General features: G+C 42.3%; 47 protein-coding genes and 1 tRNA gene (2 of these 48 cut by a window edge). 13 read left to right on the top strand and 35 right to left on the bottom strand.

The features are described from left to right. Both AACM02_RS04080 and AACM02_RS04085 read right to left on the bottom strand, forming a co-directional pair. On the bottom strand, positions 1–48 hold the 5' portion of the coding sequence (locus AACM02_RS04080; RefSeq protein WP_339116139.1) for a DUF4270 domain-containing protein. 1,335 nt of this gene lie to the left of the window's left edge; 48 of the gene's 1,383 nt are visible here — the first part of the coding sequence; it begins with the start codon at positions 46–48; its stop codon lies off the left edge, out of view. A 140-nt stretch (positions 49–188) separates the two neighbouring features. Then, on the bottom strand, positions 189–1,007 hold the full coding sequence (locus AACM02_RS04085; protein ID WP_339116140.1) for a glycogen/starch synthase: 819 nt from the start codon (positions 1,005–1,007) through the stop codon (positions 189–191). Between the two features lie 213 nt (positions 1,008–1,220). Between AACM02_RS04085 and AACM02_RS04090 the strand changes: the two genes are divergently transcribed. Genes AACM02_RS04090 through AACM02_RS04105 form a run of 4 tightly spaced genes read left to right on the top strand, consistent with a single transcriptional unit; the run spans position 1,221 to position 7,600 of the window. Then, entirely contained in the window at positions 1,221–2,543 is a 1,323-nt protein-coding gene (locus AACM02_RS04090; protein ID WP_339117428.1) for an MATE family efflux transporter, read from the top strand. Positions 2,544–2,581: 38 nt separating this feature from the next. Further along, positions 2,582–3,649 (top strand): hypothetical protein, encoded by a 1,068-nt coding sequence (locus AACM02_RS04095; RefSeq protein WP_339116141.1) that lies wholly within the window; start codon positions 2,582–2,584, stop codon positions 3,647–3,649. Positions 3,650–3,678: 29 nt separating this feature from the next. Then, positions 3,679–5,748, top strand: a complete 2,070-nt coding sequence (ligA, locus tag AACM02_RS04100) for an NAD-dependent DNA ligase LigA (RefSeq protein ID WP_339116142.1) — start codon at positions 3,679–3,681, stop codon at positions 5,746–5,748. 1 nt (position 5,749) lies between these two features. Next, a complete protein-coding gene (locus AACM02_RS04105; RefSeq protein ID WP_339116143.1) occupies positions 5,750–7,600 on the top strand; it encodes an SLC13 family permease in 1,851 nt (616 codons plus the stop codon). Positions 7,601–7,633: 33 nt separating this feature from the next. On the opposite strand, the gene coaBC is transcribed toward AACM02_RS04105, so the two are convergent. The 7 genes from coaBC to AACM02_RS04140 all read right to left on the bottom strand — a co-directional run bounded on the left by coaBC (position 7,634) and on the right by AACM02_RS04140 (position 13,633). After that, positions 7,634–8,176 (bottom strand): bifunctional phosphopantothenoylcysteine decarboxylase/phosphopantothenate--cysteine ligase CoaBC, encoded by a 543-nt coding sequence (gene coaBC, locus AACM02_RS04110; RefSeq protein WP_339116144.1) that lies wholly within the window; start codon positions 8,174–8,176, stop codon positions 7,634–7,636. Beyond that, a complete protein-coding gene (locus AACM02_RS04115; protein ID WP_339116145.1) occupies positions 8,173–8,958 on the bottom strand; it encodes a phosphopantothenoylcysteine decarboxylase in 786 nt (261 codons plus the stop codon). Before AACM02_RS04115 ends, coaBC begins: the two co-directional genes overlap by 4 nt. A gap of 3 nt (positions 8,959–8,961) precedes the next feature. Beyond that, positions 8,962–9,318 (bottom strand): aspartate 1-decarboxylase, encoded by a 357-nt coding sequence (gene panD / locus AACM02_RS04120; RefSeq protein ID WP_214062316.1) that lies wholly within the window; start codon positions 9,316–9,318, stop codon positions 8,962–8,964. Then, a complete protein-coding gene (panC, locus tag AACM02_RS04125) occupies positions 9,319–10,164 on the bottom strand; it encodes a pantoate--beta-alanine ligase (protein ID WP_214062315.1) in 846 nt (281 codons plus the stop codon). A 63-nt stretch (positions 10,165–10,227) separates the two neighbouring features. Then, the gene (gene panB, locus AACM02_RS04130) at positions 10,228–11,061 is read right to left on the bottom strand and encodes a 3-methyl-2-oxobutanoate hydroxymethyltransferase (RefSeq protein WP_339116146.1); all 834 of its coding nucleotides are present in this window, start codon (positions 11,059–11,061) and stop codon (positions 10,228–10,230) included. A gap of 5 nt (positions 11,062–11,066) precedes the next feature. Further along, entirely contained in the window at positions 11,067–11,921 is an 855-nt protein-coding gene (locus tag AACM02_RS04135) for a Rossmann-like and DUF2520 domain-containing protein (RefSeq protein ID WP_214062313.1), read from the bottom strand. 71 nt (positions 11,922–11,992) lie between these two features. Beyond that, a complete protein-coding gene (locus AACM02_RS04140; protein WP_332457132.1) occupies positions 11,993–13,633 on the bottom strand; it encodes a fumarate hydratase in 1,641 nt (546 codons plus the stop codon). A 204-nt stretch (positions 13,634–13,837) separates the two neighbouring features. On the opposite strand from AACM02_RS04140, the gene feoB reads away from it, so the two are divergent. After that, positions 13,838–16,318 carry a ferrous iron transport protein B gene (gene feoB, locus AACM02_RS04145; protein ID WP_339116147.1) on the top strand — a complete coding sequence of 827 codons (2,481 nt, stop codon included), beginning with the start codon at positions 13,838–13,840 and terminating at the stop codon, positions 16,316–16,318. A gap of 30 nt (positions 16,319–16,348) precedes the next feature. Continuing rightward, the gene (locus tag AACM02_RS04150) at positions 16,349–16,510 is read left to right on the top strand and encodes a FeoB-associated Cys-rich membrane protein (RefSeq protein WP_214062165.1); all 162 of its coding nucleotides are present in this window, start codon (positions 16,349–16,351) and stop codon (positions 16,508–16,510) included. A gap of 16 nt (positions 16,511–16,526) precedes the next feature. Here AACM02_RS04150 and AACM02_RS04155 read toward each other — a convergent pair whose 3' ends face one another. Genes AACM02_RS04155 through AACM02_RS04165 form a run of 3 tightly spaced genes read right to left on the bottom strand, consistent with a single transcriptional unit; the run spans position 16,527 to position 20,648 of the window. Then, on the bottom strand, positions 16,527–18,419 hold the full coding sequence (locus tag AACM02_RS04155) for an AMP-binding protein (RefSeq protein ID WP_339116148.1): 1,893 nt from the start codon (positions 18,417–18,419) through the stop codon (positions 16,527–16,529). A gap of 50 nt (positions 18,420–18,469) precedes the next feature. After that, on the bottom strand, positions 18,470–19,639 hold the full coding sequence (locus tag AACM02_RS04160) for a Gfo/Idh/MocA family protein (protein WP_214062985.1): 1,170 nt from the start codon (positions 19,637–19,639) through the stop codon (positions 18,470–18,472). Between the two features lie 19 nt (positions 19,640–19,658). After that, a complete protein-coding gene (locus AACM02_RS04165; protein ID WP_214062986.1) occupies positions 19,659–20,648 on the bottom strand; it encodes a TIM barrel protein in 990 nt (329 codons plus the stop codon). Positions 20,649–20,871: 223 nt separating this feature from the next. Here AACM02_RS04165 and AACM02_RS04170 point away from each other — a divergent pair, with 223 nt between their 5' ends. Further along, positions 20,872–22,245 carry an MATE family efflux transporter gene (locus AACM02_RS04170; protein ID WP_214062987.1) on the top strand — a complete coding sequence of 458 codons (1,374 nt, stop codon included), beginning with the start codon at positions 20,872–20,874 and terminating at the stop codon, positions 22,243–22,245. A 15-nt stretch (positions 22,246–22,260) separates the two neighbouring features. Here the strand turns inward: AACM02_RS04170 and AACM02_RS04175 are convergent, their stop codons facing one another. After that, entirely contained in the window at positions 22,261–22,548 is a 288-nt protein-coding gene (locus AACM02_RS04175; RefSeq protein WP_214062988.1) for a hypothetical protein, read from the bottom strand. Positions 22,549–22,749: 201 nt separating this feature from the next. Beyond that, the gene (locus tag AACM02_RS04180) at positions 22,750–24,354 is read right to left on the bottom strand and encodes an ABC-F family ATP-binding cassette domain-containing protein (protein ID WP_332457126.1); all 1,605 of its coding nucleotides are present in this window, start codon (positions 24,352–24,354) and stop codon (positions 22,750–22,752) included. 364 nt (positions 24,355–24,718) lie between these two features. Between AACM02_RS04180 and AACM02_RS04185 the strand changes: the two genes are divergently transcribed. Then, positions 24,719–25,222: a GreA/GreB family elongation factor gene (locus tag AACM02_RS04185; protein WP_339116149.1), complete on the top strand. Its 504-nt coding sequence runs from the start codon at positions 24,719–24,721 to the stop codon at positions 25,220–25,222. Positions 25,223–25,337: 115 nt separating this feature from the next. Here the strand turns inward: AACM02_RS04185 and AACM02_RS04190 are convergent, their stop codons facing one another. Together AACM02_RS04190 and AACM02_RS04195 are read right to left on the bottom strand one after the other, a co-directional pair. Next, positions 25,338–25,550 (bottom strand): (4Fe-4S)-binding protein, encoded by a 213-nt coding sequence (locus AACM02_RS04190; RefSeq protein WP_339117429.1) that lies wholly within the window; start codon positions 25,548–25,550, stop codon positions 25,338–25,340. 147 nt (positions 25,551–25,697) lie between these two features. Next, positions 25,698–26,570 (bottom strand): pirin family protein, encoded by an 873-nt coding sequence (locus tag AACM02_RS04195; RefSeq protein ID WP_339116150.1) that lies wholly within the window; start codon positions 26,568–26,570, stop codon positions 25,698–25,700. Positions 26,571–27,190: 620 nt separating this feature from the next. On the opposite strand from AACM02_RS04195, the gene AACM02_RS04200 reads away from it, so the two are divergent. Then, the gene (locus tag AACM02_RS04200; RefSeq protein WP_332457122.1) at positions 27,191–28,180 is read left to right on the top strand and encodes a 6-bladed beta-propeller; all 990 of its coding nucleotides are present in this window, start codon (positions 27,191–27,193) and stop codon (positions 28,178–28,180) included. A gap of 814 nt (positions 28,181–28,994) precedes the next feature. Here AACM02_RS04200 and AACM02_RS04205 read toward each other — a convergent pair. The 14 genes from AACM02_RS04205 to purN all read right to left on the bottom strand — a co-directional run bounded on the left by AACM02_RS04205 (position 28,995) and on the right by purN (position 49,356). Next, on the bottom strand, positions 28,995–29,699 hold the full coding sequence (locus AACM02_RS04205) for a hypothetical protein (RefSeq protein ID WP_339116151.1): 705 nt from the start codon (positions 29,697–29,699) through the stop codon (positions 28,995–28,997). Then, complete coding sequence (locus AACM02_RS04210; protein WP_339116152.1) at positions 29,699–31,138, bottom strand: PglZ domain-containing protein; 1,440 nt, start codon at positions 31,136–31,138, stop codon at positions 29,699–29,701. The genes AACM02_RS04205 and AACM02_RS04210 overlap by 1 nt, the downstream gene beginning before the upstream one ends. Positions 31,139–31,143: 5 nt before the next feature. Further along, on the bottom strand, positions 31,144–33,591 hold the full coding sequence (locus AACM02_RS04215) for a DNA methyltransferase (protein WP_339116153.1): 2,448 nt from the start codon (positions 33,589–33,591) through the stop codon (positions 31,144–31,146). Between the two features lie 5 nt (positions 33,592–33,596). Next, positions 33,597–37,823 carry a DUF6079 family protein gene (locus AACM02_RS04220; protein WP_339116154.1) on the bottom strand — a complete coding sequence of 1,409 codons (4,227 nt, stop codon included), beginning with the start codon at positions 37,821–37,823 and terminating at the stop codon, positions 33,597–33,599. A gap of 3 nt (positions 37,824–37,826) precedes the next feature. Continuing rightward, positions 37,827–38,027: a helix-turn-helix transcriptional regulator gene (locus AACM02_RS04225; RefSeq protein ID WP_339116155.1), complete on the bottom strand. Its 201-nt coding sequence runs from the start codon at positions 38,025–38,027 to the stop codon at positions 37,827–37,829. Between the two features lie 157 nt (positions 38,028–38,184). Further along, complete coding sequence (locus AACM02_RS04230) at positions 38,185–39,420, bottom strand: Gfo/Idh/MocA family oxidoreductase (protein WP_339116156.1); 1,236 nt, start codon at positions 39,418–39,420, stop codon at positions 38,185–38,187. 555 nt (positions 39,421–39,975) lie between these two features. Continuing rightward, complete coding sequence (locus AACM02_RS04235; RefSeq protein WP_339116157.1) at positions 39,976–41,019, bottom strand: DUF3871 family protein; 1,044 nt, start codon at positions 41,017–41,019, stop codon at positions 39,976–39,978. Then, on the bottom strand, positions 40,964–41,878 hold the full coding sequence (locus AACM02_RS04240; RefSeq protein ID WP_339116158.1) for an AAA family ATPase: 915 nt from the start codon (positions 41,876–41,878) through the stop codon (positions 40,964–40,966). Before AACM02_RS04240 ends, AACM02_RS04235 begins: the two co-directional genes overlap by 56 nt. 81 nt (positions 41,879–41,959) lie before the next feature. After that, positions 41,960–42,232 (bottom strand): hypothetical protein, encoded by a 273-nt coding sequence (locus tag AACM02_RS04245; RefSeq protein ID WP_339116159.1) that lies wholly within the window; start codon positions 42,230–42,232, stop codon positions 41,960–41,962. Between the two features lie 973 nt (positions 42,233–43,205). Continuing rightward, positions 43,206–44,261 carry a DEAD/DEAH box helicase family protein gene (locus tag AACM02_RS04250; protein WP_339116160.1) on the bottom strand — a complete coding sequence of 352 codons (1,056 nt, stop codon included), beginning with the start codon at positions 44,259–44,261 and terminating at the stop codon, positions 43,206–43,208. Between the two features lie 499 nt (positions 44,262–44,760). Further along, positions 44,761–46,941, bottom strand: a complete 2,181-nt coding sequence (locus AACM02_RS04255; protein ID WP_339116161.1) for a hypothetical protein — start codon at positions 46,939–46,941, stop codon at positions 44,761–44,763. 186 nt (positions 46,942–47,127) lie between these two features. Then, positions 47,128–48,342: a site-specific integrase gene (locus AACM02_RS04260; RefSeq protein WP_339116162.1), complete on the bottom strand. Its 1,215-nt coding sequence runs from the start codon at positions 48,340–48,342 to the stop codon at positions 47,128–47,130. A 295-nt stretch (positions 48,343–48,637) separates the two neighbouring features. Next, a tRNA-Leu gene (locus AACM02_RS04265) sits at positions 48,638–48,719 on the bottom strand. Between the two features lie 67 nt (positions 48,720–48,786). Continuing rightward, positions 48,787–49,356: a phosphoribosylglycinamide formyltransferase gene (purN, locus tag AACM02_RS04270; RefSeq protein WP_339116163.1), complete on the bottom strand. Its 570-nt coding sequence runs from the start codon at positions 49,354–49,356 to the stop codon at positions 48,787–48,789. Between the two features lie 159 nt (positions 49,357–49,515). Between purN and AACM02_RS04275 the strand changes: the two genes are divergently transcribed. Genes AACM02_RS04275 through rnc form a run of 3 tightly spaced genes read left to right on the top strand, consistent with a single transcriptional unit; the run spans position 49,516 to position 51,858 of the window. Continuing rightward, on the top strand, positions 49,516–49,752 hold the full coding sequence (locus AACM02_RS04275; protein ID WP_214063512.1) for an acyl carrier protein: 237 nt from the start codon (positions 49,516–49,518) through the stop codon (positions 49,750–49,752). Between the two features lie 20 nt (positions 49,753–49,772). Further along, positions 49,773–51,035, top strand: coding sequence for a beta-ketoacyl-ACP synthase II (gene fabF / locus AACM02_RS04280; protein ID WP_339116164.1), 1,263 nt, complete (start codon positions 49,773–49,775; stop codon positions 51,033–51,035). A gap of 16 nt (positions 51,036–51,051) precedes the next feature. Further along, positions 51,052–51,858 carry a ribonuclease III gene (gene rnc / locus AACM02_RS04285; RefSeq protein ID WP_332457119.1) on the top strand — a complete coding sequence of 269 codons (807 nt, stop codon included), beginning with the start codon at positions 51,052–51,054 and terminating at the stop codon, positions 51,856–51,858. Between the two features lie 8 nt (positions 51,859–51,866). On the opposite strand, the gene AACM02_RS04290 is transcribed toward rnc, so the two are convergent. The 3 genes from AACM02_RS04290 to surE all read right to left on the bottom strand — a co-directional run bounded on the left by AACM02_RS04290 (position 51,867) and on the right by surE (position 54,896). Then, a complete protein-coding gene (locus tag AACM02_RS04290; protein ID WP_339116165.1) occupies positions 51,867–52,889 on the bottom strand; it encodes an ATP-dependent 6-phosphofructokinase in 1,023 nt (340 codons plus the stop codon). A gap of 107 nt (positions 52,890–52,996) precedes the next feature. Continuing rightward, positions 52,997–54,124 carry a lipid-A-disaccharide synthase gene (lpxB, locus tag AACM02_RS04295; RefSeq protein ID WP_339116166.1) on the bottom strand — a complete coding sequence of 376 codons (1,128 nt, stop codon included), beginning with the start codon at positions 54,122–54,124 and terminating at the stop codon, positions 52,997–52,999. Positions 54,125–54,128: 4 nt separating this feature from the next. After that, positions 54,129–54,896, bottom strand: a complete 768-nt coding sequence (surE, locus tag AACM02_RS04300; RefSeq protein ID WP_214061905.1) for a 5'/3'-nucleotidase SurE — start codon at positions 54,894–54,896, stop codon at positions 54,129–54,131. Positions 54,897–55,058: 162 nt separating this feature from the next. Between surE and AACM02_RS04305 the strand changes: the two genes are divergently transcribed. Further along, positions 55,059–56,690: an alkaline phosphatase gene (locus AACM02_RS04305; protein ID WP_339116167.1), complete on the top strand. Its 1,632-nt coding sequence runs from the start codon at positions 55,059–55,061 to the stop codon at positions 56,688–56,690. Here the strand turns inward: AACM02_RS04305 and AACM02_RS04310 are convergent. Both AACM02_RS04310 and AACM02_RS04315 read right to left on the bottom strand, forming a co-directional pair. Further along, complete coding sequence (locus AACM02_RS04310) at positions 56,685–57,173, bottom strand: DUF4251 domain-containing protein (RefSeq protein WP_339116168.1); 489 nt, start codon at positions 57,171–57,173, stop codon at positions 56,685–56,687. The genes AACM02_RS04305 and AACM02_RS04310 overlap by 6 nt on opposite strands. A gap of 214 nt (positions 57,174–57,387) precedes the next feature. Beyond that, a protein-coding gene (locus AACM02_RS04315) for a hypothetical protein (RefSeq protein WP_339116169.1) crosses the window boundary here: on the bottom strand, positions 57,388–57,671 show its 3' end. Its footprint extends 703 nt past the window's final position; 284 of the gene's 987 nt are visible here — the last part of the coding sequence; its start codon lies off the right edge, out of view; its stop codon occupies positions 57,388–57,390.

A 57,671-nucleotide genomic window follows, 5' to 3' on the forward strand; every position in this document is an offset into this window, starting at 1 on the left:
GGCAACAATGGCAATGAATAATAGTTTGTATAAGGTTTGAAGTTTCATTCGTTTCAAAAAATTATGAACGCAAATATCTGAAAAAAATATCTGAAAAAAAAGCCCTTAACGGGCTTTCTTGTTTTTTTTAATGATAATTGTCTATCAGAATAAAAAATATCTGCTTAATGGATTTTTTTTAATACAATTTAGGCGTCGATCTTATCGCAGAACTCACCGATTTTTTCCACGTTATTCTCAAAATCGGAAGTATATCCCAAGTAAGGTGTTTTTCTATCGATAATGTACTTGTCCAGCTCTTTGTGAATGTTTTCACTGCCTTGAACAACTCCGTCCGAATAATCGATGGCCAGTTTTGTGAGGTTTACGAAATCCATTTTTCCCCGTTTTTTCACATCTTCGATCTCTTTGTCTCCAATGGTATCGAAACGAAGTTTTTCTGAAAAACCTTCGTTAAAAGGTTTTTCGAAGTTCTCGTCGTAAACGGAATAAATAACTTTGGCGTTCTTTAAGCAGGGATCGTCTTTGTATCCTTTCTTGATATAAATAGGCGCCAATGCGGTAAACCAGCCGTGGCAATGAATGATGTCGGGAACCCAACGCAGTTTTTTGATGGTTTCCAGTACGCCGCGGACAAAAAAGATGCTTCGTTCATCGTTGTCATCGTATTCCTCTCCCTTCTGATCAGTAAGCGTCTCACGGTTTTGAAAGAAATCGTCGTTATCGATGAAGTAAACCTGCATGCGAGCCGACTGGATGGAAGCCACCTTGATAATCAGTGAATGGTCCGAATCGTCGATGATCAGGTTCATTCCCGAAAGGCGGATCACTTCGTGCAGCTGGTTCCTGCGTTCGTTGATGTTGCCGAACTTAGGCATGAACGTACGGATTTCGTGACCTTTATCCTGAATGGCTTGGGGTAGATATCTCGATAGGTGCGAGATTTGTGTTTCCGGTAAATAAGGAAAAATTTCCTGCGTGATGTAGAGAATTCTTTTTTGACTCATTTAATTAATTTTCTTCAAATTCTTTACAAAGATAATAAAAAAAATCCGCATAACTGCAAAATGTTTTCGGATGTTTTTTATTTATTTTTGATTTTCAGTTATTTATGCAAACGACAAGCCGAAGATATTCGGTAAATGAATTGACGTTTCACTTTTTTATTCCGCAAAAAATTCGTTGCTTTGCACGCTGAAATAAATGACGGAAAGAAACCGGTGTATTCCAATAAACATGTAGTAAAAATAAGTTTACCTATCCTGCTCAGTTTGCTGGCGCAGAATATCATTCAGGTAATAGATACTGCCTTTCTCGGCCGGGTGGGAGAGGTGGAGTTGGGCGCATCTGCTCTGGCCGGGATTATTTACATTGCCATTTACACGATAGGTTTCGGATTCAGTATGGGAAGCCAGATCCTGATCGGCAGGAGAAACGGCGAAAAAAAATTCCACCAAATCGGTGAAATTGTCATTCAGGGGATTTTATTCCTTCTTGTTCCGGCGCTGTTGTTGATCGCGGTGTTCAAGCTTGGATTCTCCGATACCCTGATGCGCTTGTTTGAATCGGAAAATGTGAGTGAGGCTGTTTCCGATTATCTCGACTGGCGCGTCTATGGCTTTGTTTTCGCTTTTGCAAACAGCACTTTCCGGGCGTTTTACATCGGTATTGCCCGTACCAAGGTCCTTACGATAAATTCACTGGTCATGGCTCTGGTGAATCTGGTGCTCGACTATGGACTGATTTTCGGAAACTTCGGACTGCCTGAAATGGGAATTGGCGGTGCTGCGCTGGCATCGGTTATTGCCGAAGCGTCATCCACATTGTTTTTCATTGTTTATACACGAAAAACAGTCGACCTGGAGAAGTACGGTTTCCGGAGAATTACGTTTAAGTGGTCGGTTGTAAAAAAAGTGTTGGATATTTCCATATATATGATGCTTCAGTATCTGTTATCCATCGTGACCTGGTTGATGTTTTTTGTGTTTATAGAAAACTACCTGGGTGAGCGTTCTTTAGCTGTGACCAATATTGTGCGCAGCTTATACACCATCGTCACCATTCCGTCTCATGCGTTGGGTTCGGCAGTGAACACCATGGTAAGCAATACTATCGGCGCCGGGCGGCAGAATGAAGTGCTGAATTTGATCAAGCGGGTTACCCTTATCAGTTTGTTTTCGATGCTTGCCATCATTCTCATCGTAGCGGTTGCACCCCGCCTGATGATTCATATTTACACGAACGATACTTCTCTTATTGACGATACGGTAGCGCCGTTGTACGTGCTGTTGACCTCCCTGCCTTTTTATGCAATAGGGACGGTGTTGTTCAGTGCAGTCTCGGGGACAGGAAATACGCAGCGGGCATTGTTTTATGAAATCATCACTTTATCGGGGTATGTTTTATATACATGGCTTATTGTTGTTTACCTCCGGTTGTCGGTCGGTTGGGCATGGACCACCGAACATGTCTACTGGGGGCAACTGATGTTTTTTTCTCTGTTTTATTTGCGAAGCAAGAAGTGGGTACATAAGAAGATATAGGGAATTTTCCTTATCTTTACCGTCGAAAAACGAACAATATGAAACACAGGTTTCTCTTCTTTCTAGTGGTGTTTTTTTGTTCTTCGGTTTATGCCCAGGAATATCGGTGGAAAGTGGGGTTAGACTATTTTTTCGATAATACGGAATACGGGAAATCGTCGTTTACCGATTCCGAAACCATGAATGGAATCTGGCTTAATCCGATGGGAAGCATCGGTTGGGGAGAGAAACACTCCATTCGTGCCGGCGTAAATCTGCTGAAAATCCCAGGGATGGATAAAATTGTCGATAAAGTGGAAGTTTCCTTGTGTTATCAATATAAATCGCCGGCTATGGTGTTTCGCGCCGGTTCTTTTCCGCGGAGCGAAGTGTTGGGGAATTACAACAATTTCTTTTTTAAGGATTCAGTGAATCATTTTGTGCCGTTAATGCAGGGAGTGTTTTGGCAAATCGGAAGCAACCGGAATTTTCTCAACTTGTGGTTCGACAGAACAGGATATGCCACACGCACCAAGCACGAACATTTTTTTGTAGGATTATCAGGAAAAATATCCAATGGACTTCTCTTTGCCGATTTTCAGTCGTACATGTTTCACTACTCCAACACAAAGCCTGCGACGCCGGGTGAGGGTGTGAGCGAGAATCTGCAGCTGCAGGCGACAACCGGGCTGGATTACGAAGGAGAAGACGGGTTTAAAGGATTAATCGCTGTGGGAACATTGATGGGATACGAAAGAGATCGTCGGTTCGAAAGCGAACGGTACAAGCCTGTCGGGTTCGTTGCCCGCGGCGATGCCGAAATGTGGGGAATCGGCACAAAAAATACATTTTACCGGGGGGAGCCGCGCATGAGATTGGCCGGTACCTTTGGAGGGAACCTCTATTGGGGAACACAATTCCTTCGGGCAAAGTCGTATGCCGAAAGTGAATGGTACATCCGCCTGATAGAGTCGGATTTTGTAAAGGCACGGTTCAACTGCAACCTGCATTTCACCGAAGGCAACGTGTTGTTTCAGCAGATGCTTACCGTTTCTGCATCGATCGGTAATTTTACACCAAAGAATAGGAAAACAACCCGTTATCCGTGGATGAGAATATTTCATTAGAATCAAGAATCAAGATAAAAGATATTTTAATGAAGGATTTGTTTTCAAATAACAACATACAACCTGCAGAATCTCCATCGGTTGGCGGAAATTCGGCGGCTAAAGATAAGTTGGAAACCCTCCGCAAACAGTTACACGAGCATAATTACAATTACTACGTACTGTCGCAACCTACCATTTCCGATATTGATTTTGATGCATTGATGCAGCAACTGGCGGAATTGGAAAAGGAGTATCCTGAGTTTTACGATCCCAATTCGCCCACGATGCGGGTGGGAAGCGATATTAACAAGAACTTTGTTCAGGTGCAGCATCGATATCCGATGTTGTCGCTGCAAAACACTTACACCGAAGAGGAGATTGCCGATTTTTTCAATCGTGTAAAGCGCTCACTGAACGAGGATTTTGAAATTGTATGTGAGTTGAAATTCGACGGGACATCGATTTCACTCGTTTACGAAAATGGCAGGTTATCACAGGCTATTACCCGGGGCGACGGCAAGCAAGGCGATGATGTTACGGCTAATGTCCGTACCGTGCGAAACATCCCGTTGGTGCTCAAAGGTGACAATATCCCCGGGTATGTTGAAGTGCGGGGCGAAATCTTGATGCCTTGGAGTGTTTTTGAGGAACTGAACAGGGAGCGCGAGTCACAGGAAGAACCACTTTTCGCTAATCCCCGCAATGCAGCATCGGGCACACTTAAGATGCAGGATCCAAAAGTGGTTGCAGCCAGGAAACTGGAGTCGTCTGTGTATTACCTGATGGGAGAAGGATTGCCGTCAGACAGTCATTTCGAAAATATGGAACTTGCCCGCAAATGGGGGCTGAATGTATCCGCTACGATGAAAAAGTGTTGTTCGTTGGAAGAGGTTTTCGAGTTTTTGAAATACTGGGACGTGGCGCGTAAAAGCCTTTCTGTTGCTACCGATGGCGTGGTGCTGAAAGTAGATTCCCTTTCGCAGCAACGCAATCTCGGCTCAACCTCCAAGTTCCCCCGGTGGGCCATTGCTTACAAATTCAATGCCGAGAAGGCCCTTACCCGTCTGGAGTCCGTTACTTACCAGGTGGGACGCACCGGTGCAGTAACACCCGTAGCCAACCTTGAACCTGTTTTGCTTTCGGGAACAACCGTAAAACGGGCTTCCTTATACAACGAAGATGCCATTCTTGCACTTGATCTGCACATCGGCGACAGGGTTTACGTGGAAAAAGGCGGTGAAATCATACCCAAGATCACAGGAGTGGATAAAGAGGCCCGCTTCCTTATCGGGGATAAGGTACAGTTTGTTACCCGTTGCCCCGATTGCGACACTCCGTTGATACGGAACGAGGATGAGGCCGTGCACTACTGCCCCAATAGCGAAAATTGTCCGCCACAGATAAAAGGACGTATCGAGCATTTTGTTACCCGTAGGGCAATGAACATCACTATGGGCCCGGAAACCATAGGGCTGCTTTATGATAAAGGCCTGATCAGGGATGCTGCCGATTTATACGCGTTGCAATTCGAGGACCTGGTGAGCCTGGAGCGTTGGGGGGAAACCAGTGCTAATAACCTGCTGGCAAGCATTGAAAAATCGAAGACAGTCCCTTACGAAAGGGTATTGTTTGCTCTCGGAATTCGTTTTGTGGGAGAGACCGTTGCTCAGAAGCTGGCATTGGCCTTTCACGATATCGATTTGCTTGCAGCTGCAACGGTGGAAAAACTAACGTCGGTGGAGGAAATCGGCGACCGCATTGCCCGGAGTGTAAAAGACTTTTTCGAAAATTCCGGATGCGCGGATTTTGTGAACAGACTTCGTGCGCATGGCTTGCAATTTCAACTGAGTGAAGAAGCCCTGGCGACAAGAACGGATAAGCTGGCGGGACTCACCGTGGTGATAAGCGGAACATTTGAGTTACATTCGCGCGACGAATATAAGGCAATGATTTTGCAACACGGAGGAAAGAACAGCGGGTCGGTATCTAAAAATACTGATTACATCCTTGCCGGAGAAAATATGGGGCCAGCAAAATTAGAAAAAGCCGAAAAACTGGGGATCAAGGTTATCGATGAAAAAACATTTTTGAAAATGTTGGATTGTTCATTTTTATAATATGGTTATTACTTTCATTATATTGATTGCAACAGCGTCTCTGTTTGTTTGGGGGAAAATACGTTCCGATATTGTAGCGCTTTGCTCATTGCTGGGCCTTTTACTCACAGGTATTCTTACACCTACAGAGGCGCTGTCCGGATTTTCAAATCCCATTGTGATCATGATTGCGGCGCTATTTATCGTGGGTGGCGCCATTTTTCAAACGGGACTGGCCGCTAGAGTAAGTAAAGGGTTGTTGCGCTTTGCCGGAAACAGTGACTACAAGTTATTTTTACTTGTCGTATCCGTAACAGCGCTTATCGGATCTGTGTTGAGCAATACGGGGACGGTAGCGCTGCTTATGCCCATCGTGGTGAGTATGGCCACCTCCTCCAACATGAGTGTCCGGCGTTTGTTGATGCCGATGGCTTTCGCCAGCAGCATAGGTGGTATGATGACACTTATTGGTACGCCGCCAATCCTTATCGTACATAATACGCTTGTTGAGTCTGGGCATCGTGGATTTTCGTTTTTTACCACATTACCCGTAGGAATAATTTTGTTGTTTTGCGGAATTTTATTATTATGGCCTTTGAGCAAAACACTTGATAAAAAAAGGAAGAAAGACGACGATGACAACCGTTCGACAGTGAAGTCTCCCAAGCAATTGGTTACGGAATACCGTTTGGCAGAAAACATGTACAGAGTGGAGATGAACGGGAAATCTCCGGTGGTCGGGAAAAAACTTTCCGAACTCGATATTACGAAACAGTATGCAGTGACTATCGCCGAAATACGCCGCAGGTCGACGTCCCCGTTCAAGAAAACCGTTACCCAGGAACTGCCCGAGGCCGGAACCGTACTTGGCGATAACGACGTGTTGTATCTGATTGGCGATTTTGTTAACGTTGCCCGCTTTGCTGAAGAGAAAGGCCTTAAATTCATCGATCAGTCCTCCGACGACTCCATGCCTACTTTTTCGGGAAAACTGAAGTTCGATGAGATTGGTATGGCCGAGGTGGTTGTGCTTGCCAACTCCAACATCATTGGTCACCCGGTAAGGGAGTCGGGTTTCCGGAAGAACTACAACGTAAATATTATCGGCATACAACGCAAGACGCGCTATCTGGTGCAAAATGTGAAAGACGAAAAAATACAGTCGGGCGATATGTTGTTGGTCCAGGGTGCGTGGGAAGACATTGACAGGTTAAGCCGTTTGCAAGCTGAAATTGTAGTCATCGGGCAACCCTCGGCAGAGGCATCCAAGGTAACGCTTGAAGACAAAGCACCCGTTGCGGGAATTATTATGGGATTGATGGTTGTTGCGATGATCTTTAACTTTTTTCCGCCTGTGGTGGCGGTATTGATGGCTGCTGTCGCCATGATCCTTGCGGGATGTTTTCGAAGCGTACGCGATGCTTATCGTACGATTAACTGGGAAAGCGTCATCTTGTTTGCCGCCATGATGCCTTTGGCTACGGCTATGGAGAAAACCGGAGCATCAGAACTTATCTCTTCGGGCATAGTCGGTTCGCTGGGAAGTCGTGGCCCTTATTTGGTATTGGCCGGAATTTATTTGGGTACCTCCATTCTCACGATGTTTATCAGCAACACGGCAACGGCTATTTTGTTTGCGCCCATTGCACTGCAGGCTGCCGTTGCGTTGGGTGTCAGCCCTTATCCTTTCCTGGTTGCGGTAGCGGTTGCTGCCAGTATGTGTTTTGCAAGTCCTTTTTCCACACCGCCCAACGCCATGGTTGTATCGGCAGGCCGGTACAGCTTTGTGGATTACGTTAGGGTGGGATTACCGCTGCAGGTTTTCTACATGGTAATTATGGTGTTTGCCTTGCCTTTGGTGTTCCCGTTCTGAACCCGGGAAAAATAAGAGTTGCGGTATTATGTATCAGTCATCGGGTAAATCAAACTCTTCGATAATCTTCACGATTTCCTCCCATGGCAGTAGTTTCCCTTTTCCGAAATCACCGCAGGCAAGCTCGCCTTCAGCAGTTTCATAGACGTGGTATCCCCATTTTTTCAGTTTTTCGATGTTGTCCTGAACAATCGGATTTTCATACATAAAGGTGTTCATGGCAGGGAAAATAAGTACCGGGCTTCGGGCTGCCATCACGGTGGTAGTGAGCATGTCGTCTGCAATTCCCGAGGCGATCTTCCCGATAATGTTGGCTGTGGCGGGCACAATGACGAACAGGTCGGCTGCCTTGGCCAGGTCGATATGCTTGGTGTCCCATTCCCGTACCGGGTCATACATGTCAGTGACAACCGGATTGTGCGACATAGTTCTAAAAGTGAGCGGCGTGACAAACTCCTGGGCGGATCGGGTCATGATCACTTCCACGTTGTGCCCGTTCTTTTTCAGCTGATTGACAATTTCTACGGCTTTGTAGCAGGCAATTCCGCCTGAAACTCCGATAACGATCGTTTTCATTTATTTCCTCCTTGTTTCATCATTTCCCTTACAATAGCTTCTGCTATTTGTTTCTTCCCGATCGGCCGGTCAACGACTTTCCCCGATCTTATCAACATGCCGAGATGATTGCTCTCCCCCAGTTGCGCCAGTTCGTTGGCAAAAACCATGTCACATCCGTTTTCTCCGGCAAGTTGGTTGGCAACCCGGATCAGTTCTTCTTCCGGCACATCTTTCAGCAGTTTGAATCCCACCAGAAAGGTATTCGGATTGTTTCGTTTAATTAGCGGAATCACTTTTTGGGTGCGTCTCAGACCCAGAATAATGTTGTGGTCCGACGGAATTTTTTCCGTCAGGCTATACCTGTTTTCCGGATTTTCGAGCACTTCTCTCACGGTCGCTCCAGCGTCACCGCTGTATGGCGGCAAGCTGTTTATTTCTTTTGCCAATTCCTCCGTACTTGCGACATAGGCAAGCGTGAAATCGGATATGGCCATGGAATGGATGAAGAAATCTACCGGAACACTTTTGGTTAACGCATCCACGGCATGGTAAACACTTTCCGCATCGGTGACGGGGACAAAGTCCACGAACGGAAGTTGCTCTTTATCTAACGCCTTCCTGAAAGCCGTTTCGGTGAAGAGATAAGTTACGTGGAAATCGGAACGTTTTTCAGCGCAAAAGTAGTCCAGGATTGTTTCCAGGCAATACCAGCCAAGCAGTCCGGTGCTGATGTTGGTCAGCCTCCGCACTCCATCGATATGCTCCGATGTTCCGCCTGCCGTGATGGCTATATTCAGCATAAATTATATCCTTTCGGTTATCCGGTTGTCCTCATCCAAAATAAATACACCGGGTTTGTGCTCTTTTGCTTCTTCGGGCGACAGGGAAACATATGCCATGATGATGATTTTGTCGCCGGGTTGTACCAACCGGGCTGCCGCGCCGTTCAGGCAAATGGTGCCGCTGCCTGCCTCTCCTTCGATGACGTAGGTCTCAAACCGCTGCCCGTTGTTGTTGTTCACCACGCTAACCTTTTCCCAAACCAAAATTCCGCTTTGCTCAAGCAAGGTTTTATCGATGGTGATACTGCCCGTATAATTGAGATTGGCTTCCGTAACGGTCGCCCTATGAAGTTTTGCTTTCAATAAAGTGAGTTGCATCTATTTTTCTAAAATTATGTTGTCGATTAATCTTGTTTTGCCGAATCTTACTGCAACAGCCGCAAGCGCTTTGTCGCTGACGGTCTCTATCGTTTTTAACGACGGATATGCATATATGCTTACGTAATCGATGCAGGCAAGCGGCGCTTCGTTTATCTTACCGGTAATTTGCCGTATCAGTTTTTCGACGTTGTCTTCCCCTTTTTCGAATGCCGCCTGTCCTTCCCGCAGCGCTTTGTTCAATATGACAGCTTGCGCCCTTTCGGTAGCCGATAAATAGGTGTTGCGCGAACTCATGGCCAGCCCGTCTTCTTCTCTGACAATCGGACAGACGATTAGCTCGATGTCCATGTACAAATCGGCTACCATTTTTATCAGAATAGCCGCCTGTTGTGCATCTTTTTGTCCGAAATAGGCCCTTCGCGGCTGAACGATATTGAAGAGAATGGCCACAACCGTTGTAACACCTTTGAAATGAGCCGGGCGTGAAGCTCCGCAAAGTACCCGGGTGATGTCGCCGGCGACTTCCACAAAAGTGGAACTTCCCCGGGGATAGATCTCTTCCGCGGAAGGATAGAACACCACATCAGCTCCGGCACCTGTGGCGAGTTGTTCGTCGCGTTCAATGTTCCGGGGATAGGATTCGAAATCTTCGTTGGGGGCAAACTGGGTGGGATTAACGAAGTCGCTGACGACTACCGTATCGTTTTCGGCTTTTGCCCTACGGATAAGCGAGAGATGCCCTTCGTGCAGGAATCCCATGGTCGGGACAAAGCCTATGGATTTTCCCGATGTGCGTTGCGCACCGAGATACTCCCTCAATTCTTTTACGGTTGTAATGATCATTTTACGAATTATGAACGTTAAACTGTCTATTGTCTATTGTCTTTGTTCTTTGCTCCTTGCTCTTCAATACAGCTTTTCCAGAATATCCGCATCCATATCAAACGTGTGTTCTCCGGCCGGAAAGTCGCCTTCCCGGACTTCTGCAATGTAATCTTGGACAGCTGCCGTAATTTCGGTGTTCAGCTTTGCGTATTGCTTTACAAACCGGGGAACAAAATCGCTGAACATTCCTAGCATATCGTTGATTACCAATACCTGGCCGTCACAACTTTTTCCGGCTCCTATGCCTATGGTCGGGATGCGGAGGGATTTTGTGATCAGTTGGGCCAGCTTGTCGGGAATGCATTCCAGTGTGATGGCAAAAACGCCAGCTTCCTCCAGCAATTTGGCATCTTCCCAGATTCTCTTTGCGCTTTGTTCGTCTTTTCCCTGTACTTTAAACCCGCCGAAAGCGTTGACCGACTGCGGTGTTAACCCGATATGTCCCATTACCGGAATTTGTGCATCCACAACGGCTTTTATTGTTTCCGAGAAAAGTGAGCCGCCTTCCATCTTGACGGCTTCAGCACCACCTTCCTTGATCATTCTGCCTGCATTCCGCACAGCTTCTTCTTTTGAAACATGATAGGATAAAAAAGGCATGTCGGCGACTACCAGCGCATTTTTCACACCCCGGACAACGGCTTTTGTGTGATATATCATTTCGTCAAGAGTAACCGGGAGCGTTGATTCGTTTCCCTGGAAGACCATTCCCAGTGAATCGCCAACCAGGACGGAATCGATTCCCGCGGCATCCACTATTTTCGCCATCGAATAATCATAGGCGGTGAGCATACTTATTTTCCGGTTATTGTCTTTCGCTTCCTGAAAGGATTTTACAGTAAATTTTTGTGCCATATTTTTTATTGCTTAGAGAGCGGGGTGTTAAGTACTTCTTCCAGCGAATAATCGCCCAACAGCTGCATGGTTTTCCTTCCCATCAGCGTGTATAACGCTGTCATTTCCGGCATAAGAGCATTCAAACTTTCCAAATGCATCCGGACGGTGTTTTTGTCGCCTCGCTTAATGGGACCGGTAAGCGCATCTTTAAGATCTTTCCCTTTCAGGTTAAGGATAACGCTTTCCAATAAAGGCCGGGCTGCTTCCTGAATATTGTCTCGGGGCATGCCCGATTTCTCGAAAATCGCAAAGGAGGCATCCAACAGCGTTACCAGGTAGTTCGACAAAACGCAGGCGGCCGCGTGATAAAGGGATTTCTTGCCGGGGTCTACGGTGAACGTTTGATTTCCGCACGCCTTGAAAAAGCCGGTCAATTGTCCGTTATCTTCCCCCGGCTTCTCGATGGCAAACCATACGTTGCCTAATTTTTCCTGCGCTACAACGGGATCGCCGAATGCTAAAAGCGGATGTGCGCAAGCCGTTTGATAGCCGTTTTCTTTTAGCGGGTTCAATATGGAAAGAGGATATGCGCCGCTGGCGTGCAAGACCAGCTTTTCGTCCTTCCGGGGGGGAGGGAGAAGGGTGATTTGCCGGACAACGGCTTCAATCTGGTCATCGGGTGTCGTGATCCATATCATCTGGTTGTCATTGATCAGCTCCCCTGCAGATGCATAAGGATGGGAATGGGTCAGCCGGGCCGCCCTTTCGGTGCTTTTACAACTTCGGCTATAATAACCTCCTATCTCAAAACCGTTGTTTTTGAAATACAATCCTAAAGCGGTTGAAACTTGGCCGGCACCTATAAAAGCAATCTTCATTACCAATTTTACGTCGCTGTTCTGCGAGGCAAAGGTACAAAATAATATGAAATGAAAATGTTTTTAAGAAGTTATCCCAATGCGCAATTGGGTTGGGTAACTACTTTGAAGAAGTCGTTCCCTTTGTCGTCCACCAAAATGAAAGCGGGGAAATCCTCCACTTCGATTTTCCAGATGGCTTCCATGCCCAGTTCGGGATATTCCACGCATTCGAGGCTCTTGATGCTATTTTGTGCCAGAATGGCCGCCGGACCCCCTATGCTGCCCAGATAGAACCCTCCGTGTTTCTGACAAGCATCAGTCACCTGCTGGCTGCGGTTCCCTTTAGCGAGCATGATCATGCTGCCGCCGTGCGATTGGAACAGGTCTACGTAGGAATCCATCCGCCCTGCCGTGGTCGGTCCCATGGATCCCGAAGCATAGCCTTTGGGCGTTTTTGCCGGCCCGGCATAGTAGATGGGATGGTCTTTGATGTATTGTGGAAGACCTTCTCCGCGGTCGATCCGCTCTTTGAGCTTGGCGTGTGCTATGTCGCGCCCGACAATAATGGTGCCGTTAAGCGACAGCCGCGTTGAAACCGGGTATTTGGACAGTTCCGCCAGGATTTCCGGCATCGGACGATTGAGGTCGATCTTCACGCCGCCGCCTTCACCGGCTTGACGCATTGACTCGGGGATAAGGCGGGTTGGGTTGTCTTCCATTTTCTCAATCCAGATACCTTCTTTGTTGATTTTTGCTTTGATGTTGCGGTCGGCCGAGCAGGACACTCCCATTCCTACGGGGCAAGAGGCTCCGTGACGGGGCAGGCGGATAACGCGCACGTCGTGTGCAAAATATTTTCCACCGAATTGAGCGCCCAGTCCCAGCTTTTCAGACGCGATCTTCAGTTTTTCTTCCATTTCAATATCGCGGAACGCCCGGCCAAATTCATTGCCTTCGGTGGGGAGATTGTCGTAATATTTTGTGGATGCCAGTTTTACAGTTTTCAAGTTGGCCTCGGCAGAGGTGCCGCCGATGACAAATGCTAAATGATAGGGCGGACAGGCTGCAGTTCCCAGCGATTTCATTTTTTCCGTCAGGAACGCTTCCAGTTTTTCAGGGGTGAGCAACGCTTTGGTTTCCTGATACAGGTATGTTTTATTGGCTGATCCGCCGCCCTTGGCAACACAAAGGAATTTGTACTCATTCCCTTGAACCGCGTACAGGTCGATTTGAGCAGGGAGGTTTGTCCCCGTATTCACTTCGTCATACATGTTGAGCGGCGCATTCTGCGAATAGCGTAGGTTTTCGTTTATAAACGTGTTGTAAACACCACGCGAGAGGGCTTCCTCATCGTTTCCTTCCGTCCATACCTGTTGCCCTTTTTTGCCCATAATAATTGCTGTTCCCGTGTCCTGGCAGAAGGGCAGAATTCCTTTGGCCGATATTTCCGAATTGCGCAGGAAAGTGAGCGCCACGTATTTGTCGTTATCGCTCGCTTCGGGGTCGGTAAGAATTTTGGCTACCTGTTCCTGATGCTCGGGACGCAGCAGAAATTCCACATCGCGAAAAGCCGTCTGTGCCATCAGTGTAAGTCCTTCCTGAGAAATTTTCAATACCTCTTTCCCTTCAAATTCCGAAACCGATACGTGATCTTTGGTCAGTAGGTAGTATTCTGTGGTGTCTTTCGACATTGGGAAAGGGTCTTGATAATGAAACGATTTTGTTGCCATATAATGATGTTTTGTAAATGTTTTTTCGAACAGGTACAAAATTACAAAGAAAAAATGACTTTTTAGCAGGCAGTAGAGTAGACAACCTTTCGATAGCTCAGTTGTTTGTGCTATTTAAATTCATTATAAATAATATATCTTAAAAGCTCGTTTTTTAGGCAAAAAATATGTTCCTTTGTATCCGGAAATGAGATTGTGCTATTTATGCGACTTTCAGAACTACAGACCGGCGATAAGGCATTCATTGTAAAAGTAAATGGATCGGGGGCATTTCGGAAACGGATTCTCGAAATGGGCTTCGTGCGCGGACAAGAGGTGAGGTCGATACTGAACGCCCCGTTGAAAGACCCTATCAAATACGGCATAATGGAATATGAAGTTTCGTTGCGGCGCAGTGAAGCCGTATTGATTGAAATTTCGAAATTGAAAGAAGATGTGGTGTATGCGGTGGACAATGACAAAACAGATGAGCCTGAAAACGAGGTTGAAGAGACGGACTTTCGCGATCCACCACTTTCTGACGAATCCGATTTAAAGAAAGAAAATAATAACGTTATTCGTGTTGCGTTGGTTGGAAACCCCAACGCCGGAAAAACCTCCATTTTCAACCTTGCGTCGGGGGCACACGAGCATGTGGGAAATTACAGCGGCGTAACGGTCGATTCCAAAGAAGGAACGCTGAGGCACAACGGTTATAAGTTTATATTGACCGATCTTCCGGGAACATATTCATTGTCTGCTTATTCTCCCGAGGAACTGTACGTAAGAAGTTATATTTTTGAAGAAAAACCCGATGTTATTGTGAATGTGGTGTCGGCATCGGCCTTGGAGAGAAACCTGTATCTTACCACCGAGCTTATTGAGTTGGAGAAACCAATGGTAGTAGCACTCAATATGTACGACGAACTTGAGAAGAGCGGCCGCTTATTCAAGCACCAGACGCTTTCTGAAATGCTGAATGTTCCTATTATTCCTACGGTGGGAAAGAAAGGGTTCGGTATTCCCGAATTGCTCGAAAATGTGATTAGCATTTACGAATCCGGCAACAACTCTCACAACGTAAAGGTTCCTTACGGGCGTGTATTGGAGAAATCCATCGGCTTTATGTGTCGCGATTTATTATCCAACGGCTTTTCGACGTTAGGTATGCCGAAGCGTTATGTTGGTATTAAGTTGCTGGAGGGGGATAAAGAGGTAGAAAATGCTATTCGTGAGCACGATAAAGGCAAGGAGCTTCTGGCTCGTAGAAACAAGGAACGGGAATATATCGAAAGATTGTTGAAAGAAGACCCAGAGTCGGCCTTTACTAATGCCCGGTATGGATTTATTGCAGGAGCACTCAAAGAGACACTGAGCGAAAAAACAAAATTCGAAGATAAAACTACTGTGCTCGATGCTGTCCTGACGAATAAATATTTGGGGCTCCCGCTTTTCTTTGTCTTTCTGTGGATAATGTTTGAAGCTACATTCCGGCTTGGAGCTTATCCGATGGAGTGGATTGAGTGGATTGTGGCCCAGGCAGGGAATTTGATTCGTGTAAATATGACGGAAGGACCACTCAAGGATTTGCTGGTAGACGGCGTTATCGGCGGAGTGGGGGGTGTTATTGTTTTTCTGCCGAACATTGTGATATTGTACGCGTTTATCGCGTTTATGGAAGATTCAGGATACATGGCCCGGGCAGCGTTCATCATGGATAAACTGATGCATAACATCGGCCTTCACGGAAAATCGTTTATTCCGCTTATCATGGGGTTTGGGTGTAATGTACCTGCAGTAATGTCCACCCGCACAATCGAAAGCCGCAGCAGCCGGATGATTACCATGCTGATTGTTCCTTTTATGTCGTGCAGTGCGCGATTGCCGGTTTATATTTTATTTGTAAGTGCATTTTTTCCCCGGAACGGCAGTTTTGTCATGCTCGGATTGTACAGCGTAGGGGTTCTTGTGGCTATTCTGACGGCGATTTTGCTCCGTAAACGATTTTTTACCAAGGAAGATACGCCGTTTGTGATGGAGTTGCCGCCTTACCGGATGCCTACATTTAAATCGGTAGTGATTCATATGTGGGAAAGGGCCAAGCAGTATTTACTGAAGATGGGCGGTCCCATTTTGGTTGCCTCCATCATTATCTGGTTTCTGGGGTATTTCCCGCAAGATGCACAGCGCGAAGCGCAATTTGACAGGCAACTGGCACAACTCGACAGCCTGGTTTTACCGCAGACAGAAAAAGAGATCCGGGTGATAGAAATTGAACACGCAAAGAACACCGAACATCAGGTAAATTCATACATCGGAAAAATTGGCCATTTTATGGAGCCATTGATGCGCCCGCTTGGTTTCGACTGGAAAATTTCCGTGAGCTTGTTGTCGGGAATGGCGGCAAAAGAGATTGTAATCAGTACGATGGGGGTGCTTTATACCGGTAACAGTGAGGACCAGCAGTCGTTGCAAACCCGGCTTTTACAGGAGAAGCATCCGGACGGGACACCTGTTTTCTCACCGCTGGTCGTTATCGGATTTTTGCTGTTTATCCTGATCTATTTCCCCTGTATTGCCACCATAGTTGCTATCAAAGAAGAATCCCATTCGTGGAGGTGGGCGCTTTTCAGCGTGGTCTACTCGACAGGGCTGGCCTGGTTTATAGCTTTCCTGGTTTATCAAACCGGCCGTTTCTTTATTTAAACTTTCCGTCCAATTCTTTGTTGTTAAAATATGAGTTTACAGTTGTTCATCGTTATCATCATCGGCATTGTTGTCTCCATCGTGGTTGTTCGTGAGATTTACCGTTTCTTTTTTGTGAAGAAGGAGTCCGGGTTTTGTGGCGGGTGCAAGGGATGCGATTTTAATCCCGGGCATATCCAGAAAACAAAATAAAGGAGAATCAAACCATTTAATTCTCTTTCAACAGTCTTCCCAGTACTTCCAGGTTGGCCGGTGATGTTGATTTTTTCCCTGCAGGTGTGTATAATTCTTCAATGCGCGATGCGTATGCCGAATAGACCTTGTGTTTTACGATTTTCATCGTGGAGTTCACCATGCCGTTCTTTTCGGTAAAGGGTTCTTCAATCACGGCAAATGCGGAAGGCAGCCACCGGTAAGGGAACATCCCGTCGTTCTTTCCTCCCTTGAGGTATTCCGCAATTTCCTTTTCAATAAGTAGAGCCGCTTCCGAGGGGTCTGACGTTCGCTTTTTTAATTCAACGGGATTTACGGTGATAAGCGCTGTGGTATAGGGGCGTTGGTTGTTGTACAACACAATCTGATTGATAAACGGAGACTGGGCCATGATGGACTCTTCAATTCCTTCGGGAGAAAATTTCTCACCGTCATCGCTGATCAGCAGCGATTTTGTGCGCCCAAGCACATACAGGTATCCGTCGTTGTCGATGTATCCCATATCTCCTGTCCGGAGCCATCCATCCACAATGGTCTCGGCCGTGGCTTCGGGGTTTTTCCAATATCCTTTCATCACGTTCCCGCCCCGGATAATGATCTCACCCTTCTTCCCCGTGGGAACTACCTGCATCTTGTCGTCCACAATTTTTATATCCATATGCGGAAGCGGTTTCCCTGAAGAACCGAGTTTGTGTGCATGAGGGCAATTGGCGGAGATGATGGGAGTCGCTTCTGATAGGCCGTAGCCTTGGTACATAGGAATGCCTATTGCATAGAAGAAGCGTTGCAGTTCAATATCGAGGAGGGCGCCACCCCCAATGAAGAATTCCATATTGCTGGCAAACGATTCACGTACCTTTGAAAAGATGATTTTATCGTAAAAGGCCAGAAGCGGTTTCATCCAGAAACGTCCACCGGAGCCTTTGTTGAAGCCTTCTTTGTTATACGCATATGCTGTTTTAAGGGCTTTCCGGAATAACATACTGGTCAGTTTACCTTTCTTTTCAATTCCGGCTTCGATGTTTTTTCGGAAGTTGGAAGCCAGTGCGGGTACGCTCATCAGCAGATGAGGGTTAATCGCTTTCAGGCTTTTGGGTACGTTCCGGAGAACCTCCATAGGGGATTTACCCATAGCTACCGATGCCAGTGAAGCTCCGCATTTCATGAACGAATAAATTCCGGCGGTGTGTCCGAAGGAATGATCCCACGGAAGGATAAGTAGTTGCCTGAAATGGGAAGGTATTCCGTTTAAATGCTCCACTGCCTGTTCCGAGTTACAAACGTAGTTGCCGTGTGACAACATAATCCCTTTCGGGTTAGCTGTTGTTCCCGAGGTGTAAGAAATGTTGGCCAGTGAATCGGGAGTAACGGCTTTTATCCGTTCTTCCAACGCTGACGGATTGTTGGCCAGCAACTTCTTTCCCTGTTCGATTATGGAGTTAAACAAAGTTTCATTTTCCTGCAAGGTTTCTTCCGGGTCAAGCAGGATGTACTGCCTGACAGTAGAAAAGGCTCCCTTCATCGGGCGGATTTTCGCTATTTGCTGATCGGAAGCCATAATCGCGCAACATTCGGAATGATTCACGCGAAAACTGATGTCTTGCTCCGTTTCCAGTTTCACGGAAAGCGGAACACAGACAGCCCCCGCATGCAGCACCCCAAGCTCACCTATCACCCAGTTGTTTTTTCCTTCGGAAATCAGGGCGACACGGTCGCCCGCCTCGATCCCCAACGCCATTAACCCGGCAGCGAACTGCCTGGCTTTGTCCTGGACTTCCTTGTAGGAGAGTGAGGTGTAATCTGTCCCTGTTCTTGCTTCGTAAAGAAACGGACGTTCGCTGTACTTCTCAACAGCTTCGTTCAAAAAAGAGATGATTGTTTTGCTCATCGATGTTGGATTTAATTTTTTGCTGCAAATTTACTGTTTTTTATGGAATACTACTCCCTCCACTTTATCCATTTTGGGCCGTCGCTCCATCCTGACTCCACGACCGTTTCAATAAATTGCATACCCCGTACACCGTCGTACACGTCCGGAAAATCCAGTATATCGGCAGAGGGGGGGGCTTTTTTCATTTTTGCCTTCACCGTCAGCGCGAAGTTACGGTAGATATTGGCGAAAGCTTCGATAAAACCTTCGGGATGCCCTCCGGGCGTACGTATGTTCCACCGGGTATTTTTACCCAGGTAAGGATGGTTCCCGCCGATATGCATCACTTCCTCGGGGCTGTTCCCTTTTTTTAGGAAAAGCTGGTTGGGATGCTCCTGAACCCATTGTATTCCTCCCTTTTCCCCATAGACACGGATGTTGATGTTGTTGGCTTCACCCACGGCAACCTGACTGGCCGAAAGCAGGGCTTTTACCCCTTCTTCCATCCGCATCATGGCCACTCCGTCGTCATCAATCGGACGCCCGGGAACGAAAGTATTCAGTTCGGCGCAAAGTTCCACCACTTTTAATCCGGTTACGTATTCGCACAAATGCCAGGCATGGGTTCCTATATCACCCATACAACCTGCCTTCCCCGATAATTGTGGATCGGTACGCCATCCCGCATTGTTCCCTTCCGTTAGTTCGATACGTTCTGCCAGCCAGCCTTGAGGGTATTCTACGTATACACGGCGTAACTTGCCCAGCTCTCCTGCGGCAATTCTCGCCTTCATCTCTTTTACCGCGGGATATCCGGAGTAAACGTGAGTCAAAGCCAGTACCAAACCGGTTTCTTCCACTTTTTTTTGAAGTGTTTTGGCTTCTTCAAGGGAGAATGTCATGGGTTTATCCAGTACCACGTGAAAGCCCCTTTCCAAGGCCATCATAGCCGGTTCGAAATGGTATTTGTTGGGGGTGACGATCACCACGAAATCCATCCTTTCGTTTTCCGGCAGGTCCGTTTCTTTCTCAAACATCTCCCGGTAGGTGCTGTAAATACGATTGTCCGGCAGGAAATAAGTGCGTCCCGATTCTTTCGATACCTCCGGGTTTGAGCTGAAACATCCGCAGGCCAATTCTACCATATTCTCCATCAAGGCTGCGCGAAGGTGAATGGCTCCGATAAAGCCGGTTATACCGCCTCCGACCATTCCCATTTTTAATCGTCTGTTCTCCATTACACTGTATTTTTGTTGATTATTTGGCAAAAAAAGCATCAAACGCATGTCCGGATACCTGAAAGTCCAGCCGCTTGGTGTACTCACACGATTCACGGGCTCCGTGCTCGCGGTCCATAGCACTGTCTTCCCACTCTATCGAAAGCGGGCCCTGGTATCCTATGGCATTAAGGGCACGTATAATCTCTTCGAATTTTATTTTCCCGCGCCCTACACTGCGGAAGTTCCAAAAGCGACGGGGGTCGCCGAAAGGGACGTGTCCTCCGAATACTCCTACTTGTTTGGGAGTGTCACTCCAGTAAGCATCTTTCATGTGTACGTGAAAAATACGGTCGGGAAACTGATAGATAAAATCCACGTAATCCACCCCCTGGTATCCCAAATGGCTCGGATCGTAGTTGAACCCGAAAGCGGGGTGATGATCCAAGGCCTCCAATGCCCTTTGGGCAGAAAAGGTGTCGAAAGCAATTTCGGTGGGATGTACTTCTAATGCAAAACGAACCCCCAGCTTTTTAAATTCGTCCAGAATAGGGGTAAAACGGTGTGCAAAATCCCGGTATCCTTCATCGATAGTTGATTGTGGAACAGGAGGGAAAGAATACAACAAATGCCATATCGGACTTCCGGTGAACCCTACGACGGTGTCAACCCCCAGCACCCGGGCTGCCCGGGCCGTCAGGATTAATTCTTCAGCGGCACGTCGGCGGACTCCTTCCGGATCGCCGTCTCCCCAGATATAATCGGGGAGGATACTTTTGTGGCGTTCGTCAATTTTATCGCACACAGCTTGCCCTACCAAGTGGGAGGAGATGGTTCGCAATTGCATGCCGTATTTTTCCAAAAGGTCTTTAATGCCCCTGTAATAGGCAGGATCGGTCTGACGGACATCCAGATGGTCGGGTAATCCTAATTCAAGTCCGTCGTAACCGAATGCTTTTGCCTTTACGCAAACCTCTTCCAGTGATAAATCGCCCCATTGCAGGGAATAGAGTGTAACTAATCGTGCCATGTTTATTCTGTTTTTTATGATTTAAGAAAATACTATAGGATAAGTGTTTGCCGGGTTCGTAGACTGACTTGATTCCACGCAAAACTACTTCTTTTTTTCAAGAAAAACAAGGATGGTTCTCGGGGTTTCCCGGAAAAATTTAATTTTGTGCGTTACTTAACTCTTAAGAAATCTAAATCCCCAAACGAGCTTGACATAAATTTTGTACCTTTGTGCCCGGGTTATGAACATAACAAAGGTGTTACGCCAAAACAACACTAACGATCCGCACCTTTTGGGAAGGGGCGACATCAAAAAACTTCTCGCACAATACTCTTTACCCGCTATTATCGGTATGGTTATCACATCGCTTTACCATATAGTGGACAGTATTTTTATTGGGCACGGTATCGGTGCATCCGCACTTTCGGGCATGGCTGTGACTTTTCCGATTATGAATATTCTTGCCGCTTTTTCCACCCTTATTGGTGTGGGAGGTGCAACACTAACCTCCATCAGATTAGGTGAAAAAGACGAAGAGAACGCACGAAGTATACTTGGACATGTTGCCTTGGTAAATACAGTGAACGGGACATTGCTTGGGGTAGTGACGCTGTTTTTCCTGGAACCTGTTTTAAAGCTTTTTGGAGCTAGTGAAACGTTGTTGCCTTACGCAAGTGATTTCTTGTCGGTTTACATGATAGGAATTCCTGTTGGTTTTGTCTTTATCGGGCTGAATAACATTATGCGTGTGACCGGATATCCTAAAAAGGCAATGCTCTCTTCTTTCCTGACAGTTGCAGTAAATGTTTTACTTGCACCAATTTTCATTTTTGTTCTTGGCTGGGGCATGAAAGGGACAGCGCTGGCCACAGTCCTCTCCCAGCTTGCGGGATTGGTGTGGGTGCTGATGCACTTTTTCAACAAGAACAGCCTTATTCGTTTTGAGATAAAGGGGTTTAAATTGTCCGGAAAGACGATCGTCAACATGATGGCTATCGGTGTTTCTCCTTTTCTTATGAATCTCACCTCCAGCCTTGTTGTTTCGATTATCAATTTCGGATTGATGAAACATGGTGGTGATCTTGCTATCGGGGCATACGGAATCATCAACCGGATACTTTTCCTGTTCGGGATGATTGTTATTGGTTTAACAATGGGTATGCAGCCAATCGTAGGATACAACTACGGGGCAAAACAAATCGACAGGTCGTTCAAGGCGCTCAGGTACACGATCATCGTAAGTGTTTTAATCATGACTTTCGGTTTTTTATTTTCCCAACTATTCCCAACTTTGATCATGCGCATGTTTACCAGCGACAGGGAGCTTCTTGACATCTCTGTCCGCGGATTGAGAATTACCACTGTTTTGTTTCCTGTTATTGCCGTTCAGATGGTTATCAGTAACTTTTTCCAGTCGGTTGGAAAAGCAAAAATAGCCGTGTTCCTATCGTTGACGCGGCAGCTTATTTTTCTGATTCCCTTTTTACTTTTGCTCCCCCGGTATTTTGGTTTGGATGGAGTTTTTATGAGTATGCCTGCCGCTGATTTAATCGCGTTTTTTGTAACAATCCTGACGTTTACCTATCAGTATAAAGGAATGAGGGTTAGGAAATAAAAGGGATTAACTTCCTTACTGGTGATTTGACCTAACCTTGTGGCTTCTTATCAATTTTGCCAGAACCACGGTAACCAGTAGCATGAAAATGAACCGAACAATTAAATCTATCCGTAATAACTGCCATTCACCCTTACAGGTTGTCCATTCGGGCAATTTACCGACATTATCGATGATCTGTCCTGAAACAATTGCTGTTCCAACATAATCGCGATAAATATCCGTTGAAGCGGCAAAATTGAAAACCATAAATACAACGGAAACAATGCTTAAGATAAGTGTAATGATCAATAACTTTTTCATCTTCTTTACATAATGATAATTGGGGTATTTATTTGTACGTAAGATGACTCGGGCAAGGATTTACCTGAGCATTACCAAGGGATAGCCTCGACATAAACGTCGGGGTTTGTTTACATCATCACGGATTCTTTTCTATTTATGTGCCTACTGTTTCTAAAAAAAGTAAAAGTAGTGTATTTTTTTGTATCTGTATAAAAAAAATTATTTTTGTTTTGTTCCTAATTGAATGCTCTTTGTTACCCCGATCTCATTGATGAAATATGCATCATGGGAAATAACCAGTACCGTACCCCGATACTTTTTGATGGTATGGGCCAGTATCGATAAACTTGAGACATCAAGATTATTCGTAGGCTCATCCAATATGAAAATATCTGGGACGTGGTTGGAAATCATCAGGCAGCATAAGTAAAGGCGCATACGTTCACCTCCACTCAACGCTTGACAGTTTTTATCCCAGGTCTCTTGGGGAAACAATGCGCGATTAAGCCGCAGTTTTATTTCGTGGTCGGACAGGTTGTTTTCGTTGTGTTGTTCTGCTAATTCCAACACCGTCAGTTTTTTGTTGACCCGAGCATACTCTTGATCAAGATAGATATATGAAAAATCTGCCCGGGAGACATGGCCTTGTGTTGGTGAAAGTTCACCCAGCAAGAGTTTGATCAATGTTGTTTTTCCACTCCCGTTGTCCCCGAGAATGTGTATTCTTTCTCCGCTTCGAACTTCCGTGTCTAACGGAGAAGGCCACAGGTATTTGTTTTCCGTATACCCAAAATTCAAATTTTCAGCCGCAATCAAAACTTTTCCATCATGCAGTTTGGCGTCCTCAAAATTAATCTTTAATTCGCTGTTCCTCTGTTGTTTTCCTTTTAGGGCGGATAAGCGTTGTTGAGTGTCGTTAATGATTCCGGAGTGTTTTTCTTTCAACTTGGCGGAACTGTTTTCAGACAGGTTGCGGCGTGCATTTAAAACGATACGGGCAAGCCCTCCTTTCTGTTTGCTCCGTTCACCGTGTGACGCTCTTCTTTCCTGACGTTCGCGAATTTCTTGCGCTCTCTTTCGGGCGATCCGTAAAGCCGTCTGTCCCGCATCAATTTGCTGTTCCAAAGCGCGATTCTCAGTCTCTTTCTGTGACCAGTAAAAATCGTAATTTCCCCCGTACAGCTTAATGCCTTTAGGGGTCAACTCGAACGTTTCCTCCAAAAGATTAAGCAGCGTAATATCATGGCTGACAATGATAACCGTAGCTTTTGTCTGGGATATGTACTCATAAAGCTTCTTCCTTGCTGCGTAGTCGAGGTGGTTGGTCGGCTCGTCCAGCAAAACGACATCGGGGTTGTGAACGGTTAATCCCGCCAACAAGACTTTCGTTTTTTCCCCTCCACTTAACTGCAAAATGGGTAGGTCAATAGGCAGATTCAATAATCCCCAATGTGTTAAAGCTACGCGGCACCTGTCTTCGATATCCCAATCATCGTTCAGGGTGTCGTAATGACCCTGGTCAACAGAACCTCCATAGATGGCCTGCAGGGCTTTTATTTTTTCAGATACCCCCAGGGTTTCTGCCAGGGTCTGCTCCTTAAAGTCAATCTGTTGAGGAATGTAATAAGGGGATGCCGATACCCGGATATTGCCCGAAGAAGGTGTCAGTTCGCCTGCCAGCATTTTAAGGAGGGTGGATTTTCCTGTGCCGTTGTTGCCGATGAGGGACACTTTCCCGCCTGGTGAAACGGAAAAACTAACCGATTCAAATAATGTAGGTCGATTGAAATAGTGATAGGAAATATCACTTACGATAATACTCATTGTTACAATTAATAGTGGATTCCATGCAGGAACCGGATTAAACCGAAGTAGGTGGGACTCTCTGGTGTCGGTTTAATAAAACCAACAACTATTAATTGTTTATTTTCATTGGAGTATCTTTTTAATTCGAATGCAAAAGTATGAACAATAGTTGAATATGCCAAATTGCCTGTGTCGACCTTTATATGAATTTACACAATCCTTGATTTCCGGGTGTCTTTTTAACAAAAACCAATTCTTCCTGTAGCGTGTCATGTAAGACTAAGTCTTGATACTGAGGAAAAATGTACACAAAAACTTGAATATTTTGAAGAATCCAACTATGTTTGCAGAGGAAAACATTAGATAGAAGACGTGAGTTGTTATGAGCAGAGGATTTGTCAAAGAAAGCGATCAGGAAGAGATTCCGATAGTACCCCCCCGGGCTTATTTACCGGAAGGAACAACAAATTATGTAACCCGGGAGGGACTGGATGAACTGTTGGCCGAAAGAGAGGAACTTATCAATGAGAAAGAAAATCTGAACAAAGCCGATGAAAATGAGAAACGAATAGTGCAGAACCATATTAATGCAAAATTGTATCTGTTGAACCACAGAATCGACACCGCCATAATAGTTAATTTAGACGAACAGCCTCAAGATGAAATAAGGTTCGGTGCACGGGTAACTCTCAAAATGGAAGAAACCGGGAGAATCAAAACTTTTCAAATAGTGGGTGTTGATGAAGCTGATGTTTCCAAAGGAAAAATCTCCTTTATATCGCCTTTGGCCAATGCATTGACGAATAAAAAAGAGGGAGACAAAGTTGTTTTAAAACGAGACAAGAAAGATATCGTTTATGAAATTATAAGCATAGCCTATACCTAAGAGCGAATTGTGCGTCCTAAGAGATAAGATAATATGACTCTATTCAACGTTGTCTGATCCTATTTTTTTGTAAGGTGCAAAGAAATAGAATCAGAATAATGAATAGTCAGTTCGGTTACTTTAATTTTTTATAACTCAATGCCCCTGAAGGACAAAGATTTATTTGATTCATTAATTCTTCGGATGTTGCATTACCGATTTTAATCCAGGGTCTTTCTTGTAGATGATAAACCTTAGGTAGTGTTTTAACACAAATACCGGAATGAATACATTTCTCCGATTCCCAAATGATGGTAATTTCTTCGTTTGAATATTCTTTTTTTGACATATTGATTAAGAAACTATTTTGAATTTTCATTTCTTTAAAATAGCCCGCTATTATGCGTGAGCTGAAAATCCAGATCCATCCAGAAATAGGCATAAAACAGGGCATGAAAAATATTAAAACAGTTTCTGAGTTTAAAATGAAGTAGAATTATACGCTATGCTTAATAAATGTTCCGTTATCTAATTCTTTAAAAGCTTGATCCAGTTCTTCATTGGTATTCATCACAATTGGGCCACCCCATGCTACAGGTTCTTTCAACGGCTTGGCCGCCAACAGAACAAACCTGGCACCCTGATTTCCTGAACGGACTTCTACAGAATTGTATATGTCACTGTCTTTATCGCTTGAAGTAAATAAAACAGCGCATGATTTATTCTCAAATTGAGACAGGTTGTTGTCAACGGCAAGGTTGCCGTCCAATAAATAGATGAACAGCGTTTGGTCATTCGGAGTTTCGTCGTAAGTCCATGTGCTGCTGGGAGCCAGATCAATATCTAGATATTTAACCTTTACATATTTGCCTTCGAAGACACCGCTTTTGCCCTTGTAAGTGCCGGCTAGGATTCTCACTACGGCGTTTTCTTCTTCCACAAGGGTAACTTTTTCTTGCGTGATATCACCGTATGCCGGAATGGTCATTTTATCTCTGGCAGGCAAATTTACCCAAAGCTGGCACCCAAGCATTCTTTCAGATTCTTTAGGCATTTCCTGATGTATAATGCCTGAACCTGCTGTCATCCATTGGCATTCCAGATCGTGGATCGTGCCTTTATTTCCAAGACTGTCGCCATGTTCAACCTTGCCCTTAATTAGATAAGTAATGGTCTCAATACCTCTGTGTGGATGCCAGGGAAACCCTTTAATGTAGTCTTTCGGATCTTCGGAATCAAAGCCGTCAAGCATTAAAAATGGGTCAAAATCTACAATGTTTACTGGTCCCAACACACGGCGCAGATGAACTCCGGCGCCATCGACAGCATTCTGTCCTCTAATAATTTGATTTGCTTTTCTTTTGTTCATAATAGGACATCTTTAATTTCATTTACCTTATTAAATACACTCTTTGCAAACGGACAGTTTTATACTGTCTTGCATAATGATCCATATTCATTACACTACATGATACAATTGGGTCATTAGACTCCTGTAAATGTAATAAAAATCTATTCCGTTTGCTAATAATAGGCTCCAAAAGATAAAAATAATGCAATAACTATATAACCTATTGTACATAAGTGTTATAAGGTTTCTTTATTTGGTGAAACTTAGAGGTTATGTACACACATCTCCTTTAAATAGTTACTAATATGTGTAAAGATAGTGAGATAATCCTTATCTTCCACCAAAGTGCCAATTGCATTACAGAAGAAATTTCATTAAATCCCAGTGAAGGGCTATCAGTAATGAAAATTTCTATTTAACCTTATTTTAATACGACTAACCCAGAATAATAGTAAAAAATAAAAAAGATATCAGAAAAATAACTAAACTTGCAGGCTGTATTTCTATACTATAGACATCACAATTGTTGCCTGACATGAGTTTCAGGTAGTAACCGGAGAAACATGTATATTCATTTAAATAGGGGAATTAAATATAAGAAATTATTTGGATTATAATGATATATAAAAAACAACAAAATGAGAATCATAAAATTTGTAACCATTGGACTACTAATTGCAGGAGCAACTTCCTTTTCAGGATGCAATAAAGAAGATGAGGCTAAAGATAAAGATGAGGATAACCCTCATAATTCTGATCTAATTGGCTCCTGGAATATTACTTCAGATGGAAACGTCATCCCGTGGGGTATTGCAGTCGACGGTAATGGGAATGTATATATCTCGGAACTCATGGGAAACAGAATAGGCAAATATGCTTCTACGGGAACATTAATTACAACATGGGGGACTTTTGGGATCAATAACGGACAGTTCAGTTGGCCCAAATATATAGCAGTTGATGGAGATAATAATATATACGTAGCTGATGAGAAAAATCTAAGGATACAAAAGTTTAATTCAGCAGGCTTATATGTAACAAAGTGGGAAGTAGATTTTGCAGGGACTATTGCTGTAGATAAGTTAAATAAATGGGTTTATACTGTTGATGTATCAAATGTATTACAGAAATTTGATCTGTCAGGCAATTTCATGATGCAATGGGGCGGTACAGGAACTGGAGATGGGCAACTCATGTTAAGCAATCAGAATGACCTATCCAATCAAGGTATGAATGGTCAGATGGCTGTTGATAAAGCAGGCAATATCTATGTGGTTGACAACATGAATTTCAGAATACAAAAGTTTTCGTCTAGTGGCGCTTATATAATGAAATGGGGCAGTAAAGGAAATGGTGGCGGTCAATTTCTTTTTCCCTGCGGAATTGCAATTGATAGTGCAAATGGTTTCGTTTATGTAGCTGATAATAGCACACAAAATGGGGGGGCCGGTAATATTGCACGCATTGAAAAATTTGATTTAATGGGAAAATTTATTAAACAATGGATTGTAACCGATGATTCTGATAAAAGTCAAGTTATGGCCCTTGCAGTTGATAAAGATGGAAACGTTCTTTCGATACGGGGTTCTCGAGTATTTAAATATGCTTTTAAAGGTATAGGCAGTTAGACCGCTGTTCATAAATTATTTGTCCTATACCAATAGATACGTACACTTATTGGTCTTTTGTCTTTTCTTGTTCATCCAGATTTCCCCTTTCTTCCAGGTCTTTCATTGCATCGTACAATGAAAGTTTAAGTGTTCCAATGTAGCTGTTAATTTTTTTGCATTAATAGAACTGCCGGGGACAAGATCGTTTTTACTATCCTACTTTTCACGATGAATCGTTACCTTTGCAGTGTACGGTTATTTGATATATTTACCTGTTTTAACGCCATTTGATACATAGCTATAATGTTAAAAAGGTGTACATCCATATAGATGAGAGAAATATTCCCGATTTGGCACCTCAATATATCAAATAACTCGTTTTATTCTGTATCAATAATCTACTTTTTTTAAACTTTCCAGTCCTTCCAGAACTACTGTCTGTATCAGTTAAATTCAGTGTTATATCCTATATCCAATCTCTGTTGGTTAATACATTTTAGAAAACAACTAATGTTTTAAGGGTTAATAATTATCTTGTTTTTCTTGTTTTCTTCAAAGCAAAGATAGCGATGTTTTTCTTAGAATTAACCCCATTTCCCCGGAAGAGATATAATTATTCTTATGAGTGATCGTAAATATTGTCGAATAATCTCCATCCTGTACATCTAACTTTTCTTTTTTCTGTATATAAATGGGACTTAGTTGTACAATAGAGTGCATCTATTCTTTGCAGGTATTGGACCTTACGTTGGATGGTGCAACTTGGCTATGCTTTGTTTGAAGCATTGGCTCGTGGGGCTTTGACAATGTGTGTGGTTGTGAAGCGTTGGCATTAGTTCATCATTAAAAGTTCTCTGTTGTATCCCTTGATGTATTCCCAATCTTTGGCATGAAACGAATTGGCTACATCTGAGAGTGGTGGTGCATCGTAGAAGGCAAGGATTGCCTTATCGAACTCACCAATGTTTATTTGTTTCGTGTGGTTTACAACAGCAAAGAGTTTCAGAATATCTGCCACTTGTTCTTTGGATATTGTGGCTTTGTTTAGTTGCTCGTAGCTGGTTTTGGTAATTGGTTCAATGATGTGGAAGTCTGATAGTGTTTTTAGGAAAGCTCTGGTAGAACGCTTCACAATCTCTGAGTCACCGAAAGATTCTGTCATTTTCTTGGTGAGGGCAGTAGAACTGATTTCTTGGGAAGCATCAAAGATTTGGAAATAGGTTTTGGTGAAAGACTTCAAAATATCATAGTGCATGATGAACATGGCCATGTAAATGGGCTTCATGTACTCATAATCATGCTGCTTGCTTAATTGGATGAGTATGTTGTCTTCAATGGTGGATTTGCTTTCCTGAAAACTGTAAATGAAGGTTCTGAACAATACTGTTCTTGTTTTTCTTCTTCCGTCTTTTCCTGTTAATTCAGTAGCAATATCATTGTAGGCATCATAGAACTCTTCGGGTTTTCTTCCCGGTTCTACCATGCGGAGTGATTTGTATATCCACTCTGGTTTTAGTGGTCTGTCGTATCCTAACATCAATTCAATTTTATAAAGGGAACTATCATCTCTTCTAGGGTGATGCCCCCATGATTAACTTCAATTTTGTCTTTGTATGTAAACATGGTTCTGCCTTCAGGTAGGACCACTTTTTTATCGTTCTCGAATGGAATGTTGATTTGTTCCATATCCAACAATTCCGAATTGTCTGCCTGAATAATGACTGCTCTTTTGGCAAAACCATCGATCAGGTATTTTTCTATGCGCTTGCCATTTCCTTTGGCTACTATGGAGCCATGATCTGAGCAGAGGTAAACGGCATAGCCTTCTTCTTTGAGCAACTGAATGTCTTGCTTGATACTGCTTTTCTGCATGTAGTCTTTGGCTGCATTCAGGTATGGGGTTTTGTCTTCTACTCCTGGTGGAAACTGAACGGCATGTGCCAATTCATCAAAGAAGTTGTAGAGAATAGAAACCACATCATAACCAATCAGCTTGTCTGCTGTGATTGTATCGCTCTCGGTTAAATAGGTGGAATGTTGTGGAATAAAGTTGTTGGCTAATGCTTTGGCTTCTGCGAGTCTGCCCGGTGCTTTGTGATTGTACACTTCTCGCTTGCCTTCATAAATGGCCATGCGCGAAATGCTGGTTACCGAAGGTAACATGGCAAAAACAGCTTTTTCTTCTAAGTCTGCTTCATATAATTCCAAATGCGCTTTGAGTAGGTTCCATTCCGTAAAGCCCATGCAGTCTAAACAGAGAAGGGCAATCTTCTCGTATTTATTGGCTTTTAGATGGGGAGTGATTTTATCTACTGATAATGGGCGTTTTGGGGTGGAAGTATAGAAGACTTGTTCCATGCCATTTTGCATAAAAAAGGGCTTGCTCCACAGGTCTATCTTTTCATAGACTTCTTGCTCTATGGCTGTGCCATTGGTATAACTCAAATAGTTAAGTTGCCCCAATACCACACTGGCTTCTGTTAAAGTATTAATATTCGGTTCTTCCGCAACAAGTTGGTTGAGCTGTTCCAACAAAACACTGAATTGCTTATCAGACTGTATGCGATTGGCTTTAGCCAAGAGCGAATCAATATTGCTTTGGTTGACAGGTGTGTGTCTATCGGTAAGATAAGCCACTTCCAATAGCTGTATGACTTGCCCCGTAGCGTATTGATTTAATGCCTTGTAAGCATCTCCATTGATTGGCAGGTCTTTGAAGCGGAAAGATTTAAACTCCCTATCGTTGCAGATGAATGCAGGTACTTTCTCAATAGTTGTGAGTATGATTTGTGGCTCAGGTTGATTGCTCAAAGGTAACATATTCGCTACAGTATGGCAAAGCTGAAAGCTGATACCATGTGTTTGCAGATAGCTTGTAAAGGCATCATGCAGTAATACGCCCGTATGGTCAGATATTACCTTTGGTTGACCATTATCAAGGCTTAAAGTGGTATGGATTGCATCTTGCCACAACATAGAACTTAAGCTAAACCTTCTGTTTGAATTTCTGCTGCTTCAACAAAGTCTGCCAACTCTCCATTGTTTTCTAAAATGTAAGGATGCAGCTTGGATGCAATGGTTAGAATATCCTTAAAACGCTTGTCTTTGTAGCAACGCTCAAATCCATAGGTAAGGGCTTCTTTCCGTACTTCTTTGATTTTCTTACGCTCGGTTTGTGCCTGAATAAGAATGGTCTCAAACTCTTTCCAAAGGTGCTTCTGACGCTTCTCGGTGATTTGATTGTGTTCTTCTTCTGACTTGGGTCTACGGTATAATCCGCCTTCAAACACAAAGTTTTCTTCTAATAAATCACGTAGCTCAGGCACCTGGTCATCTTGTATGTTGGCTAACTGGTTAAATGCTACCGATACATCAGAGAAGCTCTTGGGCTGGTTTAAAAAATTGTGCAACCAAACCAATGCAGACTTTTCATCAGTTACAAAAAGGAATAAGCCACCTGATTTGATTTCTTCAATCTCATTGAGCTTGGCGTATTTTTTATACTCGATGTAGGAATTGATTTGATCTGATGTAAACCAAAAACCATCTTCTTCTATGAAGTTTGAATTTAGTAGTTTGTAAAATGTTTTTGCGTCTTGATTGATTTCGTACCCATTCTGAATGTAATATGCAAGCATCTTTGAATAAAGCATTTTTTCAGTTCGCTCGATCGATGGCTTTATTTCCAATACTTGAAGAAAATTTCCCACAAATTCAGCTTCTAGGTTTTGACCACTTTGCAGAGCAAATTTTCTCTGAAAGTCTGAATCAGGCTTGAAGGCTGAAATAACGAGATCACTTTTTGTTGCTCCTGAAGCAGTTACTTGGTTGAATGAACCTTGCTTTTTATCTAAGACTGATACTTGAGATACAATGAATCCTGCCTTTGACATACCTTCTTGTATTGCATTCCATACTGAAGATTTTGAATTGTGAAATTCAACTGTAATCCATCTTTTGGGTTTTAGAACTCTAAAATACTCTTTGAAGGAATTAATCATTAGATCATAGTACTCAGGTAGATTTTTAATCTGAAACCTACTAATTACCGCTTCTGACTTGTTGTTGGTTGAAACCCTAAGCCATTGCTCCCAAATAAAATTTAATTCAGCATACATTAAATTATGGCCGAATGGAGGGTCTGTAAAAATGTAGTCAATAGAATTATCAGGTATTGGAAGATTAGTAGCTGAGTTTACACTTACCACAACTCCATCACTTATGATAGGTAAAGCCTTTTCAAAGTTTTTTATCTTATTCGAATATGCCTTAAAGGGATCTGCTTCGACATTCATTGATGCCAAATAAAATGTACCTGAAAATGGATTATAAGGAAATGAAACTTCGGGTCTATATCTATTCAGGATACTTAAGTTCACTAAATGAGTGCTAAACCAAATGTGATGTATTTTTTCTGTGCATTTACTTTTGATTGCACTTAATATGATTAAAAGTCGTTTTGTATACAATTCATGAAGATAGGTGACATGCTTATTGTGAAACTCTCGTAGTTTTTCACCATCTGGTATCTCGAATATTGGGATAGATTCTTTAAACGATAATTGATCGATTTGAGTTAAAATTTTAAGATCATTTTCATCTGGTCTTTTAGTGAATTTTTTACGGCCAATACTGTAGTGTACTCTAACGGGAACTTGCTTTCTTCTTGTAATAGTATTTCCTGTAACCTTGTCAATAACAGTTTCTGTTGCTAGTTTACAGTCTGATTTGGTTAAGTGAGCTCCGGTATGTGGACACTGGAAAGTTTTGGAAACACTGTTGTTATTGATATCAAAGGCTACATCAAAAAAAACAAATTCTTCATTTGAAAAAGGTGAGATCAAAACATCTGACCAAATCATTGAATCAAATCGAACTCTGGTCTTTTTTTCTCCATGAGTTGTCTCAAACATCCATCCATATTCGTCTTGAACTTCAGCTAAGATTCTGCTTGCTTCAATTTTAAATTTTAAAGGGTCGTATGGATTGTTGTAGTTATGAGCAATAAAAGAGGCTATAGTTGATAAATCAGAAAGAATACACTTTCTGTTTAGTTGAGAAGCAGCAACTCCTGTCATACCGGTTCCGCAAAATGCGTCAAGAACAATATCGCCTTCTTCAGTATAGTGCTCAATGTAATTCATGATTGCTTTATATGGCACTTTGGTGTGATAGGAATGAAGATTATAAATAGGTTCCCTTTTCCCTTCACTTACATCTCCCACAAATGGTTTCACAAAGTATTGGTCGTTGTTTTGGTCATATGCTTTCCCAAATTGACTAATAAAGTCTGAAATAAATGGGTTTGGACATGCCGTGTAATGGGGAGGATTAGATATAGCTATTATGTTATCATCAGTACCAATGGGATAACCTTCAATAGCCTTTAAGTCCGGCAGCTTTTTTCTTAGTTCTTCTTTATAATCCATATGTCTTACTCTTCAATTTTAAAGCGTACTTCTTTGCCTTTGTGGTCTTTTTCCAACTCGTCGTAGAGGTTAAAGAAGGCTTGCTGTATTTGGCTTAGGGTTACTAATTCGTTTTTCTTGAATACTCGGTTTACCAAGTCTTGCTGTTTCAGGCTTACCACTTCAATATCTACAAAGAGCTTGTTAATAGAAGCAATCAAACTGCAGTTGATGTCTCCCGGTAATTCTTCTTTAGCAATGATTTGCTCAATGACTTTTTTGTGCTCTGGTTGGATTTTGACCAATTCAAGCTGGTCTTTCTTCTTAATGACTTCCTGCACAATGGTCATTTCGTATTCATCAGCAATGGTAAGGAGTGTTGCAGTAACACCCGCAGCTTCTTTTTTAATGGATGAATAGTCTCGTTCTTGCTTTAGGAAATTGGAGTTTACATCAAATGGAATGTCGTACAGCCTTTCCACATCAACATCTTTGGCACATAGAGACGTTAAGCCTGTCCATTTCTGCACTTTGCCATCCAACTTCTGCGGTACGTTGCATTGAGCACTGGCTAATATCTGCGCTCGCTTGAAATTAGGGTCGGATGTGAAAGTGAGTAAAGGTTTCCAATCTACTTTATCGCCAATGGTATTACGTAATGCAGGATAGTAAAAGTCTTTCACATACTGGTCCTTGAAGCTGCTAATCTTTCCTTTAATGGGGAATCGCTCACTCAGATTATTGAACTTCTTGAAATCCTTCACGATGGCTTTGGTATTGTTATGCAAGGTTTCGAGCTTCTCATGCAGCCCTTTGTCTTCCAAATAGGTTTTGTTGTTCTCAATAATGGCAAGGGCTTGCTCCATGTATTCAATGCCTTTGTGGGTGCTTTCAAAGTACTCATGCAAGGCATCTTTCAGGTTGTGCATTTCACCAATCAGGTTAGAAATATCGCCCAACTTGCTTTCGTAGCTGCTGAGGGTATTGAATTTGGCGTGGTTGTTTATTTCCAATCCTGCCCAATCAATCGCTTTTATTTCATCAAACTTGGCTTTTACGCTATCTACATTTAGGTAACTGGTGCTTTTGGCTTCTAATCGCTGAATTAGTAAATCAATGTCCTTAATATCCTTAGCAATCTCAGCCACCTTTTTCTTGTACTCGGCAAATGCATCGTTGCGGTGCTTCTCCTGAAGCATCATGTTGCCATTTAGCCAAAGTGCATTGAGTAGGTTTTGAGCAAAGTCATAGGATAGGTCGTCTTTCTTGGTGGCATAGATGATGTTCTCAAACATGTTGAGACTTCTGAATTTCTCTTTGATGTTGGAGATGTCTAATTCATCGCCACCACGACCTTTCAAGGTGATTTTACCCAATGCGGTGAGCGCCACCAAGAAGAAATGAACCACTTGTGGTTCTAACCCATAAGGCTTGCCTGTAAACTGCTGAACAATCTCTTTTTCAATATCTACCACCTTGCCCTTTTTGGCATTGATGATGGACTGAATTTGGCTTACTACTTTATTTCCGTTCAGCTCCGGGTCGCCATTGGCGTTTATCAAATTGAGTGCTGAAAGGAAGTACTTAGCCCGTTGCGAAATGCTTCTGAAATTACCATTGGTGATTTCATCGGCTATTTGAGAAAGGGAATGCGTGATGTTACCTGATGATAGGATTTCAGCATACTTAGGATGCTCAGGATATTCTTTGTTGAAGCATTCATCAAATACCTTCTTCTTGAGTTCAGAGATAACTTCCGAAAGGTTGTTGTACTCTTTGCCAAGCGTTGATTTGATGCTGATTACATCACCATTGATACTGGTAGTTGCGTAGTTCTGAATCTGCTTGGTGATTTGGTATTTTACTCCTGGTACGGTAATGCCCTTTGGATCTCGGTAGCCGTTTATGCTATCGGATAGCTTACGTGACATTAAACTGGTTAGGATATTCTTGCTTATTAATGAGCGTATCGCCACAATACGCTTGATACGCTCAATGTTCTCCTGACTTCCAAACTGAATTTCAATGTTCAGTTGGTTGGGTGCATAGGTTGGTATCTTTTTTTTGCTGAATGGTGATTGGAATACAATTACATAATCAGCTGAATCTACTTCTTCAACTTCTTCACCCTTTCGGTTGAATATGATGAAGCCTTTTCGGAATGACTTAACCGATTGCCAAGTGGTTTCATCTTCAAAGATGTTAGGCAGGTTCTTGTGGTTGACAAGGTCTAGTATCTCTTTGAGTTGGTCAAAAACCACATCTTCCTGCTTGTCTTCATTACCACCAACAGCATTGATTTCATTATCGATTCGTTCTTCCGGGTCTTGTCCGTCAATAGCAGGGTCAAACTTGAAGTAGTCGTTTCCCGTTTGGTCATCTTTCACCACTTTCAAGTAGAAGCCATCTGTAGCATCACGTACTTTCTTCACAATTTGAGCTACACGGACGTGCGCTTCAAAAGTGTCGTTAGGGTGAATAATCATGAGCTTCTGTGCCAATTCTTTGGCCGTTGCACCGTTTTCGCCATTGCTCCAAAGCGAATAGACTGCAAGCCCTTTGATAATCTTGAAAGCATCATCATGGTATTTGCGCTCTAAGTTGGCTACAATCTTCTCCTTTACGATGTTCACCACTTTTACCAAATCATAGACTCCTTCAAGGTTTCTATTATTCGGGTTGTTGGCTAGAAGGTCATAAATACGGTCGAAGGTGAAGAAGTAGGGAAAAGTTTTAGCCACTACATGCTTCAATTCGCTTTGCGCAAATTGGATAATTCCCCTTTTTTCGAAATAAGGTAGCTCATGGAAAAGGTCTAATAAATCAGGTGTAAACGGGAACAGGTCAATGTACTCTTCCTGATTATTAGCCACCGTTTCAATCTTCTTGATGAAAGGTTTTAGCTCCGTTTCAATTTTGAGTTTCTGCTCTTTGCTTTTTGGTACAATCCTTTGAGAGATGACTTTCTTTACGGCTTCTCTACGAATGATGATGTTTTGGAATCGCTGACCAATACGAGCTTCATCAGCAGCGATATTGGCTAACCTTGGGCTGGAATAGATATCTTCCTGCATGGAAATAGCCAATACAATATCTTCATCCTGGCAAACTTGTGCTACTACTCGTAAGAACTGGAAGTCTCTCTTGATTTTGTATTCTTCCTTGGCTTGTAAGAAGTCTGAAACTTCATCTACTACTACCAAAAGTCCTTTGCTTGGGTCTTTCTCTTTTAGCAGTTGAATGATATTAGATAGGTGTTCTTTGATGTCAAGCGTTACACCATCTTCATATTTTGGAATCTCAATGTCATATTCTCTATTTACTTGCTTTTCAAGCTCTCTAAAGAAGAAGTAAGCAAGGTCAACATTAACAGGTTGAAGCTCGAACTGGACCGTAAAGAATTGGCGGGAAATAGTTTCGGCTGCTTTGCGAACAGCATTGTTTTTAATGAGTAAGCGAAGCGAAGGATTATTGATAATGCTCACCAAAAAGGCAATCAAGTGTGATTTACCACTACCATAGTTACCAATGATTTTAACTGCCTTGTGATTGGGCTTTTTGATGTTATCAATGAAATCCTTGATTTGTGTTTCAAGTCCTTCTGAAATGATGTAGCTAGAGATGAGTTCCTTTTGTAAGTCATCATGCTTTAGGTCGGTATCAATATCAACCACATCCTTTATTTCGGTGTAGTTGAAGAGTTTGCCTATTGCTCCATCAGGTAACTTGTCTTGCGATTGATACTGTCCATCCGGTTCAGCGACTATACCTGTGTAGTTGTCTTCAATATCTTCAATCTTGGTAATCAGAATGTCGTTTACATCTTTATCGTAATACTCATCACTTCCTACCTTACCATAAGAGATTCGATTGCTGATTACCTTTTCATCTTCTAAAAACAACACACTGCTTTTATTCCGTGAATTGTACTTGAATGCACCAACAGGAGAGATCTTGGTGAAAGCATCATGGTAAAGGATGCTGGCATTTAGCAGAATGAGTTTGTCGGGCTTGTTTGAAAACCACTCTTTAATATGTTGCCCAACATCATGACTGGGTTCATCCTTGGCTTCAAGCTCTGCAAAGATTGGTTGCAGTTCTGTTCCCACATCTACTTTGGTGTAGCCAACCGAGTCTAAGTAATTTATGATTTTTTCTCGCTTCGCACTGTTATTACCTACGACAGCCCACAATTTGAATCGTAGGCTGTTTGCGAGAGATAGGTATGTGTCAATGTGTTTTGATTCCTTCATTATCTATTTTATGTCTTTCTGTTCTACCAACAAATCTTTAACTTCAACATCAAGGATTTTGGCAATCTCATAAAGCACTTCAAGTCTTGGTTGTTGTCGGTTTTTAACATAGGCATTAACCATGTTGTAACTTTTTCCAAGCTTCTCCGCCAACCAAGTTTGTTTAATACCTTTCTCTTCAAGTACTTCCTTTATTCGGTTCATATCCGTATAAATTTAAGTTGCTAAAATAGCTCAAATTTTTCGTTTATCTCATTTTTCAATATACTTTTCGTTCGTTTCTGATAATAAAATTGTTTCACTAAATTTTGACTAATTCCGACAAATATCTGCCATCTGCGTGAAAATTCAGCATTTTCCTTCATATGTCAAAAGAAGGTATTTTTAGTAATTCACCTCCTTTTAAGGCTGATTGATGAGCTACAATTCCTGGAGCAGTCATTGCAATTGCTTGATAAATATCTACTTCAGGTGTCCGTTCTCTAACAATTGAATCAATAAATTCATGAGTAATAAAGGTATGTGAGCCTTCGTGACCGCTATCATAGCGTAATGATTCGGGTAACATTTCAGTTTTCCACCACTGCGGGGCAATAAATTCTTCAACCACATTTTCAGTTACGTTAAAACCACCTTCATCTTTAACTGTTTTTTCCCCAGCTTTAACCAAAACTGGACTTGACATTGATCCATGAGACATGAACAAGCTCATCTTGTCACCACGCCATTCACCGCGTTCAGTCCCCCTTAAAGCTCCTTTCCAATTAACTTCAATGTGAAAAGGCAATCTTTTACTTGTTCTAAAGAAAGCTGACTCATTCCAAAAAGGATTGTTGAACTGATTATCCTTAAGGATTGGGTCATTATCCCCCCAGCCTAAACAAGTAACCTCAGTTAGCCTTTCTTTTGTTAATCCAACTACAAAACTAGTGCAGTGTGTGGGATAAAGCATAGGAGGTAATCCATAGCGCCAGGTTTTTTTACCCTTTTCAATATATAAGGTTTCAAGCCCCGGATGATTATATTGAGCGGCATAACTCATAAGATTGCCAAAAGCACCATCTACGTATAATTTTTTTACTGAAATCATACTTTGTCTCCAAACGCTTGTTTCTGCCATCATGTATGTTAACCCTGTTTTCTTGACAGTATTCAATATGTCATCGCAATCCTCTAAAGTCATAGCAGCCGGTACTGCACATAAAACATGTTTTCCTGCTTTTAAGGATGCTATCACATGTTTTGCATGGTCGGGGGCGCCAGTAGCTATAAACACGGCGTCTATCTTAGGATCTCTGATGAGTGTTTCAAGAGAATCATAACTTTTTGAACATTTATATGTTTTCATTAAAGCACTTCTACGTTCAGGTCTAAGATCACTTACTGCTTCAACTATACAATCTGGATGTTCATGAAACTGAAATGACAAGCCAAAACTTCCTCCTATAATTCCAATTCTAACTTTCTTCTTTGGTTTTAATGAATTATTTTGAGAGGAATTGGAATTAGCTGTCAACGTCATTGCTGCTATACCTAAACCTGCTGTTTTTATAAACTTACGGCGAGTAAATTCCTTGTGATTAGAATAATTATTCATTTTCTTAATTTTTAATTCGTTGTGAATTTTTTTACTTTAAAAATACATTAGTGGACAGTAATGTAGCTTTATATACGATAAGTCATTTCTTTTAATTTTTCCCGGCATCTGAATTTCTTTTTTTATACCTTCTTCTCCTTATATAGAAAAACCGTAAAATCAGAAATCCCAATATCAGGGCCAAGTTTATAAGAATAATGTCGATAGTTATTATTGTTTGTAATCCCATGGTTTAAAAATCTAAGTTGTACAAATATATGTATTTTAATTCATATCCCAATCAGTTTAATAAAAAAACAGCTTGTTTATAGTCTCATTTTCAGTAATAAAGATAAACTCTATGGATAATCCGTTACTCCATATCATTTTTGAAGCATACCGGACGTACTTTTTTAAAAGCACCATCTTAGAATTGTGAAAGCCCCAACCCGTTTTTGCACGGATTGAGGCAGTCAACAACAAATAAAGGACAAATTTTTCAAGATGTCCCTTTACTATGCTTCTCTTCTAAATAGGTAAATACTGATTACGATATTATAACAATTTTCTTTGAAGCTAATCGATAAACCACGCATACTCCTCATTTCCGTAAAGGGCCTTGTTTATGCCATCAGTCAGCTGGGCTGCATTCAGGCTTCTGTCCAGAAAGTTGTCAATATAACTGCTTCTGTTGGCTCCGGTAAGTAAGTTATATACATTCCACATACTGATTTCCTTACTTTCAGCAAGTACCTTGAAGTTGTCATCCGTATAATATGACTTGGCCACCATGTTGATCTGTGAATCAGTAATAAGTATTTCAGGTATAAGCTTCTTCTTTTCAATCGGCAAATATTGATATAACCGAGATTTTCCTAAAAGCTGCGCAAACTGGTGTTCCGTAAGGTAACTGTCCTTGTAGGCTGTCATGTTGTGCAGATGTTTAGCCATGTTGTACTGCTGGAACAGCTTCAATACATTTTTGGCTAGTTCGGATATGCCCATCACCCTTACCTCCGACAAGTAACCGTCCGTACTGACACACAGGTTGGTGCAGAGCAGGTTCTTGAATCCGATGAAGATCTTGAACTTTTCCATCCCCTTCTTGCTGTACAGGTTCTCATGATTGTATGCCCTTACTCCCCCTATGGTCAGATTCAACGGGCTTCCGTCAATATCCTCGCTTATGGAGGGCACTTCAAGGCAGAATGCCATCCTTTCGTAGTACATGGTCTTGTCACCCTCCAGGAGCATGTCCACGGGCTTGTGGATGGCTTCGGGCACCCTGCCCTTGATGATGTGTGAGACCCTTATTTCAGGGGTATCGATGGTTTCCCCCCGGAAGAAAGTATTGGCTGCCTCCCAGACCGTCTCGATGAATGCCTGATGGGAGATGGTGATCTCATTGTCCTTGCTGAAGACTGGCACCACACACTCATTCCTCAAATGATATATGTCCACCTGCCTTGTATTGGCTTCTATGAAAGGATTTCTGCTTCTGGGCCTGGTTACATACATTGGAGGCTCAATGACCGCCTGGTTTTCAACCCTGCTTGAAGGTTGATTAAATGGCAGGAGAAGCCTTGTCCTGACCGGGTTTAATTGCATTGCTGTTTCCATTGCTTGAAATGTTTTGATTGAGATTTGATAATGAGTTGTTAACAGGTTGACAAGTTGCAGCAAGTGAGCTTTTCCTGTTGATAAAATCTGCCGACAGGAAAGGATACCACTCAGGGTATCTGTGATAGATTCCGTTCAACTCCTCGACTGATCTTGAGCTGTGAATCTGCTCCTTTACCCTGTCTATGCTTACTCCGTCGTTGCACCATTCCAGTATCTTGCCTCCCGTGGAAGCATCAATTTTAAACTCTGCCTTTCCCATGAACAGACCCGTCCTGTCCTTGCTTGCCGTAACATGGTGCTTCATGTCGATGTCAAACACGATGGTGAATTCATAGTCTATCCCGTCACGCATGACTGCCTTTAATCCCACCTTTTCAGGTACTAACTTGCCGTTCTTTTCATTGAGAACATAGTCCTGTTTGGTTCTTAAGGTGGATATTATATGACAGTTGCTCTGCAATAGCTTTTGGATGAAAGCAGTCTGTCTGGGTGTTATCTTTCCCCAGTTGGTGAAGGAATTACCCTGCATGTTGGCATGGCAGTCAAGCAGAAAATCCCAGCACTGGGACATGGAGTCAATGATGATTACTTCCATGCCTGCCTTCTCGCAGATTTCGATGGCTTCCATGTAGTTTTCCGGACTGTAGTTGTTCTGGAGGGATAATACATTGTAGTTTCCCAGATGCGCATAAAGATCCGCACTGTTGTTTTCAGAATCGATGACCACAATCCTGCTCCAATCCCTGATGAGCCCGTAGGCCAGTAACAGGCTGCTGTATGTCTTGCCCGAGCCCGCACATCCCTGGATGGCCATCTTGATCTTGGCCTGTTTTTTCGATGATTGTCTAAGTTGCATTTTTGTAATGTTTTAATGGTTTGAATAAATAAAAAAAAGGCAGGAAACTCAATCCCTGCCTTGCATCTGCCTTCAACCCTGCTATAAGGTGGCCAAAGTGACCGCATGATTCTCTCCCTGCTGATGCAGGAGGTAAAACATCTCTCCCGTGTCTGCCGAACACACCTCTGAAATCACGGGAGTTGTTATGCCGCCCGTTTCAATTTTTTTGCTTACAGGACCCGTTTCAAACCCGTATACAAAGAAATGCTTGCCAGTGGATTCATTCCTTTTCACGTCGATCTGACTTATCCCGAACTTGTTTTTGAAGTCATTGATGGACATCGTGTTGATAAACCTTAAATTCTTTTCCATAATTTGTTGTTGTTAATGTGTTGCGCAGGGGGACTATCCCCACCGCAGAAGAAGGGTGGGGTGCGGACTAGTTTGGGATGCGCTTATGGAAAAATTTTAAAATTTTTTTTTCTGAAAATTCGGAGTGAATTCAGTAAAAACAACTATAATAAAATAAGGCAAGATGTTATTATTTTAATTTTATACCTGATGAAACGGTGGGATTTTTTATTTACTCACGCTTTAATGCAACGATATATCCTCTTGTCATTTTCCCATTTATTCGTTCATTCTCTCCTGAAATGTCAAACCATCTTGATAAATCACTACCTTTTGGTGACACGGTAATACCAAGCTACGTGTATGCTTCAGCTATTATTTTCTTAGCTTCTTTTGCAGAAATAAATTCATTGATTTTTAAGTTCCTTGAAATTATATCGTAACATTGATTAAATTTCCTGAAATTATTAATTTCCTTTTTTAAATTTGCTTCCTTGTAGCCTAATGCCTTGATTCTCTAACCTCCTAAAAGCTCATGATAGCTTTTCAAATTAGGATTGGATTTTGCAATTTTTTGAGCAATCGTAATTGAGCTAGTATTGTTGTCTTCAATTAGTTCACAATATTCCTTCATCTTATCTTCAAATCTTACTTTTGATATTATCTAATCGATTTTGTCGTCAAAAACTTTCCATATCTACGGATCTTTAACGTCAAACCCTGCATCTTTTAATTGCTTGTATACGATACTCCCATTCTAATAGTTATGTTTCTGAACTTCATAAGAGTAGATTTCATTTAGATAAGCTAACTCATTTAAAACGAATATACCTTGATCTTCATTGTAAAGAGTATAAGTTTCAGAATATCTCTGTATGGTCTGTAATCTTTTATTATTAGCAATACGAAGTTTTTTAAGTTCAGTACTTGCATTATTGTTTGATTCTATTTCCTGTTGTGTTGTCTCAACTTTAGTATTAATATATTCATAAAACTATTCATCATTTGTCTCCGCGATACTTGTGTTGTAAATAAAATATATGTGTTTTCTGAATGGATTTGTTTCTAATCTTTGTCTGCCAGCAATCTGCACCAAATCTGTTGAAATATCGATTGATGTATTCAATCTTTTATTGTCACTTATCACAAATGTTGATGCGCTTTCTGAATAGAAATCACAACCTGCATATGCTGTAGAGGTGCAGAAGGTGAATTTTTTATGTTTCTCTCCTTTCAACGGGATACGTCCTCTTGAAAATCCTTCACCAATTTTAGAGATCTGTTTATCGTTGTCTTCCGAAGCACCCACTATGAGATTAACATCTTCAGGAGAAAGTCTGCACGGTTTAACAATGTTTACATTGTTATTTACGGAATTTAAAAAGATAACACATTCTGTGGATTCAACCCATTCTCCTGTCGGCAAAAGAATTTTAGGATAGTCCCCATTTTTATAATTCTCCACAATGCGTATTGCGGCTGAAATTGGATTCGGGCTTTTGATTCTGACAACTTCGATTAATTCTTTGTCTTCCCAATCCAGCTTGGTGTAGGGTATGTCCTTGAAGAAATCAATTTTGTCGATAAATTTGTCTAATATGGGTGTAGCAGATAAATAGGTCACGTATGGAAACACTTTTAATTTATTCAGTAATGCAAGGCCTACCTCGGATTTAAAAGATGCGTCCTGTAAGATAAAATGGAATTCATCCACTACAACTCTGAATTTTGATTTATCGGAAATACATTCGAGCAGCTTGGGGAAAGAATCATAGGAAACTAAGATTTTGGGAATAGGTGTCTTATTGATATAGTTTATAATTTCATCAACATTAACACCACCAATTACAAGGAGGGAATTTGGATATTGATCCGATTTATTTCTTAACAACTCATTCCTTGGGCTACAGATAATTGTGGAATATGGATCTGTTAAAGCCACCGTTGTTGCACCACATCCGGTGATGCCTTTGTTTAAAACGCCATTGGGTAATTCAAAGCCAGGGATGTCACCTAAAAATTTGATACCAGAGCTTACTTTTTCTGTCAATGTCTATTTCATTGTTTTCTTATTTAATTGCGAAACATTTTACTTATAATATTATTCTATTTTATAAGGGAATGGCGGTGAAAAAATGTTTCATTAAAAATCACAGACTCCCCTTTTTTTAGACTACAAAGATACGTAAAATTTCTGACATATGCAAGTAAAATAGTATTTAATTTACAGTAAAACAGTAAGTTATTAATGATTGCTTAGTAAAAAACTTATCCAGGCATATATTTTTTCACTTGGATTTTTTCAGGAGTTGTGCGCTCAAACATATTCAGGACTAATTAATCCACTAATTATAAAATTATACCTTTTTATAAAAGATTCCTAAAAAGTATCTGACTCTCTGTTTGGGTTCCATCTTGAATTGGATAAATTGCAAAATGTGAATTAAATAAATGATTGCTTGAAAGTCGGATTTATTATTGCTGTTCTTATGTAATTTATAAAAATGCACACACTTTTTTTATTGCTATGTAGGAAATGTGTGTACAAGTCAAAACCTGAAATGCAATTTCACATTTTCTGCGGAGCGTATTGTCTTCAATGGATTTCCTTCAAAGTTATTCACGTTATAGGATTGGACGAGATACCTTGACATGACATTTCCTCTTTCCCTGATCCTTTTTTTCTTTATAAAAATGGATGCTCTCTCTACAAGCGTTCTATGCGGTAAATTGTTCATTTCAAACAAACTTGAAAATACAGAATTGATTTTTTCTGCGAGCTCGATATTTGTGTACCTGCTCCCGATCAAAAAATCCCTTTCAATTTTTAATTTTAGCGGATGGTTTTCTTCTAGCGACCAATATATGACAGAGTTATAGAATGTTTTGTATTCTCTATAGGACATCCTGTTGCCTAGCCTGTCCACAAGCTCATTAAAGGGTACATATTCGATCAGGTCCAATAGCCTGTCAATAAATATTGTCCCGTTGAAACTGGCCCTTACCTTGATCCTTCCAGCGAGCTCAGCCCTGTTCTCTTCCTCGCATTGCCTTAATTGTTCAATTAATTCTTCTCTCTCCAGGAGCCTTAATTCTTCATTTATTTCCGACTCATCTTGTTCTGTAATTTCTGCATCCTCATAATTTTCAGTGGAGAAATTTACGTTGTAGTTCCTTATCCTGAAAGATTCCTTCAGGTTTTCAGGGTTTGAATATATTTCCCTCAATAATTCAAGCTGAATTTTAATAGAGTCAATGTTGAAGTAAGCCGGAACTAATTCTCCGTAAATATTCTCCCTTATCAATACGGTAAACCTTGTGCCAAAATATGATTTCTTTGTTCGGTTTATCACTTCATTCACAGGTAGGGGGTAGCTGTTGATTAGCTTTGGGAACTTATGGCTAACCTCTTTTAGACAATTCTGATATTCAATTACCAACTCGGCATCAACTTTAATCCTGTTGCCTATCTTGTACCATTCTTCCTTTGAAAGTTCTTGTACATCTTTGGTATTGTATAGGATCGTTTCGCTAAACACCCCTGACGGGTCCCTGCACCTACCCAATATCTGGATAAACTTATCGTTGGAAAGCAGGGTATAGGGTAGGTTTGCGGTGCACACGGAAATCAAGTGATACCTTTCTTCAATATCGATTCCAACAAAAAAAGAACTTGTCATAAAGTTGATTTTCTTGGGGAGGGTGTTTGAGAATGCATCACCATAGAAGTACTTTTCCACATATATCCTACTCTTTATGCTGCACAGGACTGCGCATTGAGACTGCAATTCAGGATCAAGCAGTTGAATGATCTTCTGTATCCCCTTTATTACGGAATTGAAGGCTACCAATATCTTGTCGTCCGGGTTTGAGATCAGCAGCCCCCTGATTTTTTCCACAGTGGCCAGGATTACATTGTCGGTGTGGACTAGGTTGATATTTCTCTTTATATCCTCGTTGAACTCTATCATCACTTCCGTTTCATCCCATAGCTGCTCGTTTGAAAAATCTTTTACTGTTGCAGAAACAAGACTTCTTTTGGTGTAGTGAAATTTGAGGTAATAATCGATGACATTTTCCAGAGCAGGCCTGTAATGGCTGTCGTATTGGTACGCATCGATCTCGTCCACCATGAAGAAGAAATCTGTATACATCCTTTCGCCTAATTCATCAACCAATTTTGGAAGGCTATCCGCCACGACAATGAATTTTTTGTCCGGGATCCCTCCGTCAGCCATATAGTCGGCAATTCTTGGAAATGTTTTGCCCTCGATTTTTCCGCCTATATACAGATAATTGTACCTGTCAGTCCCTGGAATTCTGCTTTTCTCCGCCTTGTCCAAGGCAAGGGCCTTTGTAGGCACTACTATGATGCTGTTTCTCTTTGCCCTTAACTCCAGTGTGGTGGATCCTATACCTGTTCTGTTTTTTTGAAGAATCCCATAAGGTGTTTTATCCAGCAACTGGGATAATTTGATATCGTCATGCGGGACTAATATCTGTATACCCTTGGGTTCAAATCCTCTTTCCTCGGTCCTGTATGTCCATGTAAACCCGTAATGATTGCTTGTCGGATCGTTAATGATCTCTGCTCCCTGGACGCTATACAGTCTTTTGCCATTAGGGCTGCCGGGATCCTTTATGTATTCAATTTGAAACCTTTGATCATCCGTGTGGTCCGTATCCCTAAATACCTCCAGCATCTCTCCATTGTATTCGATTAATTTCATGTATGTTGCATTACTTTAAAAGATGCGCAATTTAACAATAAAAAAATGATTTATGCAATAGCATCAATTAAAGATGTACACACATTTGCATATATAAGATAAGAAATGCGGGCACATGATTTTTCTTTAATTTTTCTATTTCCGGATACTTGGAGCTGTGGACCAGTGATTCGAATGCCCGTTTGTTTAATGGAGCTTGTCTTTGAGCTGTTGCATCTCCCTGCCGATTGTCTCATCCAAAATTTTGGCATATTGTTTGGTCATCAGAAGAGAGCTGTGCCCCAGCATCTTCGAGACTGACTCCATTGAGACGCCATTTGCCAGGGTTACGGTGGCGGCAAAGGTATGCCTGGCGCAGTGTGTTGTCAGGTTTTTTTTGATGCCACACAGGTCTGCTATTTCCTTCAAATAGGCATTCATCTTTTGGTTAGTGGGCACTGGCAGCAATAACCCTTTTTCCCTAATCTTATGGTTAGAATACCTGTCCAGGATGTTTTTAGCCTGAGGTAACAATGGAAGGTGAAACCATTTTTTTGTTTTCTGCCTACGTTTCTTAATCCAAATTTCATTTTCGTTGGGAACATACAAAGAGTCTGCTGTCAACGCTTGAACATCGGCAAATGCTAATCCTGTGAAGCAACAAAACAGGAATACATCCCTAATTTGTTCCAACCTTTTATTGGGAATTTTTTTATCAATAAGTAACTGCAATTCTGATCTGTCAAGGAATGTTCTTTCGACTTCTTCGGTATGATATTTTATTCCTGTAAAGGGATTTCTTTTAATGTACCCGGCATTCAATGCAGATCTAATTACCTTACCTAAATTTTTAAGGTATTTGATGGTGGTATTGCTGCTTATACTCTTATTTGACTTCAAGTAGAATTCAAAATCCAATAAGAATTGATTGTTGATTTTATCAACTAATATATCATCTGAATTATAGTTCATTTTCAGGAAATCCTTTAAGTGTTCTACCGTAGTTAAATGCTTTTGCAATGTAGAAAATGAATAGCCTTTACCTATCAAAGCTTCCATTTTTTGATTATGTTCAGAATACAATGAAAGAAGTGTAACCTGCTTAAACTCAATAAAACCAAGGTGGTTGTTCTTGATGTTCTCCGCAGTTACTTCCATTCCCCTTTCTTCCAGGTCTTTGATTGAGTCGCATAGACTGAGATAGATATGATCCAAAAATCCATTTACTTTTTTGGCATAAGCTGTTTTGCCCAATGCCTTGTTTGATTTCTGATCCCAAAATTCAGGTTTTACTCTGTGATTAGATGTAAATTCCGTTCTTTGTCCATTGTACGTAATTCTGACTAATAATGGAGCTTCTCCATTTCTGTACAGTTTGTTCAGCCTTAAAAAATAGCTTACACTAAAAGTTGCTTTTTCCATAACTTTACACTTTAAATTGTTAATAATTTTAGTTTAGTGTTCGGTTATTTGATGTATGATGCTGTAATACTGTTTGTTATAAATGTTAAATTCAAAGTTTGGTGTTTTGCTGTTTTTTAGAATTCAAAATTCCCGATTTGGCACCTTAACTTCATTTATAACTCAGGTTGGGATGATTGATGGAATTGATGGAGTGGGGAAGATATTACCTATGTAAGACACTGTAAATCAGAGACATTTAGTGAGTGCTGGTGTAAAAAAACTCCCTTTAGAGAAATCTAAAAGGAGCTTTTTGTGCGGCTGAAGGGACTCGAACCCCCACGCCTCTCGGCACCAGATCCTAAGTCTGGCGCGGCTACCAATTACGCCACAGCCGCAGGCCTGTTTTTATTTGCGAGTGCAAAGTTAATATTATTTTTTTATTTTTTATGGCTTTTGTCGAAGTTATTTCTCATTGACAATCTTCTCGATGACTTCAGGAAAATGTTTGTATTCCAGCTGGTGTACTCTTTGGGCAATATCGCCGGGAGTGTCGCCGGGGAGTACTTCGCAGGAAGCTTGGAAAATTATATCGCCTTCATCGTAGTGCTCGTTAACATAATGTATGGATATCCCCGATTCCTTTTCACCGGCCTCCATTACTGCTCGGTGAACGCGGTCGCCGTACATCCCTTTCCCTCCATACTTGGGGAGCAAAGCCGGATGAATATTGATTATCCTGTTGGGGAAAGCTTTCAGAAGCGGGGCAGACACTTTTAGCAGATAACCCGCTAACACGATAAAATCGATGTTATACTGTTGCAACGTTTCCAAAATCAACTCCGCTTCGTCAAATTCCGTTTTGGAAAAGGTGTAAGACGGAACTCCCAGATTTTTAGCCCGTTCGTGCACAAAAGCTTCTTTTTTGTTGGAAAGAATCAACGATATTTCAATTTCGTCGTTACCGGAAAAATACCGGACAATATTTTCAGCGTTTGATCCGCTACCCGAGGCAAATATGGCTATTCTCTTCATAAAACAGGTGTATGTTTTGCACAAAAAAACGGCAAATGTGCATTATTTTTGAATTTATTGATTGAAAAATTGTGTGGTTAAAGAAAAATTGATTTACTTTGCATCCACAAAATTAAAAAGAAAATATCTTTTATTTACTAATTTAATTAATAAAAAGTTATGTCTGAAGTAGCACAAAGAGTAAAATCGATCATTGTCGATAAATTAGGTGTTGAAGAGTCTGAAGTAACAGAAACTGCCAGCTTTACCAATGATTTGGGAGCTGATTCACTTGACACTGTTGAGTTGATCATGGAATTCGAAAAAGAATTCAATATCTCCATTCCGGACGATCAAGCTGAGAAAATTTCTACGGTAGGTGATGCTATTGCTTACGTTGAACAACACGCTAAATAAAAAATCCACAAGTAAAATTCATGGAATTAAAAAGAGTAGTAGTAACAGGTCTGGGAGCTGTAACACCGTTGGGAAATGATGTTAAAACAACATGGGAAAATACCATAGCGGGAAAAAGCGGGGCCGGACCTATTACTCTTTTCGATGCATCTTTGTTCAAGACACAATTTGCCTGTGAGGTAAAAAATTTTGATCCCTACGAGCTTTTTGACAGGAAGGAGGCCCGGAGATTCGACCGTTATTCTCAGCTTGCCCTGAAAGCAGCGAAAGAGGCGATAGAGAACTCAGGACTTGATTTGGAAAAAGAAGACACCAACCGTATCGGAGTTATCTTCTCTGCCGGAATTGGAGGCATCAAAACTTTTGAGGAAGAGGTTGGTAATTATTATCTTACGCAAGATAAAGGCCCTCGATTCAATCCATTTTTCATTCCGAAAATGATAGCCGATATTGCCGCCGGGCATATCTCTATGATTTACGGACTGAGAGGTCCTAATTACGCAACCGTTTCGGCATGCGCATCTTCTACAAATGCCATCGCCGATGCTTTTAATCTCATCCGACTGAATAAGGCAAATGTTATTGTTACCGGTGGTGCTGAAGCGACCATCAGCGCCTCAGCAGTGGGCGGATTTAACGCAATGCATGCACTTTCTACCCGTAACGATTCGCCTGAAACGGCTTCACGCCCTTTTAGCGCCAGCCGGGACGGATTTGTCATGGGAGAAGGTTCTTCGAGCCTGATTCTCGAAGAGCTGGAACACGCTCTTGCACGTGGCGCGCATATCTACGCCGAAGTAGCTGGTGCCGGCATGTCGGCCGATGCCCATCACATTACGGCTTCTCACCCCGATGGTTTGGGAGCCAAACTGGTAATGTATAACGCCTTGGAGGATGCAAAAATGCAACCCGAAGATATAGATTACATCAATGTTCACGGAACATCTACACCGGTAGGTGATATTTCGGAAGTGAAAGCAATCAAGGAAGTTTTTGGAGAACACAGTTACAAGCTAAACATCAGTGCAACCAAGTCGATGACGGGACACTTGTTGGGTGCTGCCGGTTCACTGGAAGCAATGTTTTGTGCTCTATCCATTGAGAACCAAATCGTTCCACCAACAATCAATTTTACTGAAGGCGACGAGGATCCGGAAATCGATTATAATCTTAACTTCACATTCAACAAAGCTCAAAAACGCGAGTTAAGAGCTGTGCTATCGAACACATTTGGCTTTGGAGGCCATAACGCAAGCGTAATCCTTAAGAAATTCAACAAGTAATGTGTTAAGAAAATTTATGCGAAAAGTAAGGGCAATTCCTCACAAAGGAAAAGAACCCTACTTTTCATTTTACAGGATGTTGGGATTTTATCCCGATAGAATTGATCTGTACCAGGAAGCATTGACACACAGATCATCATCAATTCGCTCAAATTCAGGAAAATGGGTTAATAATGAACGACTCGAATTTCTGGGTGATGCTATTCTTGATGCCATTGTAGCCGATATTTTGTACAAAAAATTCGAGAATAAAAAAGAGGGATTCCTTACCAGTACCCGCTCGAGGATTGTTCAACGTGAAACGCTGAACAAAATTGCTATTGAAATAGGGATCGATAAAATCATCACTTCATCCACCCGGAATCTTGCTCACAACACCAATATCTACGGAGATGCCCTCGAAGCACTGATTGGAGCGATCTATCTTGATCAGGGTTACCGCGTAGCGAAAAGTTTTGTTTTTGAAACGCTCATTAAGCAACACATCAATATCGATACCGTATTGAAAAGTGAGGTAGACTTTAAGTCGCGTCTGATAGAGTGGGGACAAAAATACAAAATTGACGTAGGGTTTGAGGTGACCGACTCTTCCTACGATGAGCAAAACAATCCTATTTTTGAATCGAGGGTTATTGTCGGTGGGATGGATCTGGGTTCAGGAAAAGGGTATTCCAAAAAAGAATCGCATCAGAAGGCAGCAAAGAAAGCCATCAAGAAGCTGCGGAACGATAATGAACTTCTGGAAAAACTTTTCGAGAAAGGGAATAGTGAGTCTTCAGAAACTTCCGGGCAGGAGGAAGAGAACGTGCAGATAGAAATCTAATGTCCAGCTTATACCCAGACGCCGAATGAAATACCCATCCTTCTTCCCTGTTGTACCAACGGAGTATCCACAGTTACCAGGCGAAGTTTGCCCGCAACTTCTTCTAAAGGTACGTCATCTATTTTATTTTTGATCTGTGCAACCATACGTCCGAACTTCCCTTCGTGAATGAGTTGTGCTGCATGGCCGCCGAGCAAAGTGCCTAAATTACGGTCTGCGGGAGACGGTGAACCTCCGCGCTGAATGTATCCGAGGACGGTTTCGCGAGTTTCAAATCCGGTTTGCCTTTCAATTTCTTTGGCGAAATACATGGCAGGCCTTTCGCTGCTTCCTTGTATTTCAATTCCCTCGGCAACAGCCACAATGGAATAGGCTTTCCCCATTTCCATTCTCTTTTTTATCTTGTCGATAATTACTTTCATGTTGTAACCAAGTTCGGGAAGTAGAATGATATCGGCTCCCCCGGCCATTCCAGCATACAGTGTAATCCAGCCGGCATGGTGCCCCATAAGTTCAATAACCATTACACGACGATGGGAACTTGCCGTGGAATGCAGGCGGTCGATAGCATCCGTAGCAATATTGACAGCGGTGTCGAACCCGAAAGTGACATCGGTTCCGTACACATCATTATCGATGGTTTTAGGAATTCCTACTACATTCAGCCCCAATTCAGAAAGCATCCAAGTGGTTTTTTGTGTGCCGTTTCCTCCAATACAAACCAGGCAGTCGAGACCCAATTCGTGGTAACATTTTTTTATCTCTTCCTGGTCTTTTTCGTCGGGTGATGTGATTTTTTTGCGGAACACCTTTTCGCGTGCGGTCCCAAGAATGGTCCCTCCCAGATTAAGAATGCCGGAGAGCGATGCGTCGGACAGATCGATAACGTCCTTGTAAAGCAGACCGGAAAATCCATTCTGGATGCCGATTACAGTCATTCCGTAATTGTTAATGGCTGTTTTTCCGACGCCTCGTATGGTCGCATTAATTCCGGGACAGTCACCGCCGGAAGTGAGAATTCCAATTTTCATACTGTTTCTGATTTTCTTACATTAGTTCCGATACAAAGGAAACAAAAAAGGATTAAAAAGTGAAGATTTTGGAAAGAATATTTTCAGTATGCCAACAGAAAATCGATTCACCTGAGCTTATTCAATATTGTTTCCGCTGCACGGTCCGCAGCACCGGTTCCGCCCAGTATCCGCCGCATTTCCGCGTAATTGTCCAGCATGTTTTTTCGGTAGTTCTTCACGTGGAGAAGTTGGGTAAGTTCTTTTCGGATGTTGTCGACGGTGAAAAACTTGGCGAAGAGCTCCGTTACAACTTCTCTGCCACAAATGAGGTTCACCAATGAGATATAGGGTGTGTGCAGGATGTTTTTGAAGGCCCAGTATGATAGCCGCGGCATCGACGTACGGTAACAAACTACTTGAGGAATGTTCAGCAACGCCGTCTCCAGGGTGGCCGTCCCGGAGGTAACCAACGCTGCCTGTGACTGGGCGAGAATGCGGTACGTTTGGTGGAACAGAACCCTCAGCGGAAATCCTTGGGTAAACTTATCGTAGAAGCCGGGTTCAATACCGGGTGCACCTGCAACGACCAACTGGTAATCTTCGAATCCTTTTACTGCTTGCAGCATGGGTGGCAGGTTGCTGGATATTTCCTGTTTCCTGCTTCCTGCAAGCACTGCGATAATCGGACGGTCGGGAAGTGTGTTGGCCGCAATGAACTCGGCAAACGTTTCATCTTTGTACTCGCGCGCGTCGATCTCATCCACCGACGGATTACCGACGTAATGGACCCGGTAATCGTGTTTTTTGTAGAAATCTACTTCAAAGGGCAGGATACAAAGCATCTCATCCACATATTTCTTGAACGATTTAACCCGATACTCTTTCCATGCCCATACTTTAGGTGAGATGTAATAGAAGACGGGAATGTTCAATCGAGCCTTTACAAACCTAGCCATCTTTAGGTTGAATCCCGGATAATCAACCAGGATAACCGCGTCCGGCTGATAGCCGGCGATCTCCTTTTGACAGAGTTGCAGGTTGTTAAGAATGGTTTTCGCATTCATAACAACCGGGACAATTCCCATAAATGCCATTTCACGGTAATGCTTAACCAGTGTTCCTCCCTGGACGGCCATAAGATCACCTCCGAAAAACCGGAAATCGGCTTCCTTGTCCAACTGTTTGATCGACTTCATCAGGTTGGATGCGTGTAGGTCGCCCGATGCTTCGCCGGCTATTAAGAAGTATTTCATATTCTTATGTCAAATCCCACTTTTTCAGCTCAGGGATAAAATCGTGTGCTGTCATGTCAATTTTTACAGGGACAATGGCAGCGTATCCGTTTGCCAATGCCCATTCATCGGTATTTACGTTGTCTTCTTCCCAGTTTTCGAAGTTCCCGGTCATCCAAAACACATCGCGGCCGTTTCCATCAGCAGACCGTTGATATTCATTCACCCACTTCCCCTGCGTCTGTGATGTTATTTTTATTCCCTTTATTTCCCCTTGTGGAACGTTTATGTTCAAACAGATACCTTTGGGAAGCCCCTTTTTGAGAACAGTCGAGGCTATCCTTTGGGCTACTTCACAGGCGTGCGTGAAGTCGGCATCGTACGCATATTCACAAAGAGATACGCCAAGGGAGGGGACTTCAAAAATACATCCTTCTATAGCAGCGCCCATCGTTCCCGAGTATATTACACTAATTCCAGCATTGGACCCGTGGTTGATGCCCGAAACCAATAAGTCGGGCTTGCGATCTAAAAACTCGTTCAGCGCCAATTTTACACAATCCACCGGAGTTCCTGTGCACATATATGCCGTAAGTCCTTCTTCCTTTTTATAAATTCTGCTTCTCAACGGTTGTGATGTGGAGATGGCAGACGACATTCCCGACTGATGCAATTCCGGGGCGAAAACAACTACCTCGCCCAATGCTCTCATCGCTTCAATAAGCGATACTATTCCTTTAGCCTGATACCCATCGTCATTGGTGACAAGGATAAGAGGTTTTCTACTGTTCATTATTTTTTTCTTTAGAAATGAAGGACAAACTTAATCAAATTCATCGACTTTTCATACATAGGAGGTGTTACAAAATCGTTAAATTGAAGTTTATGTTTCAAAAAAATTCAACTATTTATTAACTTTATTGTTTTAAACTCAAGTATAAATACAATTCAACATATGAGAAAATTAAGCTTGCTGTTTACTTTGCTGATAAGTACAGTTTTGATGTTAGCACAGGAAGTGCGTCCGGTAAAAAACGTTATTGTGATGATTCCCGACGGTACCTCGGTGGGCGTATATTCTGCTTCCCGCTGGTATAAATTTTACAACAAAATGGGTGACCGCCTGCATATCGACCCCTTTTTCACAGGAACGGTTACAACACATTCCTCCAATGCGCCTATTGGTGATTCGGCTCCTACGGGATCAGCCTATGCGACAGGTGTTTTACAGAAAACAAGCAACGTGGCCATTTACCCGGAAGCAGATCCGGAAAACGATCTTTATCCGGTGGATGCTACCCGCACCTATCAGCCTGCAGCTACCCTGTTGGAAGCATCTAAGTTGCTGAAAAATAAAGCTGTAGGGTTGGTGGTGACCTGTGAGTTCCCTCATGCTACGCCTGCTGATTTTTCTTCGCATTACCATACACGCAGTGCCTATAAGTTTATTGCACCGCAAATGGCTTACCAGAATATGGATGTGATGTTCGGCGGAGGAAACAGTATTTTAACCGATGATATCAGGCAACACTTTAAAAATAACGGAACCGTGCTGATTCAAGATGATAGAAACGCGTTGTTGAACTACAACGGTGACGGAAAAGTCTGGGCGCTTTTTGGAGAGCGGGCATTGCCCTATTCCATTGACAGGAACCCCGACAACGTTCCGTCGCTTGCAGAAATGACCGCAAAGGCGCTGGATCTTTTATCCAAAAAAGAAGCGGGCTTTTTTCTGATGGTTGAAGGCAGTCAGGTGGACTGGGCCGCTCATGCTAATGATGCTGTCGGGATGATTACCGAATACCTGGATTTTGATGATGCCGTGGGGGAGGTGATGAAGTTTGCTGAAAAGGACGGAAATACGGCGGTCATTATTATGTCTGACCACGGTAACAGTGGTTTTACCATTGGCTCAAGAGATTGTCCAGGGTACGACAAACTGTCGATTCAGCAGTTGTTTGAAGCGGTATCGAATTACAAACTTTCGGCAAACGGCATCGAAGCCATTCTGATAAATACCAAACCCGAAAACATAAAGGCCGAGTTCAAAAAATACACCGGCATTGATATTACCGAGGAAGAACTGCAGACACTGCTCTCTTCGAAAAACTACAAAGAAAGTGATTACACCCAGGTGGGGACAAGTAATAACATGGCACACAACATAGTAAACATAATGAATTCGCGTACCTGCTTCGGATTTACCACAGGAGGGCATACCGGCGAAGAGACACTGTTGGCATCGTATCATCCGCAAGGGGATATCCTGAGAGGGAATGTGCGCAATGTGCAAGTGAACAAGTATCTGCAAAAAGCATTGGGGTTGGATAAATCATTACAGGAACTGTCGGATGAAATCTTTGTTAAGCATACTGATGTTTTTGCCGGGCAGAAATACTCCGTGAACCGGAAAGATCCCGAGTTTCCGGTCCTAACGGTTAAAAAAGGAAGAAACACGCTGGAGATAAAGGCATTTTCGTCCGTTGGAAAACTTAACGGCAAGCCATTCGATATTGGATCGGTCGCGGTGTATATGGATAAAAACGATACCTTTTATTTGCCTAAGGAGTTAGTAACGAAGTTATAACAAATCCCCCTGAAACGAGATGGGTTGCCGGTTGGTATCTGTGACTTGCAACCGGGCTGTTCCGTTCTCCCAGATATCGAAATACAAAAATATCTCCCGGCCGGTATCTTTCGTTCGAATATCTACCCGCCAATTCCCTTTTTTCTTTCCCGGATTCACCTGATAATCGAAGTCGGTACTGGTAAATTTTATTCCTCCCTCACTTGGATTAACGGGAGCTACATATGCTCGTCCGTAATAGGGCAGGTATGCCCGTATCGTGTCGGGAGATACTTTTACGTCGTAGTAGGGAGACAGGTAAATGGATTTGAAACCGGTGGGATAAGCGTAAGTTGCCTTAAACGTAAAGTCGAAATCGTTTACGCTCCGGCTCACTTCTCCGGCTACAACTTCCTTCTCCCTTGCCGTCTGTGCTGTGCCACACATTGTCAGCCCAAAAGCGACAGACAGCACAATAAGTAAATGTAATGCTGATCGTTTCATCTGTAATTCTTTTGTTTTTACTGTAAAACAAAAATACATAGGGTTTTGTTGTTAGCAACTTATTGATTTTTTTCATGTCTTGTTTTATGTTTATTTTTTGATGGATCTATAGTGGGGCTATTTTGAAGAAATGAAGATTCAAGGACGCGAAAAAGAGCGAAAAACAGCATGAAGGAAGTAGAGATGAATAGAAATTTAAGATTTAAGACGTTTCTTAGAATGGTGATAAATCGGTGAAAAGGTTTAGGCAGTAATAAAAAGCTAACAGCATCAAAACGAAGAAATATGATAAAATCTCCAGCCTGAATGTGGTGTTGGCGTAAAAATGCGCCACAATGATGGAAAGAAATGCGATGATAATGTAGATCCAGATGAACGTGTGAGTCAGGTACAAAATCTGTAAAAGAAAGGAAAGCAGTATTACGGAAATACTGAAAATCAATACTTTTTTGGTAAAGCTCCGCTCTCTTGTAATCTGCTTGCTATCAGCGGTAATAA

This window comes from Petrimonas sp. (genome assembly GCF_963921705.1).
GTDB classification, from domain to species: domain Bacteria; phylum Bacteroidota; class Bacteroidia; order Bacteroidales; family Dysgonomonadaceae; genus Petrimonas; species Petrimonas sulfuriphila.

Coding starts and splice junctions, on each gene's coding strand:
- AACM02_RS04085 (WP_339116140.1), bottom strand. CDS start 1,007: ATGAGTCAAAAAAGAATTCTCTACATCACGCAGGAAATTTTTCCTTAT.
- AACM02_RS04095 (WP_339116141.1), top strand. CDS start 2,582: ATGAAACACAGGTTTCTCTTCTTTCTAGTGGTGTTTTTTTGTTCTTCG.
- ligA (WP_339116142.1), top strand. CDS start 3,679: ATGAAGGATTTGTTTTCAAATAACAACATACAACCTGCAGAATCTCCA.
- AACM02_RS04105 (WP_339116143.1), top strand. CDS start 5,750: ATGGTTATTACTTTCATTATATTGATTGCAACAGCGTCTCTGTTTGTT.
- coaBC (WP_339116144.1), bottom strand. CDS start 8,176: ATGAAAACGATCGTTATCGGAGTTTCAGGCGGAATTGCCTGCTACAAA.
- AACM02_RS04115 (WP_339116145.1), bottom strand. CDS start 8,958: ATGCTGAATATAGCCATCACGGCAGGCGGAACATCGGAGCATATCGAT.
- panD (WP_214062316.1), bottom strand. CDS start 9,318: ATGCAACTCACTTTATTGAAAGCAAAACTTCATAGGGCGACCGTTACG.
- panC (WP_214062315.1), bottom strand. CDS start 10,164: ATGATCATTACAACCGTAAAAGAATTGAGGGAGTATCTCGGTGCGCAA.
- panB (WP_339116146.1), bottom strand. CDS start 11,061: ATGGCACAAAAATTTACTGTAAAATCCTTTCAGGAAGCGAAAGACAAT.
- AACM02_RS04135 (WP_214062313.1), bottom strand. CDS start 11,921: ATGAAGATTGCTTTTATAGGTGCCGGCCAAGTTTCAACCGCTTTAGGA.
- AACM02_RS04140 (WP_332457132.1), bottom strand. CDS start 13,633: ATGGCAACAAAATCGTTTCATTATCAAGACCCTTTCCCAATGTCGAAA.
- feoB (WP_339116147.1), top strand. CDS start 13,838: ATGCGACTTTCAGAACTACAGACCGGCGATAAGGCATTCATTGTAAAA.
- AACM02_RS04150 (WP_214062165.1), top strand. CDS start 16,349: ATGAGTTTACAGTTGTTCATCGTTATCATCATCGGCATTGTTGTCTCC.
- AACM02_RS04155 (WP_339116148.1), bottom strand. CDS start 18,419: ATGAGCAAAACAATCATCTCTTTTTTGAACGAAGCTGTTGAGAAGTAC.
- AACM02_RS04160 (WP_214062985.1), bottom strand. CDS start 19,639: ATGGAGAACAGACGATTAAAAATGGGAATGGTCGGAGGCGGTATAACC.
- AACM02_RS04165 (WP_214062986.1), bottom strand. CDS start 20,648: ATGGCACGATTAGTTACACTCTATTCCCTGCAATGGGGCGATTTATCA.
- AACM02_RS04170 (WP_214062987.1), top strand. CDS start 20,872: ATGAACATAACAAAGGTGTTACGCCAAAACAACACTAACGATCCGCAC.
- AACM02_RS04175 (WP_214062988.1), bottom strand. CDS start 22,548: ATGAAAAAGTTATTGATCATTACACTTATCTTAAGCATTGTTTCCGTT.
- AACM02_RS04180 (WP_332457126.1), bottom strand. CDS start 24,354: ATGAGTATTATCGTAAGTGATATTTCCTATCACTATTTCAATCGACCT.
- AACM02_RS04185 (WP_339116149.1), top strand. CDS start 24,719: ATGAGCAGAGGATTTGTCAAAGAAAGCGATCAGGAAGAGATTCCGATA.
- AACM02_RS04190 (WP_339117429.1), bottom strand. CDS start 25,550: ATGTCAAAAAAAGAATATTCAAACGAAGAAATTACCATCATTTGGGAA.
- AACM02_RS04195 (WP_339116150.1), bottom strand. CDS start 26,570: ATGAACAAAAGAAAAGCAAATCAAATTATTAGAGGACAGAATGCTGTC.
- AACM02_RS04200 (WP_332457122.1), top strand. CDS start 27,191: ATGAGAATCATAAAATTTGTAACCATTGGACTACTAATTGCAGGAGCA.
- AACM02_RS04205 (WP_339116151.1), bottom strand. CDS start 29,699: ATGTTAGGATACGACAGACCACTAAAACCAGAGTGGATATACAAATCA.
- AACM02_RS04210 (WP_339116152.1), bottom strand. CDS start 31,138: ATGTTGTGGCAAGATGCAATCCATACCACTTTAAGCCTTGATAATGGT.
- AACM02_RS04215 (WP_339116153.1), bottom strand. CDS start 33,591: ATGGATTATAAAGAAGAACTAAGAAAAAAGCTGCCGGACTTAAAGGCT.
- AACM02_RS04220 (WP_339116154.1), bottom strand. CDS start 37,823: ATGAAGGAATCAAAACACATTGACACATACCTATCTCTCGCAAACAGC.
- AACM02_RS04225 (WP_339116155.1), bottom strand. CDS start 38,027: ATGAACCGAATAAAGGAAGTACTTGAAGAGAAAGGTATTAAACAAACT.
- AACM02_RS04230 (WP_339116156.1), bottom strand. CDS start 39,420: ATGAATAATTATTCTAATCACAAGGAATTTACTCGCCGTAAGTTTATA.
- AACM02_RS04235 (WP_339116157.1), bottom strand. CDS start 41,019: ATGGAAACAGCAATGCAATTAAACCCGGTCAGGACAAGGCTTCTCCTG.
- AACM02_RS04240 (WP_339116158.1), bottom strand. CDS start 41,878: ATGCAACTTAGACAATCATCGAAAAAACAGGCCAAGATCAAGATGGCC.
- AACM02_RS04245 (WP_339116159.1), bottom strand. CDS start 42,232: ATGGAAAAGAATTTAAGGTTTATCAACACGATGTCCATCAATGACTTC.
- AACM02_RS04255 (WP_339116161.1), bottom strand. CDS start 46,941: ATGAAATTAATCGAATACAATGGAGAGATGCTGGAGGTATTTAGGGAT.
- AACM02_RS04260 (WP_339116162.1), bottom strand. CDS start 48,342: ATGGAAAAAGCAACTTTTAGTGTAAGCTATTTTTTAAGGCTGAACAAA.
- purN (WP_339116163.1), bottom strand. CDS start 49,356: ATGAAGAGAATAGCCATATTTGCCTCGGGTAGCGGATCAAACGCTGAA.
- AACM02_RS04275 (WP_214063512.1), top strand. CDS start 49,516: ATGTCTGAAGTAGCACAAAGAGTAAAATCGATCATTGTCGATAAATTA.
- fabF (WP_339116164.1), top strand. CDS start 49,773: ATGGAATTAAAAAGAGTAGTAGTAACAGGTCTGGGAGCTGTAACACCG.
- rnc (WP_332457119.1), top strand. CDS start 51,052: ATGCGAAAAGTAAGGGCAATTCCTCACAAAGGAAAAGAACCCTACTTT.
- AACM02_RS04290 (WP_339116165.1), bottom strand. CDS start 52,889: ATGAAAATTGGAATTCTCACTTCCGGCGGTGACTGTCCCGGAATTAAT.
- lpxB (WP_339116166.1), bottom strand. CDS start 54,124: ATGAAATACTTCTTAATAGCCGGCGAAGCATCGGGCGACCTACACGCA.
- surE (WP_214061905.1), bottom strand. CDS start 54,896: ATGAACAGTAGAAAACCTCTTATCCTTGTCACCAATGACGATGGGTAT.
- AACM02_RS04305 (WP_339116167.1), top strand. CDS start 55,059: ATGAGAAAATTAAGCTTGCTGTTTACTTTGCTGATAAGTACAGTTTTG.
- AACM02_RS04310 (WP_339116168.1), bottom strand. CDS start 57,173: ATGAAACGATCAGCATTACATTTACTTATTGTGCTGTCTGTCGCTTTT.